The organism is Crocosphaera chwakensis CCY0110, from assembly GCF_000169335.1.
Taxonomy (GTDB): Bacteria; Cyanobacteriota; Cyanobacteriia; order Cyanobacteriales; family Microcystaceae; genus Crocosphaera; species Crocosphaera chwakensis.
In genome coordinates this window covers 1-57,671 of record NZ_AAXW01000023.1, presented here as the reverse complement: position 1 = coordinate 57,671, position 57,671 = coordinate 1, and the positions used below count along the sequence as shown (strand labels likewise).

Below are 57,671 nucleotides of genomic sequence, written 5' to 3'. Positions count from 1 at the left end.
CCAGATTACAAAACGCCACTCTCAAGTTAGGACAAAGTTTATATGCTGTGCAAGGATCACTCAACTTAGAATCTGGGGATCTTGACGGCCGTTTAAACATTGATGATGGTCGCTTGCAAGACCTGTTTATTGCCCTAAAACTGTCCAGTGTGGAACGGTTACTAGACTTACTACAAATTCAACCCATCGACTATAGAAACGCTGAGGCTATTCCTCCCCAATCTGTGGGAGAAGACGCGGAAACCATTGCCGAAAAAGTTAACTTATTGGCGGTAATTGAGCAAAGAATCAAAGAATTAGCCGACGAAAGGGAAAAAGGAGGAGTGCCAACAGAATTAGATTTACGAGGAAACTTTGACTTGAATGTTGCTTTAGGGGGCACCATTTATCGACCCGATCTTAGCATTGCCTTAAGGGGTCAAAACTGGGAATGGCATCCCCAAGAACCCTATCCTGATATTGTTGAACCCTTGGGCTTAGTGATTCGAGATGAGTCAGTTATTCCCATTAATGAAGTTGCCTTGCAGGCTGATTTAACTGACAATGTTTTAACAGTAGATACGGCCGCTATTCAAATCGATAGAACTCGATTAGCATTAGAAGGTAAGTTTTCCTTACAGGAAATTGCTGCTAATTGGCAAGTTAACTATTTATCTATCGCCACTATTAATAATTTTATTGAGGTTCCTGTGGATGCAACTGGGGCTTTAAATGCCTCCGGAACCATTAGTGGTAGTCCCTTTCAGCCCCAACTCCAGGGACAATTCGCCTTTGTCGATACCACCTTTCAAGGAAGACCATTAGGGGTAACTCTTGCCGGACAATTTAGTTATGAAGGCCAACGGTTTCAACTGGCCACCACTGAAGATTCCATTGCCTCTGCTTCGATTGATATTCCGTTTCCCACTTATACGGGTAATGATAACTTTGCCGTTAACCTTAATTTAGATACAGAGGCTTTACAATTAGTCAGTGTTTTAACTGGTGAACAAGTTTTCTTAACCGGTGGGGAAGGACAAATTAACGCCCAAGCAACAGGAGAACTAGACTTATCTCAAGGGTTGTTAGTTTCTAACTTAAACGCAGGAGGAACTATTACCTTAGATGAAACGATTTTCCAAAGTCCTGCCTTACCTCAACCTTTAACTGTCAGTGGAACTGTTGTCCTCAATGATCAAGGCATTAATGTCGAACAAATACGAGGGAATTTTGCTGATAGTACCCTCAATATTGCTGGAGTTTTACCCCTATTTCAACAACAAACCAATTTAGAAAATCCCCTCACTGTTGCCATAGAAAGAGGAGAAATTAACTTAGAAGGATTATATCGTGGGTTAGTTGATGGCAGAATTGTCGTTACAGGTTCGGCTATTCAACCAGTAGTCAGCGGAGACGTACAATTAGCCAATGGTCAGATATTTATTCCCACCGAACTACAAAGTAGAGAAGAAACCGTAGCAGAAATCAATCAATGGATAATTCCTAGAACACGAAGACAAACGGCCAGTAATCAACCCGTTCCTTTCATGCCAAAATTACAAAATTTTGCAGTTAATTTAGACAATTTATTTGTTGAAGTATTACCTTTATTTCGGTTTGATTTTGGTGGTAACGTTACTGTTAATGGTTCTGTTAACGATCTTACAGCCCTTGAACCAGATGGAGTAATTATGGTGAACCGAGGGTTAGTTAATTTCTTGGATACTCGCTTTTTTATAGAACGTCGTAAAGAAAATCAAATCGTGTTTACTCCCGATCAAGGATTATTAAATCCTACCCTTGACCTAGCCATGAGAACCATTGTTTCAGAAGTTCCTGATACTAGCAAAAACTTTCGTTCAGGAGAGACAACAGAAATTCCTGATGATAGTCTCAATAAAGTGCAACGGGTTGATATTAATTTAGGTCTAAATGGACCTCTTTCTCAATTACTGCCTAACTTGGGACAAGAAGGTTATCAAGTTTGTCAAATTCAAGATCCCCTTAAACCTATTCAAACTAAAACAGCTTTATCCCAAGAAGATTTAGACAAGGTAGGAACTTGTTTACAAACTTTAGCTAATCAGGGAAGTGTTGATGAGCAACTCTTAGGTAATCCTGTGATTAACTTAACCAGTAGTCCTCCGAGAAGTCAAGGGGAGATTGTTCGTTTACTGGGTGAACAAGTTTTGGTTTTAGCAGAAGCATTACAAGGAAAAAGTACAGAACAATTGATCCAATTTGGTATTGTTCAATTAGCCCTACCGATGGTGTTTCAAACCCTTATTTATGATATAGAAACTTCTATTAGTGAGACGATAGATAGTACAGATTTTCGCGTTGTTCCTTTCTTAGAAGCTATCTATGAAGTGGAAGATCAAGGTTATGTTCGTGTTTCTTATGATTACGCTTTTAATGAATTTCGTGTTAGGTATGAGAAACGATTCTAATATCAAATGGAAATAAGACGGAGTAACCAAGATTATATCTGCTTCTAATGTTCTTTAGAAAGCACTAAAAACTTGACACGAAGATAATGCAATTGTTTTCCGATAATTTCCCTTTGGTTAATTAAATAAATACTGATTAATGTCAAACTCACACCAATCCATTGCCATGATGTAAGAACTTCATTTAAAAACAAATTACCAAAACTCAAAGCAAAAACAGGAGTCAAAAAAGTTAAAGAACTTAAACTCGTCAAATTTCCTTTAGACGCTAAATAGAAGAAAATTCCGTAAGCGATCGCACTACCAAAAACAGTAGAATATCCTAAAGACAACCAACCTTGTAAATTAATATTTGCCCACTGATTAGACTCCCAAATTCCAGACATAAAAAACAACGGAATTCCTCCTAAAATCATGTGCCAACCGGTGGCAACAACAGGATCAGCATGACGACTCACATAACGAATACAGACAGTTCCTACTGCCATAGAAAGGGAAGCTAATAACATTAGTAATTCTCCACTATTCAATAGGTCTAAAGCATTAAATGTGATAGAAATCGTTTGACTATACAATAAATCGTCAAACCACTGTTTCGGCAGTCCAATTAAACTGATCCCAAAAATACCAAAACCTAAACCAATCCAGCCCCAAAATCCAATAATTTCACTAAATAACCAACAAGATAGTAAAGCAACTATCAAGGGTTGTGAATCGATAATAACCGACCCTAAACCAGCCCCTGTCTCTGTTAACCCGGCAGCCAAAAATCCCTGAAACATCGCTCCGTCTAATAAAGCAAAAAGACTAATCCACAACCAAGCTTTAATCCCTTGTGGCTGAGGCCGTTTTAACAACCATGACACCAGTAACACGAGAATGCCCGCAGGAACTAAACGAATTCCTGCCATAAAAAATGGGGTTGTTTGGGATAAAACCCCCTTCATTGCAACCATTGCAGTTCCCCAGAGAAAAAATGGGGCAATCAGTAACAGAGAAGATTTTAAAGACCTAGAACGATTCAGGGTTAAGTTCATAGACTAAACATTGTATTAAGATTGTTAACTCTATCTTAACGAATTGTTGAGTTTTATTAAGGTTGAACCCCTTGATCTCATTAACCTTTCTTTATAACTGTGAAAAGATTTCTAACAAAATTGGGATAGTGTTGAGTTAATTGAGGATGATGGAAATAGTCGGTAAGGCAGGAAAAGTTTGGTTTCAGGATTGCCAGAAAGCAAGAATAGCCTTAAGTTAGAGTGCCTTGTTAATTAAGGCGGGTCTTCTGGGAATATTAAGCATAACCAAACCCAAATTTTGGAGATAAATTTTATGGAAATTGGTATTGCAATCGTTATAAGTTTATTGGTTGGCGCGATCGCCACTTATTTTTTAAGCGCTTCTGGGGCTAAGCGTAAGCTACAAAGCACAGAAAGTAAATTAGAACGGACACAAAACGCTTTAACACAAGCAGAAACACAACTAGAAGAATTACAAGGTGTTCCGACTCAACTTCAACAAGTCGAACAAATGTATCAAAGTAAACTCCAAGATATTGAGGAAAAAAATCTAGCTCAACAGGAAGAATTAACCGAAGCTCACCAAACAATTGCAGAATTACAATCTTTAGCCTCTCGTGTGCAAGAAGTCCAACAGATAGAAACTAAAATTGAAGAAACTGAACAGTTTTATCAAGGTAAGATTCAAGAAATTGAGCAAAATTATCAAGCTAAAATTCAAGAATTAGAAGACAAGATTGCTAATTCTCAGAATTTAGAAGAAACACAACAACAAATTCAACAAATAGAACAAGCGTATCAAACGCAAATCCAAGAATTACAACAAAGTCATCAACAAGCGATCGCTGATTTAGAAAACACTCATCAACATCAGCAACAAGAAATAGAACAAGCTCATCAAACTCAAATTCAAGAGATTGAATCTGCTTATCAAGCTCAAATTATAGAACTGCAACAATCTCATGAAGAAGAGATCCAAGTCTTACAACAACAGGTAGTTGTACCAACATCTTCTGAGATCACAACTGATGAAACAGTTACCGCAGAAGTTGAGGAATTAAATGGCGTTGCCATAGGAGTAGCTGCTTTTGACGAATTCCCTAATAAAGAAGAATTTAATATAGAAGAAGAACAAACTCAACAATTATTCTCTGAAGAAGAAGTAATTGACAATAAATTGGACGTTGATGAATTTTCTTCAGATACAGAAGATACTATAGGAGAACTAAGTCAGTTTGAAGATGATACTGACAACTTCTTAAACGAATTAAATGAAGACAACAACGATGATTCGACAGAAGAACTAAGTCAGTTTGAAGATGATACTGATAACTTCTTAAACGAATTAAATGAAGACAACAACGATGATTCGGCAGAAGAACTAAGTCAGTTTGAAGATGATACTGATAACTTCTTAAACGAATTAAATGAAGACAGTAACGATGATTCGGCAGAAGAACTAAGTCAGTTTGAAGATGATACTGATAACTTCTTAAACGAATTAAATGAAGACAACAACGATGATTCGACAGAAGAACTAAGTCAGTTTGAAGATGATACTGATAACTTCTTAAACGAATTAAATGAAGACAACAACGATGATTCGACAGAAGAACTAAGTCAGTTTGAAGATGATACTGATAACTTCTTAAACGAATTAAATGAAGACAACAACGATGATTCAACAGAAGAACTAAGTCAGTTTGAAGATGATACTGATAACTTCTTAAACGAATTAAATGAAGACAACAACGATGATTCGACAGAAGAATTAAGTCAGTTTGAAAATGATACTGATAACTTCTTAAACGAATTAAATGAAGACAACACCGATGATTCGACAGAAGAATTAAGTCCTTTTAAGGAAACTGTTGCTAACGATACTAATCACCATGCAAATGTAGAATTATCATCTACTTTTCTGGAAGAAAATACTGCAAATTCTATCTTCGATGATAATAACGATGAAGAAACTGAAGTATTAAATAATTTGTTCGTAGAAGAAACAAACAATGGCGATCAAGACTTTTTAGAAATGATGCCAACCTCCGAAGAACAATCCTATCCTTCAGACGAAACCATTGCTAGTAACGATAGTGATCCCTTAGCAGATATTTTCGAGTCCGATAGGGAAAATGAGCAATCTGATCCCGATGATCCATTCGCTGAACTTTTAGGGGATGGAACCGAAACCCCTGATGACGAATTTTTAAACTTATTACAAGCTGATGAAAATGTCACAAGTGAATCCTCTGACTTATTTGACCAAGAAAAAGACACCGAATGGAACAATATGTTTGAGGATACTAGCGTAGAAAATGGCAATGGAGACAATCCTTTTCTAATTGAAGAAATGATGGAAGTATCTAAAACGCAGACTTCTCCTTAAAATATTTGCCCATAAAATTCTGTGGATGGAGGCTTAGTTAAATCAAGCCTCCATTTTTTTGACTCGAAAAGATAAAATTTCTACAGAAATACCTTGGCAAATTTGCCAATTAACGTTAATATTAACCAGCCCTGATTCGAGTAAGGAATTTTTAAACCTGGGAACTTGGTACTTGGTTAACCCCAATCCGTCTAACCTGCTATGCTCTGAACCATAGGCAAACGATCAATCCTCTTGAAAACCTCAGGGTCTAGGATAGAGAAAATCATTATTGGTTGTCAATCAATGTCCTCATCTCCTGATATCATGACTGCTGTGTCAATTAAACAACAGCCTCCCTCTAAAATGCACGGGACTATAGGTCAAACATCAACCGAGTCTACACCAGTATTCGCTTTAAAAGAACTGGTCGCTAGTTTGTACCGAGAACAAAATAAAGTTCAAAACTTATTGAGTTCTCTGGGGTTTGCTCTACGAAGTTTTAATAATCTCAATCAATTTTTAGAATTGACCCCGTTGATGGCAGCAAGAGTCACCGATGCTGACGGCAGTGCCTTGATGTTATCAAAACATCAAAACGATGTTTCCTTGGAACAATTGCATTGTCAAGATCATCAAATGGCTCAAGAAATTCGAGGAGTCATCAACAGTATTATTGATCAAACCAATAATCAACAAGCCACACCAGAATTATCCCTCTGTTTAGATGAGAAAATTCGTCAAGCATTAGGAAAGAAAATTCGTCTTTATAGTACCCCGATTTTAGTTAAAAACGTCGAAAGAGGGCGAATTTATGTATTTAGCAATGATCCTGAATATGTATGGACTCAAACTAGACGAAAATTGCTGCAATTAGTCGCTGATCAAACCTCAGTAGCCATCGCTAACAACGAATTGACAGTTGAATTACGTTCAAAAGAAAGACAAGATCGAGAACTAGAAATTGCTTCAGAAATTCAGCTACGGTTATTACCCCGTCAATGTCCTGTCATTGACGGCATAGAATTGGCCGCCCGTTGTCAAACGGCTAACCGAGTGGGAGGAGATTATTACGATTTTATTCCCACTAACTATGATCAATTACGTCAAGATCAAGAAATTAAACGAGGAGACCCAGCCACTTCCGTTCCTTGGAGTATTGTTATCGGAGATGTCATGGGAAAAGGCGTCCCTGCTGGCTTAATTATGACTATGACCAGAGGAATGTTACGAGCAGAAGTGTTAAACCGTCATTCCCCTGCTCGCATCCTACAACATCTCAATCGCGTTATGTACGCTGATTTAGATAATTCTCACCGATTTGTTACCTTATTTTATTCTGAATACGATCCCCAAAGCAAAATGCTGTCCTATAGTAATGCAGCACATAATCCTCCTTTACTATGGCAAACAGCAACCCAAACCATTGAAAAACTCGATACTGATGGGATGTTAATCGGATTAGATCCCAATTCTCAATACGAAGACGGGCAAACCAAACTTGCTGAAGGAGATACCATCCTATACTATACTGATGGCTTCACCGATGCCATGAATCAGAAAGGTCAACGCTTTGATGAAGAAAATCTTATCAAAGTCTTTAAAGAGGGATGTCAACGCTATGATAGTCCTCAAGACATTCTTGATTACCTGTTTCAGCAAATTAAAGCATTTATTGGCTCAGAACATAATAACAGTGATGATATGACTTTAATTGTGATACGGGTAAAATCAACTTAATGAGAGACTAGAAAATCTAAAAAAACCGCCAGTCTGGGTGTCTTAAACGATTAAATATCTAAGGCTGTTTTATGCTCTTGTTTGAACCTACAATTCACTTTAATTGGCTCCATTTCTCTTTGGGATCAGATCCTTTATCATTATTTCATAATTCCTGGATCGAGTTTAGTCACTTGTTTGCCCAAAAAATAGAAGATCCACAGATAATCGAAAAAATGCAGAAATCTTGGAGGAATTTTATTGAGTCTGGTCAAGTTTGGGCTTTAGGCATTGGTTTTGTTTTGGGATATATCTTCCGAACATTTACTTCTTAATAGACATTAAAGTTAAGTTTATTCTTATTGTTGACAAGGGTTAACCGTGACACAAAAAAAAACTTGGAGCGATCGCTTTGAAGGTAGTTTACACCCTGCGATTGTTGAATTCAATGCTAGTATTACCTTCGATATTGAACTGATTGAATATGATTTAACGGGATCAATTGCCCATGCTAAAATGTTGGCTAAAACAGGCATTATTAGCGAATCAGAAGCACAAACATTAGTCAAGGGGTTAGAACAAATTCGCCAAGAGCATCGAGATGGCAATTTTAACCCAGACATTGATCAAGAAGATGTTCACTTTGCCGTAGAAAGACGTTTAACGGAATTAGTCGGCGATGTGGGTAAAAAACTGCACACGGCGCGATCGCGAAACGATCAAGTAGGAACTGATATCCGTCTCTATCTTAGAGATCAAATTCAACAAATACGCAGCCAAATTAAAGCATTTCAACAAGTATTATTAAACCATGCTCAAGGCAATGTTGAAACGCTGATTCCTGGTTATACCCATCTACAACGGGCGCAACCCATTAGTCTTGCTCACCATCTTTTAGCTTACTTCCAAATGGCCCAGCGAGACTGGGAACGCTTAGGAGAAATCTATACCAGAACCAATGTTTCTCCTTTAGGCTGTGGGGCTTTAGCTGGTACTACCTTTCCTATTGATCGCCATTATAGTGCAGAATTATTAGGCTTCAGCGATGTTTATGGTAATAGTCTAGACGGAGTGAGCGATCGCGACTTTGCTATCGAATTTCTCAATGCAGCCAGTTTAATTATGGTGCATCTCAGTCGTTTGAGCGAAGAGATGATTCTCTGGGCTTCTCAAGAGTTCGGTTTTATCAGTTTAACCGATAGTTGTGCCACTGGATCGAGTATTATGCCCCAAAAGAAAAATCCTGACGTCCCTGAGTTAGTTAGAGGGAAAGCAGGGCGTGTTTTTGGACATTTACAGGGGATGTTAGTGCTGATGAAAGGATTACCCCTAGCTTATAATAAAGACCTCCAGGAAGACAAAGAAGCTATCTTTGACGGGGTGAAAACTGTTAAAGGATCTTTAGAAGCGATGACGGTGTTATTAGGAGAAGGGATCACGTTTCGCAAAGAAAGATTAAGTGAAGCAGTGGCCGAAGACTTTTCTAATGCGACGGATGTGGCTGATTATTTAGCAGCAAAAGGAGTTCCTTTCCGCGAGGCTTACAATTTAGTAGGAAAAGTAGTAAAAACCAGCTTAGCGTCAGGAAAATTGTTAAAAGATTTAACCTTAGAAGAATGGCACGCTTTACATCCTAACTTTGAAGCAGATATCTATGAGGCGATCACCCCTAAACAAGTGGTAGCAGCTCGTAATAGTTACGGTGGTACAGGGTTTGAACAGATTCATCAAGCCATTGAAAGGGCAAAAAAACAGCTTGAGTTATCTTAGATATGGTTAGAGTGATGAGTAGTGTGCTTGTTATCTTACAATTAATACTTGATAGATTATCATTGCCAAAGTATGTATGGTCGAACTAACATCCGCAGCCATTAAAGAAATCAAACGAATGCAAAATAGTCGTCAAAAACCTAATAGTTACTTTCGTTTAGGGGTTAAACCAGGGGGGTGTGGCGGACTATATTATACATTTGATTTATCTGAAAATAAAGAAAGTAGCGATCACCTTCACACCATAGAAGACATTTCCCTACTGATCGATGAACAAAGTTTAAACTATTTATCAGACTTACGGTTAGACTATGCAGAAGACTTAATGGGAGGAGGCTTTCGCTTTCATAACCCCTTAATTACTACCTCCTGTCGTTGTGGTTTATCCTTTACCATTAAGGAAACTTAAAGCCTGTGGTTAATCATGTTGACACAGCATAGTATATATTGGTATGATGAGAATTTGTCAGCGATTTTATAGAATCGAAAAGCTCTGACAGTCTTGTTATACGTGAAATTATGCCAACCATCCAACAATTAATTCGGAGCGAACGCTCCAAAGCCAAAAAGAAAACAAAATCTCCTGCCCTCAAGCAGTGTCCCCAACGTCGCGGTGTATGCACGAGAGTATATACTACTACCCCGAAAAAACCCAACTCAGCTTTAAGAAAAGTAGCCAGGGTTCGTTTAACTTCAGGATTTGAAGTAACTGCTTACATCCCTGGAATTGGTCATAACTTGCAAGAACACTCTGTGGTATTAATTCGCGGAGGAAGGGTAAAAGATTTACCTGGAGTGCGTTATCATATCATTCGGGGAACCCTAGATGCTCAAGGGGTAAAAGATCGCAAACAAGGCCGTTCTAAATACGGAACCAAAAAACCAAAAGAGTAAGATCAATACTTGAAATAAGCAATATTTAGGGATTATTCTGAACCTTGAAAATTACAAACAGCCCGAATGTGGTGGTTTGATAAACAAAATAGTAAAGTCTGTAATGTCAACTTAGTACAAAGGAAACAGTCACTATGTCTCGCCGAGGAAACATCAAAAGAAAACCCGTTCCCCCCGACCCCATTTATAATAGTTGTTTATTGAATATGACCATTCGCCGGGTCATGAAAAGCGGAAAAAAATCCGTAGCTGCTGGCATTGTTTATGATGCAATGACCATGATCAAAGAACGCACAGGGGAAGAACCCCTAGAAGTGTTTGAAAGAGCGATGAAAAACTTGACCCCCTTAGTCGAGGTCAAAGCCAGGAGGGTCGGTGGAGCCACTTATCAAGTTCCGATGGAAGTCCGTCCTGCCAGAGGTACAACCTTAGCCCTACGCTGGTTAATCCGTTATTCTCGCATCAGAGGCGGACGCAGCATGGCTAGTAAGCTTGCCAACGAAATCATGGACGCAGCTAACGAAACAGGAGCAGCCATGAAGAAACGGGATGAAACCCATCGTATGGCAGACGCAAACAAAGCCTTCGCTCACTACCGTTACTAAAATAAGACGGTTATCTGAATCAATACTTAAAGGTAACTTCCTAGGTTTCTAGGGATTTAGGCTCAATTGTTGCAAAGAAAAGTATAGAATTGTAAATAGTGTAAACTTATAAACGGCCTTAAGGCAGAAAAACAGCCAGGCAAAGCATAAGGAGGTAGCTGTGGCACGGAATATCCCCCTAGAGAGGGTGCGAAATATTGGCATTGCTGCCCACATTGATGCGGGCAAAACAACGACCACAGAACGCATTCTCTTCTACACAGGAATCGCATACAAACTCGGTGAAGTCCACGAAGGGACAGCAACCATGGATTGGATGGCCCAAGAACAAGAACGGGGCATCACCATTACAGCAGCAGCCATTAGTACCAGTTGGCTTGATCAGCGAATCAACATTATTGATACTCCTGGTCACGTAGACTTCACTATCGAAGTTGAACGCTCGATGCGAGTATTAGATGGTGTAATCGCCGTATTTTGTTCCGTGGGTGGAGTGCAACCACAGTCAGAGACGGTATGGCGACAAGCCAACCGTTATCAAGTACCTCGTATTGCCTTTGTCAATAAAATGGATCGCACTGGGGCTAACTTCTTCAAGGTGTATCAACAAATCCGCGATCGCCTTAAAGCCAATGCCGTCCCCATTCAAATCCCCATTGGCACAGAAAGCGAATTTCGTGGCATTGTGGATTTAGTGAGGATGCGGGCGAAAATCTATCAAGATGACTTAGGAAAAAACATCGAAGATACAGAAATCCCAGATGAATACCTAGAACAGGCAAAAGAATACCGTGCCAAACTTATCGAAGCGATCGCAGAAATCGATGAAACCCTCTTAGAAAAGTACCTAGAAGGGGAAGAAATTACCGAAGCAGAGATTAAACAGGGACTCCGAAAAGGAACCTTAGATAAGACTATTATCCCCATGTTGTGCGGTTCTGCATTTAAAAACAAAGGAGTCCAACTATTGTTAGATGCGGTAGTGGACTACTTACCTTCCCCTCTTGATGTTCCTCCGATCACAGGGTTACTAAAAGATGGGTCAGAAGATACCCGAAAAGCAGACGATGAAGAGCCTTTCTCTGCTTTGGCCTTTAAGATTGCCTCAGATCCCTATGGCCGTTTAACCTTTATGCGAGTCTATTCTGGTGTCTTGGAAAAAGGTAATTATGTTTATAATGCCACCCAAGAGCAAAAAGAGCGAATTTCTCGCTTAATTGTTCTTAAATCGAATGATCGCATCGAAGTAGACGAACTAAGAGCAGGAGACTTAGGGGCTGCCATTGGTCTAAGAAATACCATTACAGGAGATACCTTATGTGATGAAAAACATCCCATTCTCCTAGAATCCTTGTATATTCCAGAACCAGTGATCTCCGTGGCCGTTGAACCCAAAACCAAGCAAGACATGGAAAAACTCTCCAAAGCCTTGCAAGCCTTATCAGACGAAGATCCCACCTTCAAAGTAAGTGTTGATCCCGAAACCAACCAAACTGTCATCGCAGGAATGGGGGAACTTCACTTAGAAATTTTAGTGGATCGGATGTTGCGAGAATATAAAGTCGAAGCCACCGTCGGTCAACCCCAAGTGGCTTATCGAGAAAGCATTCGCAAAGCCAGCGAAGCGGAAGGCAAATATATTCGTCAAAGTGGCGGAAAAGGTCAATATGGTCACGTGGTCATTGAACTAGAACCCGCTGAAGCAGGAAGCGGTTTTGAATTCATCTCCAAAATTGTCGGGGGAACGATTCCTAAAGAATTTATTTCTCCGGCCGAGCAAGGGATGAAAGAAGCCTGTAATTCAGGGATTATTGCAGGTTATCCCCTCATTGATGTTAAAGTCACCCTAGTAGATGGTTCTTTCCATGACGTTGACTCTTCTGAAATGGCCTTTAAAATTGCAGGCTCAATGGCCATTCGCAACGCGGTCAAAAAAGCCTCACCCGTTCTCCTCGAACCCATGATGAAAGTTGAAGTAGAAGTCCCAGAAGATTTCTTAGGAGATGTGATCGGGGATCTCAACGCTCGTCGAGGGAATATCGAGGGGATGAACACCGACGACGGACTTGCCAAGATTTCTGCTGACGTTCCGCTAGCAGAAATGTTTGGTTACGCGACCGATATCCGGTCAAAAACCCAAGGACGAGGGATTTTCTCGATGGAATTTAGCCATTATGCAGAAGTCCCCCGTAATGTCGCAGAAGCGATAGTCCTGAAAAACACAGGGAACGCCTACACCTACGACAGTGAATGAATATGAGAAATCAGTGCATAGTCACCCATTGATAGTGGATAATAGACTATTGGTAACTGATGACGCACAAAACATCACTGCTTAGAATAAAGAAGACAAAAAAAGGAACAATTAATTCATGGCACGCGCAAAATTTGAACGGACTAAACCTCACGTTAACATCGGTACTATCGGTCACGTTGACCATGGTAAAACAACCTTAACTGCTGCTATTACCATGACTTTAGCAGCAGCCGGTAGTGCAAAAGCTCGTAACTACGAAGACATTGATGCTGCCCCCGAAGAAAAAGCACGGGGTATCACCATCAATACCGCTCACGTTGAATACGAAACTCCTAACCGTCACTATGCTCACGTGGACTGTCCTGGCCACGCTGACTATGTGAAAAACATGATCACAGGAGCAGCCCAAATGGACGGCGGTATCTTAGTGGTATCTGCTGCTGATGGCCCTATGCCTCAAACCCGTGAGCATATTCTCTTAGCCAAACAGGTTGGGGTTCCTAGTCTGGTGGTTTTCCTAAATAAAGAAGACCAAGTTGATGACGAAGAACTCTTAGAACTGGTTGAACTCGAAGTACGGGAACTCCTCAGTGAGTACGATTTTCCTGGGGATGATATTCCCATCGTGACCGGATCTGCTTTAATGGCTGTAGAAGCGCTTAAAGAAAATCCCAAACTTGCCCCAGGGGAAAACCCATGGACTGACAAAATCCTCAAACTCATGGAAGAAGTGGATGGTAATATCCCTGAACCTGAACGGGAAGTCGATAAGCCTTTCTTGATGGCAGTGGAAGACGTATTCTCCATCTCTGGTCGAGGTACAGTTGCTACCGGACGGATTGAACGGGGTAAAGTAAAAGTTGGCGAAACCATCGAGATTGTAGGTATCCGAGACACTCGCAGTACCACAGTCACCGGGGTAGAAATGTTCCAGAAAACCCTTGACGAAGGTATGGCAGGGGATAACGTGGGGATACTCTTACGGGGTATCAAAAAAGAAGATATTGAACGGGGTATGGTTATTGCTAAGCCCGGATCTATCACCCCTCATACTCAGTTTGAAGGAGAAGTTTACGTTCTCACCAAAGAAGAAGGTGGTCGTCATACTCCTTTCTTTAAGAACTATCGTCCTCAGTTCTATGTAAGAACTACCGACGTAACCGGAACCATCCAAGACTACACTGCTGATGATGGTAGCGCAGTGGAAATGGTCATGCCTGGCGATCGCATTAAAATGACAGTGGAGTTAATCAATCCTATTGCCATTGAACAAGGAATGCGTTTTGCTATCCGTGAAGGTGGCCGTACTATCGGTGCCGGTGTTGTTTCTAAAATTCTTAAGTAGGACAACCAAACAATGAATAAGTGACCAGTTAAGCCAAATTTAACTGGTCACTTAATTTTCCCAACCCATGACGTAAATTTCTGAACCTTGACAATTAAACATTATGGCAACTCTAGCACAACAAAAAATCCGCATCCGTTTAAAAGCATTTGATCGTCGTTTATTAGACACTTCCTGTGAAAAAATTGTCGATACAGCTAACCGTACCGACGCAACGGCTATCGGTCCCATTCCTTTACCGACAAAAAGACGTATTTACTGTGTACTGCGATCGCCCCACGTTGATAAAGACTCACGGGAACACTTTGAAACCAGAACTCATAGACGCATTATTGATATTTATCAACCGTCTTCTAAAACCATTGATGCTTTGATGAAATTAGATTTACCTGCTGGTGTGGAAATCGAAGTGAAACTTTAATTTGTATAAACTACGTCTAATCGCTACGCCTACTTCAGCGTAGCGATTAGACGTAGACTATCCAAACGGACTTTGTACTCTACTAAGTCTTGTCGTGTAGAATATGAGTAATAAAAGTTGACCTTCATCATGTCATCTATTTAGGGTTTGCTGAAAAAGTTTCTCCAAAATTTATGCGGCCAAAAGCCGATAATTTCCCTGCCAATTAATAATTTTTCTTTCTATAAATTTGCTATAAATATAATTTTCATTAATATAATTGTGGTTGAATAGTTCATCAGTTTTAATATTAATGAATAACCACAAATAAAGCGACAAAAACTGCCGAAGCAGTCTGGAAAGATTGACAACTAGAAAGGTAATGGCAATAGAAGTTTCTGAGGTTTCAGGGAGTTTAGTCATGACGAGATTCAAGCTAAACGAAGATTTAGCTTGTCCAAATTTTCCCTCAATAGCATTTCGGAAACTTTCGTCTGAGCGAGCTTGTTTCTTCTCTTCTTCACTGACATTTTTCGGAGGTCTTCCTAACTTCGGACCACTAATTCTTATTCCTCTCTCTTTACACCAATTTCTATTTTCTCTAGTTCTATAAATTTTATCAACATGAACAGATTCGGGATAATAGCCAAACATTTCTCTATACTTTTCTACTTGTTCTTTTAAATGACAAGATTCATTTAAGTTTTCCCAACTTATTCGGTCTAAAAATACATAATTATCCACACAGCTAACCGAGAGCTTAGCTCCAAACTCTATTGGTTTTCCTGCTTTTCCTCTGACTATAGGACGAATATGGGGTTGAGTTAAACTTACAATTCTTTGGGGAACACTCTGGGTTTTATTCTCCCACATTACTCGTTGTTGTTTATAAACTTTTTTGATAGTTTCTAGAAGATTTTGCTGTCTTTTACTCAGATTTTTGAGGGAAGCCCCAGCTTGATTCAAGTCTTCTATATGTCCTAGATTGTTCTTAACGTATTTCAACTGTTTTTCTATAGCTTTTCTCCTTTCTTGATAAGAAACTTTTCCTTTTTTAGCTACCTTTAAATATTCTTTTCTGGCAATGTGTCTAGAAATTCTCGGTTTTTTCCTCAGTTTTCCTCTTAAAGCTTTATAAAGATTGTCTATTATTCTTTCTGTCTCAATTCTAGCTTGATTTAATATTCCTAAATCTGTCGGATATTTTATATCGGCCGGCGCACAAGTTTCATCTAGTATTAGTTTACCTCGATTTTTTAGTTTTTTTCCTTTTTCTTGGGGTAAATCCTTTTTTTTTATTTCTTTATCAAGCTTTTCTTTCTCTTTTTTCACTATTTCTTTATTTATTTTATTCACCAAATCTACATCAATCCTTTTCCTAAAATGAACTAGCATTGAAGCTTCCACTGGTGGCTCTTGTTGATAACAATTTAAACCTATAAAGTATTGTAGATAAGGATTTTCTCTAATCTGTTCTATTGTTTCTCTATCACTTGTTCCTAACTTTTCCTTAATAATTAATATCCCTAATGCCATTCTAAATGGTTTAGCTGGCGCACCTTTTTCTGCTGAAAAAAGTTTAGCATATTCTTCTTCAAAATCATCCCAAGGTATTAGTTCTGCCATGATTACCCAACGATTACTTGGGGATAATTTTCCCTCGAAGGGCAATTCAAAATTTTCTGGGGCGGGTGAAGGCTGCTCCTCTTTTCGATACATTTGTTCTTGACTAACAACTGCAAGGTATCCCTACCAATTTTAGCGGTTTTTAGCTGCACTAGCTGATCTTTTTTTGTCATCGAATATGAGTGTAACCTTTTGATAACAAGGGTTACACTCATATTCAGCAAACCCTATTTAATGCTGGTTCTAGCCCAAGTTGAATCAAACCTTTTCTCACCCTTTTTTAGATAAAAAAACACAAAAAATCTGCCTAATTAATTTTAGCGAATCAGACAGATAATTTATGATTGTGTATGACTAATTGACAGCAAAATTTCACTATTTATGACGGGAATAATCATCCTGGAAGCGAATAATATCATCTTCCCCTAAATATTCACCGTTTTGCACTTCAATAAGGATAAGTTTAATCACGCCTGGATTTTCCAGACGGTGAGAGGTACACTGAGGGACATAAGTGGATTGATTCGCTCCTAAAATCTCTTGTTTATCCCCACAAGTTACCTTAGCGGTTCCAGAAACAACGATCCAGTGTTCGCTGCGGTGGTGGTGCATTTGTAGGCTAAGACGATGACCAGGATTAACTTCAATCCGTTTGATCTTATAACCAGGCCCTTCTTCTAGGGTGGTAAAGGAACCCCAAGGACGCATTTCCGTTGCTGCAACGCCTGTATGAGCAACAGAAAAAGGTATAGAAGTAACTTCACTTTTTTTATTTTCTTTAGCTTGAACCATAATATTATTCCTCTAACTATACAAAAGCTAAATTTAAAAAGACTAAACCAACTGTGCAACACGATAACACAGATTATTGAAAATGGCTGTGATCTGAAGACATTTAGATTACCTTAAAAACTTAAAGAAATATTACAACAAAAATCCGGCAATACAAGCGGTCATAAAACAAGCAAGTGAGCCAGCTATCATGGTTCTTAGACCTAATTTAGCCAAGTCTTGTTGACGGTTAGGGGCGATCGCACTCATTCCTCCGATTTGAATTCCAATGGTTCCTAAGTTAGAAAACCCACACAAGGCGTAGGTTGCAATGATTTGACTACGGGGGGAAATAGTTTGATTGTCAATTAATGTTTTGAGATCAAGATAAGCAATAAATTCATTTAAGATTGTTTTTTTACCTAATAAAATCCCTACTTGTAAGCAATCTTCCCAAGGAACTCCCATTAACCAAGCCACGGGAGCAAGTACATAAGAAAAAATCAATTCTAGGGATAGGTTAGATAGTCCTAACAGTTGCCCAATAGCTCCTAAAATACCATTTACCAAGGCAACTAATGCCAAAATAGCGATTAACATAGCTCCTATATTTAATGCTAATTTTAGCCCTTCTAACGCTCCGTTTGTTGCTGCGTCAATGGCGTTTACATAAGGGCTTTCTATATGAAGATTTACCTTTGTTTTGCATTCAGATTTATCAGTTTCTGGATACATAATTTTGGAGATAGCTAAGGCAGCCGGCGCAGACATGACTGAGGCAGAAATTAAATGAATTGGAGAAATTCCCATAGCAATATAAGCAGCCATTACACCCCCGGCAATGGTAGCAAATCCGCCGGTCATAATAGTGTGTAATTCTGACAAAGTGAGGGATTCTATATAAGGTTTAATTATTAAAGGGGCTTCAGTACAACCTACAAAAATATTAGAGGCACAACTTAAGGTTTCGGGTCCTGATGTTTTCATCGTACGCATCATGATACGACTTATAAAAGTAACCACATGGGGTAAAATTTTGTAATGGTAAAGGATTGCTATAAATGAAGCAAAAAAGATAATAGTTGGTAAGACTTTAAAAGCAAGAAAATGCTCTTCAAAAGAGTCTCCAAAAACAAACTTTGCTCCTACATCTGAGTAATCTAAAAATGTTTTTACCAGATTTCCTAACCACTCAAAAATAGCTAAACCGATAGAAGTTTTTAAAATAAAAAATGCAAGAATAAATTGCAAGCCAAATCCCCAAGTAACTGTACTCCAGCGTATAGCTAAACGTTCATAAGAAATCAGATAAGCGAATCCAATAAAAACAATTAAGCCCAATAAAGAAATGAAATGACCCATAGTTTTTTGTAAAAATATAATTTTACTTAATTATTAAAAAACATATTCAAATAAACCTCGATTATTTTTACATAAATAGGTAATTTTTTCAACAGCATCTAAATTAATTACTCCATAGATATGAGGAAATTTCTCAGTATTATTAATGTTATGGTGCATATTGGGATTAGGATGGACAGGAGATTCCCATTTTAGTTCAGATAATAATTTATCTGGATTTATTTTTAGTACAATCAATTGGTCGTGGTTTGAATAAAATGTATTAGCAATAATGATAATTTGGGATTGAGTTGAGCAGTGAATAAATCCTTCTTTTTTCAGAGAATCGCACTGATATTCATGATTTAATTTGTATTTATCCCAAGCTTCAATAGTTGTGATGTGAAAGATCATTATATTTTTAAATCCTTAATGACTAACTATTAATTATTGGTTGATAAAGATGCTTGATATCTTACTTCTTGATGAGGAATTCCGATGGGTATTCCTACTCTTTCAAAGGCTTCTTTTATCCTTAGTCTATACTCTCTTCCTACAGCCCATTGTTGCATAGCTTGGGTTTTAATCCATACTTGAATTAAAATACCATGATGGGAAATATTATCAACCCCTAAAATAGCAGCAGGTTCAATAATTTTATCTTTCCAAGTTAGATCATGTTGCATTTTTTCACTGACTTCACTAATAACACTTAATGCTTTTCTTACATCAGCATCATAAGCAATTTCTATTTTAAATTCCACCCGTGACCAATCTTTTGTTAAGTTTTCGACAATAGAAATTTTGCTATTAGGAATGGTAACTAAACGTCCCTCTGCCCCTCTAATTTGTGTAATATAAATATTCATATTTTCCACCAAACCACCGATAGTTCCCACCTGAATAACATCACCAATCGCATAACGATCTGTCCATAAAATCAAAATACCATTTAACATATCTTCTACTACATTTCTAGATAAAAATGCAAACACAAAAGCCACGCCACCAACACTGGCTAATACGGTTAAATCAATACCTAATAATATAACTGTAACAGTTATACCAATGGCAATAAATAGAAAAGTTGTGCCACTTTTTAAAGCATTAGAATAGGTACTAACCCTTAAAGTATAACGATTAGAATTAGGGTTAACTATCTGCGCATTTTTAGCCCATCTATTGAGATAATAGTCAATTAATAAGTTACTAAGTTTATTGGCAATACCAACAGACATCCAAACTAATGGAATAGTCAAAGATTGACCCAAAAAGAAGTAACTATAACGACGAGTTTCTGGAAAAATTAACACAATTAAACCGCCTGCGAGTAAAATTAAAAATATTTGTACCCAAAATAATAATCCTAAAAGTAATTGAGCAATATTTTGTTGTCGTTTGATAGTTCCTTGCTGTTTGAGGTATAAATGGGAAAAATTCTGACTTATATTCTGAACAGTATGATTGACAACTTTTTTAGCTCTAAAAATCACTTTTTCAGGATTATTGATAGCCTTTTTAACAAGAGATAATATCCTGGGTTTATTTTCTTTTGCTCTGGATTCAGTGTCTTGGTTATCGGGAGGATTTGTTTCTACATTATCCGATAGGGAAACTTCTTCAGTTGTTAATCCTTCTGCATCGACGGCTAAAGATTTTTCTAACTCTTGTAATTGACGACTAAGACGACGATTCCAAATTTTAATGATGTATCTAATAACCCACAAGATAATAATTGGAATAGAGAGCAAAATAATCATTAAAACGGCCATTAATAACCTAGCAAACGGATAATATTGATCAATTTCGTAAGCCCAAAGTGCTTCATTTAGACTTTCAACAATTAAAAACTGCCATTCTTTAGCAATATCTTCAATGGATTTTCCGTAATAAAGACTATCAGCTTGGTTAACCGTAACAATAGTTTGTCCTGATAACCCTAAGTCAAGTTGCTCTGGTACATAAATAACGGTTTGATTATTTCTAATACCAATTTCAATTTTTGGTGTAACAGGATGTGTAGATAAATTATCTCTGTCAAAAAATAAATCTTTCCAGTTCCCAATATCGCTAATTGTTGCGTTAACTTGATCTTTTTGTAACTTTGATTCTGCTTTACGCACTCGCTCATAAATTGAATCATAAATTCTTTGAACTTCTTTTGCTCTTTCTTCTACAACAAATGCAGCATTATTAGGCTCTTCAAGAGTGGTGGGATTCACTGCCACTTTAAACAATTTATCTAAACCACCCAACAAATGAACATTACTGCACCACAATCTTCCGCAAGGTTCTGCTTTGTTGGGGTTCCACCAAGGTGTCTGGGTTTTTATCTGTGTATCCCCCGATGAAGTCGTCCAGGGAATCTGTCCTACTGCTATAGGAGTCCATGTAATTGTTAACATAAGAGTAGTAAATCCTAGAATGACAGCTTGTAGCACTCTCGATTTAAGGATAGTTGACCAACCTGAAAAAATATAGGTAATCATAGAAAAAAACAATTAGTTATAATAGACAAGATTGAATCTTAACAGTCAGATTAGATTATAAACTTTCAGGTTTAGTTTAACGATTAATTGCAAATTCCTAGCAACATTCTATTGTTGTTTAGGAATTTGTTATGATATCATGACAAATAAGGAAATATAGGTCAAAAAAGTAGTAAATTTGTTTTAATCAATTATTATAATTAATCTCTTTAACCTTTTTAATTGTTCTTGCTAATTGGATTCTTATTATTGTAGTGATTAAGCTTTATTGGCTTTCTGAAATTAATTTGCGGGATCGTCCCGTTGTTGGGGAAAAAGCATGGATTTTAAGCCAACTGAAACAAAATGGCTATAATGTTTTTCCTGGTTTTGTAATTAGTTCAAGTGTATTTCGAGAATTTCTGGATAATTTGAATAACGTGAATTCATTATTAGCAGATTTTCCTGGCTCATCCCTTCATTTGGATGTCGATAATCCTCGCATATTACAATTAGTGGCTCAGCAAAGTCGTCAATCTATTGTCAACTTACCATTCCCGTCTCAATGGCGAGATATTTTAGTAGAAGCTACAAAAAAACTAGAAACTGATACGTTAATTTTACGTACTTCTTTAGGGGGAGATTTTTTCCTAAATCAAGATATTTCTGGTTTAACTCCTGCTCAAGTTTGTTGGAATATTCCTGAACATCTAGAAACTGCTATTAAAGAAATTTGGGCGCAATTATTAAAGGCAAAAAGTTTGTTTTATTGGCAACGCTTAGGCATTGGAATTGATCAATTAAACTTAGCAATTCTAGTACAACCAATGGTTACAGCTACTTCATCTGGGAGGATGATTAATCGAGCTAAATATTTTGAAATAGAGGGTAATTGGGGTTTAGGTTATAGTCTTCTTCAAGGAGAAATTTTACCTGACTATTGGAAAATCATAAAAAATTCTGGAGAAATTTTAGAACACAAACTAGGGAATCAATCTCGTGCTTATCGTTTAAAAGAAAAGTCAAAACTAAGTAAATTATCAACTCAAAAATGTTTAGAATACTATTGTTTGAGTAATGAAAAACAAGAGCAATACTGTTTAGATTCAGAAGAAATCGCACAAATCACTCAACTTTTTAATAATTTACAGAATGATGCAATTTCTTGGCATTCTCTAGAATGGATATTTTATACTTCTGATGATAACTCATCTTCTAAATTAGCGATCGCTCAACTAACTTCATTACCTTACGATCAATCTCTTGATAGTACAAAATTAGAGACACAAATAAATCAAACTCAAGCTCAATCTCAACTAACAGGTATTGGTGCAGCGCCAGGGCAAATTCAAGGAACCGTTTATTTACTAAATGAGGATAATAACTCTAACTTAGTTAAGTTAACTAATAGTATTATTGTTACCCAAAAAATTCATCCGTTTCAACTATCTTCTATTAAACAAGCATTGGGAGTTATCACCGAAGAAGGTGGAACAACCAGTCACGCAGCTATTTTAGCAAGAGAATTGGGAATTCCTGCTGTTGTGGGCGTTCCTGGGGCTACAAGTTGGTTACAAACTGGAGATTCTATTCTTTTGGATGGGGATAATGGAACCATTATTTTGAATACAGCAAATCTATCGAGTCAACAAAAAATGTCCCTTCAAGCACCTAATCTACCCTTAGAAAAACAAAGTTTTTTAAATTATCCTATAGGCACTAAATTAATGGTTAATTTAAGTCAGAGGACTTCTTTGGAGAAAATCACAAATTTACCCTGGGATGGATTAGGTTTGATGCGTTCAGAATTAATGTTATTAGACTTATGTACGCCTCATTCTTTAAGGGAGTGGTTAACTCAGTCTCAATCTGATAAAATTATTGAACAACTAAAACAACGAATTAGTGAATTTGCTGAAGTTTTTCATCCTTATCCCATTTTTTACCGAACCTTTGATGATAAATTTTCTGTCGACCAAGATCGTCGAGGGACTTCTGGATACTGTATTGACCCTACTTTATTTCGCTTAGAATTACAAGCTTTATCAGAAGTTCAACAGCAAGGGCATCAAAATATTAGTATTATTTTACCTTTTGTGAGAACGGTGGATGAATTTCAGTTTTGTCTAAACTTAATTGAAGACTATAAACTATTAACTTTGCAGTCATTTCAAGTCTGGATTATGGTAGAAGTTCCCTCTATTATTTTCCAATTATCTGATTATGTTAAAGCAGGAGTACAGGGCATAGCAATTGGTACTAACGACTTAATTCCATTATTACTCGGCAGAGAACGTAATAAGGTGTACTCAAATCAAATTTCTTTTATTGAGCAATCGGCGATCACTTCGGCTTTAAAACAGTTGATTGAAGAAGCAAATCGCTTAGAAATTCCGAGTTCTATTTGCGGTCAAATAGCTGTGGATTCTGCTCAAATTATAGAACAATTAATTACTTGGGGAATTACCACTATTTCTGTAGAACCTGAAGCGATTGAAAAAACTTATCAGACGATCGCTCGTGCAGAAAAACGAATAATTTTGAAATTAGCAAGGGAAAGAAGATAGCTAAAAAGCGGAGAAATGTGTTCACTACTCTCATGAATTAATCACTATTTATAATTTTTAAGTTAGTGTATTGTTAGACCGTTTGTAATTCATTGGAAAGATAGCCAACAATAATTTGTTGATTGGTGTCAGGATCTAATAATAAAATGACTCCTTTTTGTTCATTTTCATCGGTCTGAATCACGCCGTAACCAATACGATCCTCTTTAATGCCTTCTAGAAGTTTCACAAATAATTCTTCTTGAAAAGAAAGCTTAGGATGATTTTTAGCTTGGATGACTTCTTCTTCTAGTAAATAATCGAAGTTAATTCCGTCAAAATCTAACATAAAAACCCCTTAATAAAATATTTATAATTATTTTATCACGATAATGCCAAGTTTCTGTAAAGATAATTCATCAATTGTTTATATAAGAATACTTAGCTGTTATGCAAAAGAAGCTTATGTTAAAATGTTTATATAACATTTTATTATTTTAATTTTTTTTATGGCAACTTTTTTAAGACCCTTAAGTTATCAATATCCTTGGCTCTATAACACCATTTCTCGTTTAAGTTCTCTAGCTGTAGGTGGAGAAAAGAGATTTCGTAGTTTATCCATCGAAGGTATTAATATTGATTGCAATACTAAAATTTTAGACCTCTGTTGTGGAAGTGGTCAAACCACTGAATTTTTAGTTAAAAAATCTTCGCAAGTTACAGGACTCGATGCTTCTTCTATCGCTATTGAGCGAGCAAAACAAGTAGTCCCTGAAGCTACCTATGTAAATGCTTTAGCCGAAAAAATGCCCTTTACTGATCAAGAATTTGATTTAGTTCATACTAGCGTTGCTTTACACGAAATGGAAACAGAACAGTTAAGAGAAATCCTTAGAGAAGTTTATCGAGTATTAAAACCTGAAGGAATTTTTACTTTGATTGATTTACACAAACCCACTAATATTTTGTTCTGGCCATCGTTAGCAACATTCATGTGGTTATTTGAGACAAAAACGGCTTGGAAGTTATTAGAAACCAACTTAATTGATGAATTAAAAGATGTTGGATTTAATAAGTGTAAAAAACGCCTTTATGCAGGAGGAAGTTTACAAGTTATTCAAGTAAGAAAATAGTCAATATCCCTCTTCTGTCAGACATAGAGACATTTTATCCCAAAGTCTCTACAGGAATAGTCAAAGGAAAGGAAATCCAACAATATTATGAACTATTTAAAATTTGATGGAATTCTCCGATCTTAGAAGATAATATAGTTAGACCCTTAGGATAAAATTTCGGATCATCCCGTTATGATGCAACGCGGAATTATCAATGAAGCCAAAGATAGAATTAATGACTGAGTAATATAGTGAAGCCAATTAATGTAATTTTCGTGATTTTTAGCATTGATAATTTTTATTCAAGACTAAGGATTCATTGAGTGTTACTAATTGAGTCTACTATCACTTTAAAGAGTAGTAGTGAGGGTTGCCCAAATAAAAATAAATCCAGAATCATCGAAAAAATTTAAACAGAGGGAACCCTTGTTTGAAGTTCCGCGTCTAGAATGCTAACGTGAGGAGAATTATGCGTTAGGTAAACTTATGAGTCAAGCAATTACAGGACCTGAGAGACTATTTCGCCCGTGGCGACAGAAGTCAGTCGTGTCTCCAGAAAAGCTCTCAAATTACGATTTGATTGTCAGGTGTCAGGAGGGATCTAAACCAGATCGTGCTGCATTTGCAGAACTTTTAAACCGTTATCAGTCTCATGTAGAGAGAATACTATATCATTTGGCTCCTGATTGGCAAGATCGGGCTGATCTTGCTCAAGAAGTTTGGATTCGCGTTTACCGTAACATCAAACGTCTTAATGAACCGGTTAAATTTCGAGGTTGGTTGAGTCGTATTGCCACTAATTTATTTTACGATGAATTGCGTAAACGTAAGCGAGTTAGTCATCCTATCTCATTAGATGCCCCTCGTCGGGTTGATGATGGGGAAATAGAATGGGATATTGTTTCAGATTATCCTAGTCCAGATGACACTTTAGCCACTCGTGAATTTTATGATCGTCTTAAAGTAGCGATCGCTGATTTACCTGAAGCATTTAGAACAACCATTGTTTTAAGAGAAATCGAAGGTTTAGCCTATGAAGAAATTGCAGAAATGACTGGGGTTTCTCTGGGTACAGTGAAATCCCGTATCGCTAGGGCGAGGGGTAAATTACAAACGGTTTTAGAAAAATATGTTGATTAATTGAGAATATTGTTATCTTGATAATCACCTGTGAGGGGTGTCATGACCATGCTCGTCAGAGCATTCGTCTCCGCAACTAAGGATCTTAGAGGATCTAGGAGAGGTTAATCATGATGTCTGATTTTGAACACAACCAAGGGCTTTGGCCCACTGATTCAAGTAATATGGATAATCAGTTTGAGCGTTTTGAGTTGTTAAGTGCCTATATGGATGGAGAACTAACAGCCCAAGAACGTAAGCAAGTTCAGCAATGGCTTGACAATGATCCTGAATTCCATCAGTTATATAAGCAACTGTTACGGGTTCAACGAGAAACTACCACCATCCCAATTCCAGAAAGTTCTGTCTCTGTAGATGATTTATCTCAGGGGGTTTTTGATACCATTGATCGTCAAGATCGCAGGAAACGAGGTCTGATCGCCAGTGGTATAGGTATCGCTGCTGTCATTGTTGGTTCAATCGCTCATGTCTCTTTACAAGATGGGCTATTTCCCCGTTATGCTCGCACGAACGGAGAAAGTGAAGCCTTAACTATTGCCCTCAATCGTCCTGTCGTAGAAATTCCTCCTAACCTTCGTTAACTCAAGGCCGAAGAACCGAGATCGGGAGGAATATCTTGCCAACGACCGGGGCCGACAGCACGAACTGCTTCAGTTAAGCTAACATCTCCTGTATATAGAGCCTTACCAATAATAACACCGGTAACTCCGATGGGTTCTAAGGCCAATAATCCTAAAACATCACTCAACGAACTAACACCCCCCGAAGCAATGACAGGGATATTGATGTGATTAGCCAATTCTCGCAAAGCTTCACGGTTAGGGCCTTGTAAGGTTCCGTCGCGGTGTATATCGGTGTAAATGATTGCGCTCACGCCCAACTCAGCCATTTGTTGGGCTAAGTCTGTTGCTAAGACTTCAGAGGTTTCTAACCATCCTCTGGTAGCTACTTTGCCGTTTCGGGCATCAATTCCCACTGCAATTTTACTCGGAAAGGCTTGACAGAGTTCTTGCACCAAAGAAGGATTTTCCACCGCTACAGTACCGACAATGGTGCGATCAACCCCTAATTCAATCAGTTGGGAGACACTTTGGCGATCGCGTAATCCCCCTCCGACTTGTACGGGAATTGAAATAGCTCTAACAATGGCTTCTATGGTATCAAGATTCATGGGACGACCCTGTTTTGCCCCATCTAAGTCCACTAAATGCAAACGAGTTGCCCCCTCATCTGCCCATTGACGGGCAACTTCTACAGGATTTTCGTTATAAATTTGGGATTGTTCATAGTCACCTTGGTAGAGACGGACACAGCGTCCTTCTAACAGATCGATCGCAGGGATAACATCCATGAAAGGTATATTTTTTTAGTTTTTGAAATATTATAATTTTATCAAAAGGCCTGGCGTGGGGACAAAAAAGCTATTGGAGACTCTTTCTTGTTAGAGCCATAGACATCAGACCAACTATCCATAAGTAAGTCGAAGCTTCTACCCAAGGCATCAAGCTGTGTTCGACGACCTTAACTTTTTTGACACTATCTAAAAAAATGGGTCGCCTGGGATTCGAACCCAAGACCAATCGGTTAAAAGCCGAGTGCTCTACCGCTGAGCTAGCGACCCGTTGTGTGTTCCGCACACGATTTACTACTATAGCATAGCTTTTTAGCAAAAGCAACGATTAATTTTAAACCGAGGTCACATCTATCTCTACTACAGCCTCACAGGTGGCTCCGGGTTCGAGTTCGGTGATGTTTTCGCCCGTACTGATAGCATTACGTGGCGCACTCCAGGGTTCAAAACAGACGTATTCTTTGCCCTTAAGCGTCCAGAAAACCATCGTAGAATACTCATCAGACCATTTTAGGGTAACTTTTAGCCCTCTGGCGCGGTCTTGAATGCTTGCAGAAGGACGTTTTAAAGATTTAAGGGCGACATCGATTTCTTCTTCGTTAAAATCAAAATTCCCATCGTAAGGAATAATTTCTTTGGTATCTTTCACTTGATAACTAGAAGCTGGAATATCTAGAACCATTTGCTCTTTATCTTTAACCAAAAAGTAGGGATGTAAGCCAAAAGAAAAGGGCATTACTTTATCAGATTTATTAATATATTCTTGATAAATTTTTAGCGTTTTTCCCTTTAGTTCGTACATTAACCTTAACTCAAATTCAAAGGGATACATTTTGAGGGTTTCTTCGTTACTCTTTAAGCTTAAGGTCAGCTTACAACAGGAATCTGTAGATTGTTCAGTTACTTCCCAAGGGAAATTTCTTGCTAATCCATGTTGTTTCAAATGATAGGCTTTATTATCATAAACATACACATTATCCGGTAAATCTCCACAAATGGGAAACAGAATAGGGACCCCTCCTCTAACGGTTAGTTCAGGATGAGAAAATCTTTCTTCGTCCAAGTAAAATACCTCTTGACCTTCAATAGACCAACGGGTAATCATTCCGCCTCTTTCTGGAACAACTTCGAGACGAGATAAAGCACTTTCGTCAGAAAGAATATAAGTAATATACTGGTTTTGTCTAGCAGAAATTGAAAAGCTCATAGTTGTTCTTGATAACTAAAATAATCCGTGAATCAAGTAAAAGGCGAGAACCGCACTCCCCAGAGGAACTGTTAAATTGTCAATTCCTAGCTTAGAAAAGGCTTCTAACCCCATAGCAGCCATCGAAACAATTAAAGAAACGAAGGCTACCTTCAAGATAGGTTCATCTACCCATAAAAGAATAACACTGGTCACAAAAAAACTAACTCCCATCATAGTCAATGAGCCTTCCCAACTTTTCTTAACCCCTAATACTTGATAGGAATGCTGTCCAAATTTTTGCCCAATAATAGCGGCCATTCCATCTCCCCAAGCCATCACTAAAATGCCAATGGCTAAGTATTGAGGATGCGCTGTTGTCCAAAACCACTGGGTTAAAACCCCGATACTCAGGGCATAAAAAAAGGTTCCTAAGCTTTTGCGTCCTACACTATTAATACTGGGTAGAACGGGTAAAAAATAGGAAATAAGAGCCATAATACTGGCAATCACAGAAGCACCAATTAATACCCAAGATGGCAGTTGTAACCACCAGGCAATTAAAACAACATTTCCTGAACCAATATGAACAATTTTTCGGGTAAATTCCGCATCCGTACCTCCTAAACGATGTAATCCCTCAGCCAAGGCAATAATCACCCCAAGATAGAGGACAATCAGGCTGATAGGATATACAAAGGAGAGGACGGCGTTAATGAATGGACTTGACTCAGATAGCAAGACAGGTAAATTTAACCAGTGAACATACTCATATCAAGTTATATCAATTTTCTAAAATTTTCACAGAAGTTTTCGTTGGGAAGTCTGAATACTTTACCCCTTCGTACTATGATAGACTACTGCCATGTTTTGAGAAGTGTAGGAGATATTAACCTTTGTTTTTTGTCCAACTTAGCACTAAGAACTAAATGGGAACTTATTTAATCACAGGAGCTAATCGAGGAATTGGTTTAGAATATTGCCGTCAACTGAAAAAACGAGGAGATGATATCATTGGGGTGTGTCGAGAAGTCTCCCCAGAACTAAAAGCGTTAGAGATATCGATAGAAACTAATATTGATCTTACTTCAAATACAGATGTAGAGAGATTGATGAAAAAACTGAACGGGCAAAAACTGGATGTGTTGATTAATAATGCTGGTATTTTAGATAGAGTCAGCCTGAATGATTTAGATGTAGATAGTATTCGTCAGCAATTTGAGGTTAATGCTCTTGCTACTTTAAGATTCACTCATGCTTTGCTTCCTAATTTAAAAGCAGGTGCAAAAATTATTTTTATGACCAGTCGCATGGGTTCTATTGAAGATAATACGTCTGGGGGTTCCTATGGTTATCGAATGTCAAAAGTGGCTCTATCTATGGCAGGTAAATCTTTATCTGTTGACTTGAAACCAAAAAATATCGCTGTCGCTATTCTACATCCTGGTTTAGTTAAAACGAGAATGACTAATTTTAATCCTAATGGGATTACACCAGAACAATCGGTGAAAGGACTAATCGCTCGTATTGACCAATTAAATCTAAAAAATACTGGTACTTTTTGGCATTCTAACGGTGAAGTTTTACCTTGGTAGTTGATTCTAAATGCGTATAATTACCCGTATATTCACTATTAGTATCCACGTCAAATATCATGGCTTTAGGTTAATTAAAGTAGTGCGTTTTCCTCGTAACATATTTTAACTTATAATGTCCAAACAATAGGTAAATTGGGAGTAATTGTTTCATTATTATCATCAATAATCATTTCAGACTCTAAATCTAAAACCCTTTCAACTTCTTGATAAATTTTCTCCGCTTCCTCTAGAGAATTACCAATACAGGTTAATCCTAATTTTCCAAATTCTGATAAAGCTCCCATCAAATGGAATACGGTTCCTGTTTTATTACTCGTATCAAAATGTAAGCGATGTTTAGCAACAATATCCATTAAATCATCGGGGAGTAAACCACAATATTGCGGTTTTTGTAAGTTGTCCGAAGCAATATAATATTTAGGATGATTATGTTGGGTATAAAATAAACCTGTACTTTGCTCGTAACTACCATTCGTTAGTAATTTTAAGGTCATAAATGGATGGGTTGTTCCACCTTTTCTTAAGTTAATTTCAATGGCTTGAATATCCCACTTTTCCACTTGTTCAGAAGTATTACGAACGGCTAAGAAGTCTACGCTATATCGTTCCATTGCCCCTTTTTTTGCCAAGGCTTGACCAATTTTTAAACCTAAATCTTGTAAGATATGACGATAAGCTTTATCCGCAGGAAAACGACATCCTAAATAAATTTGTCCATCAGGCCCGCCTAAAATTTGATCATGAGTTGAAACAATAGTAACTTCTCCGTTGGGGGTAATATAACCTTGAACACTAGGAGAACGTTTTTCTTTTCCTTCTATAAAGGCTTCGACAATTGCACCTAATTCAGGAATTCGACTAGAAAAGTTGTTCCAAGTTTCTTCTTTTGATTGAAAACTTAAGTCTTTCAAACTATTTAAAATAGCTGTTTTAGTTTTAGTTTCATCTGAGAGATGGGAAACATTATTTTTGAGATTACCTAAATCGAAAACGGCATTTCCTTCTCCTGAAAATCCTTCATTGAGCTTAACCACAATACGTTTTAAATGAGGATTTCTACGCCAAAGTTCATAAAGTTCTAAGACTAAATCATCAACATTATTAACTAAATCACTTCCGTCAGGATGAGGGATTAAACACTCATCAAAAATTTCTCTTCCGCCACTTTTTGAACCCCAGTAAATCAGTTGTGGTGAGGCTGCAAATAAGGGAACAGTCAATTTTAAAGAAAGTTCTTGCTCTAAATGAGTAGCATTAAAACAAACCATATAAGATTTGTTTGGACGTAAAGCACGGCGAATTCTCTCTACTAAACGAGGACGTTCTAAAATCTTCTGAGTTAAGGGTTTAAATGAGTTATCATAAGTAGTTAGTAAAAGTAGGCGATCGCGGGCATGGGAAAAAGGAATTCCTGGTAATAATTGTAAGTAATATTCAATAATAATCGGCGATAAAGGTTGTCCCGTTACATAAATTAATCTTGTTTTTGGATTTCGTAACCGAATCAAAGAAAACAAAAGACGTTCTTCGTAATGAAGAAATCCCGTAACTTTTTGTCCAACTCGCTGATCAATACTAAAAGAAGGAACGACTAAAATATCATAACCATCCTGCTCAAATAGGTCTTTTCCTTGCCAATATTCCCGTAGTTTATCTTGAAGTTTATTAAAGTTTTCAACTTGAAGATCATCGAATGTTTTAATACTGTCCATTATGGTAGTTGTGGGAAGATAGTTATTACTGTCATTTTCTTGTTTAATTCATTTTTATTGTATAGTAATCATAGTTTAATGAGCCAAAATTATGACATTTCGTAATCCTATTCCTACTGTTGATATTATCATCGAACTAATCGATCAACCCAACAGACCTATTATTTTAATAGAACGTAAAAATACTCCTTATGGATGGGCGTTACCTGGGGGGTTTGTAGACTATGGGGAAACAGTAGAAAATGCAGCTTATCGAGAAGCTAAAGAAGAAGTTAATTTATCGGTTAATTTAATTGAACAATTCCATGTTTATTCTAATCCGAATCGAGATGAACGTAAACATACCATGAGTGTTGTTTTTATTGCTATTGCAACGGGACAACCTCAAGCAGCAGATGATGCAAAAAATGTGCGAGTTTTTGATCTTTGGGAATTACCGAAAAATCTCTGCTTTGATCATGATAAAATTTTAGAAGATTATCGAAATTATCGCTACTATAAGTTACGTCCTCGTTTAATTTAATTATGTTATTTTTAGGGATTGATTTTGGAACTTCAGGAGCAAGAGGTATTGTTATTAATGATAATGAAGAAATTGTTACTCAAGTTAGTTTTTCTTTTTCTCGGCAAGATACTAATTATTTAGACGAAAAATGGAAAAATACTTTATATCTTCTGTTAGAAAAGATTTCGATAGATATCAGAAAAAAAATTGAAGTAATTTCTATTAATGGTACTTCTTCAACAGTTTTATTATGTAATAGCGAAGGAATACCAATTGAAAAACCTATTTTATACAATGAATCACGAGATATAACAGTTTTGGATAATTTTAAAACTATTATTCCCAAGTATCATCTGGTTAACAGTTCCACATCTAGTTTAGCTAAGCTTTTATGGTGGTATCAAACTAAAAAGATGCAAGTAGATTCTTATTTTTTACATCAAGCAGACTGGTTAGGATTTTTGTTACATGGAAAGCTAGGAATTAGTGATTATCATAATACTTTAAAACTGGGTTATGATGTGGAAAACTTGTGTTATCCCGACTGGTTAAAAGCATTACCTATTTATTCAATATTACCTCAAGTTCTACCTCCAGGAACCCCTATAAACACAGTGAATGATTATACGATCAGACGGTTTAATTTTTCTAAACATTGTCAAGTTTGCACAGGAACAACAGATAGTATTGCTGCATTTTTAGCCAGTGGGGTGAAACATCCAGGAGAAGCAGTAACATCTTTAGGTTCAACATTAGTTTTGAAACTATTAAGTAAGACTCGTGTAGAAGATATTTCATCAGGAATTTATAGCCATCGTTTAGGTGATTTATGGTTAACAGGAGGCGCATCAAATACTGGTGGTGCAGTGTTAAAACACTTTTTTACTGATGAAGAATTACAAGAACTAAGTGAAAAAATAAAGATTAATCAACAAACCAATTTAAACTATTATCCGCTCTTAACACCTGGTGAAAGATTTCCGATTAATAATCCTAAATTATCCCCTAAAATTGAGCCTATTCCTGATAATAAAGTAGAATTTTTACAAGGTTTACTAGAAAACATAGCTAAAATTGAAGCATTAGGCTATAAAAAATTAGAAGCTTTGGGTGCAACCCCCGTGACACAAATTTATACGGCAGGAGGTGGAGCGAAAAATAAAAATTGGGCTAAAATAAGACAGCATTATTTACAAATTTCTGTAAAAATTTCAAAGCAAACTGAAGCAGCTTATGGCACGGCTTTATTAGCTAAACGAAGTAAAAATAATTAACCTATCAATAGGAGTAATTTAAAGATTATGATGGAATTATACTTAAGCAATTCTTGGATTATTAGTCTAATAATTAATAGTGTATTGATCATTTTTGCTTTTGTTGTACCCAAAAAATTATTAACCATTAATGGTTATCTCAATGCTTGGATTTTAGGGGTAATTGTTTGGGGAACTTTGGGGTGGCAAGGTTATGCAGTAGTCATGTTTTACTTCTTAGTGGGCTCAGGGGTAACTAAAATTGGTATAGAGCAAAAAGAAGCTGCTGGAATTGCTGAAAAACGTTCAGGAATGCGTGGTCCCGAAAATGTTTGGGGTTCGGCTTTAATTGCTACCTTTTGCGCCCTAGGAACTCTATTTGTTGAAGCTCCTTGGACTCAATTATTACTATTAGGTTACGTGGCGAGTTTTAGTACCAAATTATCAGATACTACCGCCTCAGAAGTAGGCAAAGCTTATGGAAAAAAAACGTTTTTAATTACTACGTTAAAACCTGTTTCCCCAGGTACAGAAGGGGCAGTTAGTTTAGAAGGAACCCTAGCTGGAATTGTGGCATCTGGGGTTATTGCTTTAGTAGGTTATTTAGTTGGATTAATTAATTTATCAAGTATTGTTTATTGTATTATTGCTGCATTTATCGCTACTAATCTAGAAAGTTTAATCGGAGCAACTTTACAAGAAAAGCTCGATTGGATGACCAATGAAATAGTTAATATTATTAATACTTTTATCGGATCTATGGTTGCTATTCTATTGGCATGGCTTGTTCTCAATTTTATGGCTATATAAAGATTAATTATTAGGTAAAATGTTTAACTTTATTCCTCCTGAAGTTTTGAAACTATTATTAGTTTTCTTTTTATCTTTTCTGATTGGTTTAGAGAGAGAAGAATGGAAGTCTATTTCTGGTAAGTATGCTTTTGGAGGAATTCGGACTTATCCATTAATTGGCTTAATTGGCTATAGTATGGCTTCACTTTCTAATCCTCAACTGTTGCCTTTAACAGGAGGATTTCTTGTCATTGGAAGCTTAATGTTATTGTCCTATTGGCATAAGATTCAAACCTTTAAAACAGCAGGTTTAACCACAGAAATGGTAGGATTGACCACTTATATTGTAGGCGCACTTGTCTATCATGATCAATTGTGGATAGCTTCAACCTTAGTAATTACCAGTTTACTATTACTAGAATTAAAATCTGTCTTAGAAAGTTTAGCTCATCAATTTTCTCCAGAAGATATTTTAACCTTCACAAAATTTTTATTTCTTACTGCCGTTATTCTTCCTATTCTCCCTAACAAAAACTTTGGGATTTTTGAAATTAATCCTTTCAAAACTTGGTTGATTGTGGTTGCAGTTAGTGCAATTTCTTATGCTAGTTTTATTTTACAAAAAGTTTTTAAAAACCGTGGTGGACTGATATTAATTGCAATATTAGGGGGTGCTTATTCTTCTACTGTTACTACCGTAGCACTAGCAAAACAATCCACCAGTAATACTTATTCTCATCCCTATTCAGGAGGAATTTTAATCGCCTCTGGTATTATGTATTTGAGGTTAGCTTTACTGGTTAATTTATTTAATCCTCAATTAGGAAAGAAATTAACCTTATGGTTTGTTTTATTAGCTCTTACTGCTATTATTGTTGGAAGTTTTTGGTCATCTAGAAAAGATAAAACTATGACTGAGTCTATCGAACAAAAAAATTATATTTCTCCTAATCCTTTAGAACTAAAAGCAGCTTTTTTCTTTGCTTTTTTATTCATAATTATGATTGTTTTAACTCACTATACAGCTTTATATTTAGGACGCAGTGGATTATATTTATTAGCCGGAATTATGGGAGTAACAGATATTGATCCTTTTATTTTAGGGATTACTCAATCTGCTCGACAATTGACTTCTTTATCAGTCGCTTCAGGAGCCATTTTAATTGCTGCATCGAGCAATAATTTAATAAAAGGAATCTATGCTTTAATTTTTAGCGCACCGCGAAGCGGATCTCTTCGAGATCGCAAGACAGGAAGACAGAGTTTAGGGTTATTACTTTTCTTAGCAATTTTAGGACTTATCCCCTTATTTTTTATTTAAAAGTAAAGTATTTTTTCCTTACCAATAAACGAAAGATATTACGAATATGAGTGCATTACCAAATAACTTAATAACCAATTAGCCATGGTTGCACGACGAGTATCCCTAGGATCAAAAGTTCCTAATTTATATCCTTTAAACCCTAATTTTTCTTTCAACAATTGTTTATTTTCTTTAGGAATAGAACGGGTTAATTTTACTGTAGGAGGACGATTTTCTATAAAGTTTGGTGGTTCGGGATACTCTTCTCTCCAAGATGCTTCTACCCCAGAATTATCCCAACTTTTACTACTTTCATCATAACGATATCCCAAATAATACCACACCATTTGCATAACGGTTTCATCATCAATTTCTTCATTGAGAATGGCGTTAATAGTGTCAGTGTTTAGAGGGGGTAAGTCTTTCATCATTATGTTTAATCAAGAGGACTATTGTGATTTTAGCCTAAAATGAGTCTTCGCAATCACTAAATTTAAAGATGTGATGACATAATAGGCTTCACATATAAATTTCTCTGTCAATATTATGATAGTTTCAGAATTTATGCCCTGGAGGATGAAAGTTAAGGTATTATAATATTTGTCATCCCTATCCCGTCATTAATATCAATTCAATTATTACTCACAAAATATCATCTTTAAATTAATTTATGAATCAATCTAATTCCATTATTTCTAACTATCGTAACTTGATTAATTATCTTCCCTCAAAAGGTTGGACAGCTATCGTTATGATGATAGCTGTTTTAATTGCTACGCCAATTTTATTCGTCGTTAGTAGTATTTTTATTGACGCTGGAAGCATTTGGAAACATCTAGCAGAAACTGTATTGACCACTTATATTATAAACTCTTTACTCCTCATGTTTGGGGTAGGAATAGGTGTATTAATTATTGGTATCGCAACCGCATGGTTGGTTACTATTTGTCGCTTTTGGGGATGTGATTGGTTTGAATGGTTATTGTTACTTCCTCTATCAGCACCGGCTTATTTATTAGCCTATACTTACACTAATATGTTGGACTATTATGGTCCTGTGCAAAGTACCCTTCGTACTTGGTTTGGATGGCAAAATTATAACGATTATTGGTTCCCCGATATCCGTTCAGTTTGGGGGGCTATTGTTATGTTAATTTTGGTACTTTATCCTTATGTTTACTTATTAGCTAGAACTGCTTTTTTAGAACAGTCAATTTGTACATTAGAAGCGAGTCGATCTTTAGGTTGTAGTCCTTGGCAAAGCTTCTTTAAAGTTGCTCTTCCTTTAGCTCGTCCAGGAATTATGGCTGGTTTAGCATTGGCGTTAATGGAAACTTTAAATGATTTTGGAACGGTTAAATATTTTGGAGTCAATACTTTTACAACAGGAATTTACGATACTTGGTTTGGTTTAGGAGAAAGAGAAGCAGCAGCGCAGTTAGCAGCTTTTTTAATGTTATTTATTTTTACGTTAATTATTTTAGAATTATGGTCACGTCGGCAGGCACGTTACTATCAAAATAGTAGTCCTCAAAGTCATGTTCCTCGGTATCACCTAACCTCTTGGCGAGCTATTTTAGCTTGGTTGATTTGTTTTATTCCCTTCTTTGGGGGATTTTTAGCACCTTCTCTTTACTTGGTTGATTTAGTGATTGCCAATGCAGAAACTGCTTTAGAAAATAACTTTTTTGACTTGGCGAATCATAGTTTAATGGTATCAGTTGTGACAGCGATCGCAGCGTTAATTTTGTCTTTAATTATGGCTTATGGAAAACGACTAAAAGATAACTTTTTGATAAATGCAAGTGTGAGAATTGCTGCTTTAGGTTATGCTATTCCAGGGTCTGTTATTGCGGTGGGAATTTTGATACCAGTAGGACGATTAGATAATGCGATCGCTAATATAGTGGAGCAGGTTTTAAATATTAAAATAGGCTTATTAATTAGTGGCACAATTTTAGCCTTAATTTATGCTTATTTAGTACGATTTTTGCCCGTTGCTTTTGGTGCTGTTGAATCCAGTTTAGGAAAAATTAAACCCAGTTTAGACGATGCTGCTAGAAGTTTAGGATCAACCCCCAGAAAGATTTTAATTAAAATTCATACTCCCTTAATGACAGGAGGAATGCTAACAGCAATTATGTTAGTTTTTGTCGATGTCATGAAAGAATTACCCGCTACTTTAGTCATTCGTCCTTTTAACTTTGATACCCTAGCTATTAGAGTTTATCAGTATGCGTCCGATGAACGATTATCTGACGCAGCAGCTCCCGCTTTAGCTATTGTTTTAGTGGGTATGATTCCTGTTATTTTTCTCAGTTGGCAAATTGCTCAATCACGACGTAGTTAATGTATCATTTATGTTTCTATGTTGAAACCAAAAACTCAATTATTATTAATTTTAGTTATACTTTTACTTGTAATGATCCCTCCTATTTTAGTTAGACTGACTGATAGAGTTAGACGGGTAACCACAGCCCCCCAAAACTACCAAAAATACTTAAATATCACCTATTTAGAAATCAATAATGTCTCTTTAAAGCTAGATATTTATACCCCTAAAAATATCAATAAACAGGTTCCAACCTTGATTTATTTTCATGGTGGAGGTTGGATTAGTGGAACAAAAGATGCTACACTTTCGAGCATTTTACCCTATACAAAAAAAGGTTGGGGAGTCGTCACCGTTCAATATAGACTAGCTAATGTTTCCCTTGCCCCTGCAGCCGTAAAAGATAGTTTATGTGCAGTTAAATGGGTCATTAATAATGGCAATGAATACGGTTTTGATGTTAATAAAATAGTTCTTTCTGGAGAGTCTGCCGGGGGACATTTAGCCCTAATAACAGGGATGCTACCAGACAGTAGTGATCTCTACCATCAGTGTCAAGGAAAAGAAAACAGTCAGATAGCAGCTATTATCAACTGGTACGGTATCACCGATGTTCTCGATGTACTCCAAGGAGAAAATCAACGAGACTATGCAGTAGAATGGTTAGGGAATCAAAGCGATCGCTTTAAAATTGCTCAAAAGGTTTCTCCCATTAACTATATAAGAGAAGATTTGCCCCCTATCCTCACCATTCACGGTGACGCTGATACCTCAGTTCCCTATAGTCATGCTGTTCAACTACACCAAGCTTTAGAAAAGGTACAAGTTCCCAATGAACTGATGACTATTACTGATGGGGGTCATGGTTGGTTTAGAAACGAAGAGATGGTTGCTATTTACAAGAAAATTGATGATTTTTTAGCAAGTCATCTCCATCAAAAATGATTGGTTTATAACACTTGACATCAAAATTATCGTGTGGTAAAGAAAGTAAAAATAAAACTATAAATAAAGAACTCACAAAGGAAATCTCGATAAACTAGAAATAATAGATTATTCGATCATCTAGATTATCGTTGTATGTTGAAAAAAATTAAACCCTTTTTGAAACCCTTACTAATCCTCGTTTTAGTCATTACCCTGATTTTTGGAGACGTTGGCAGTGCCTTAGCAGCCCGTACAGGGGGTAGAATTGGCGGAGGTTCCTTTAGAAGCCCTAGCCGTACTTATAGTTCCCCTAGAGGCGGTGGATATGGAGGCGGTGGCTACGGTTATGGAGGCGGAGGCTTTGGCTTTCCCTTTCTTATCCCCTTCTTTGGCTTTGGAGGCTTTGGTAGCTTATTTACCGTCCTTATCGTTATTGCTCTGGCTAACTTTTTAATTAGAACCGTCAGCAACTTAGGCGGTGATCAAATGGGCAACAGCTACAATAACCCTAAAGTATCTGTTGCTAAAGTTCAGGTAGGATTATTAGCCAGTGGCCGTTACCTACAAAAAGAACTCGATGAACTCGCCCAAACCGCCGACACGAATACCGCATCCGGACGGGCAACGGTACTCCAAGAAGCCAGTTTAGCCCTCTTGCGTCACCCTGAATATTGGGTGTCTGGTTTAACCGAAGCCAATACCACAGGTATCGATGCAGCAGAAGCCAAATTTAATCAATTAGCCTTAGCTGAAAGAAGTAAATTCAGTTCAGAAACCCTCTCTAATGTTAATAATCAGTTACGAGGCAGTTCTCCAACCCAATTATTAGAAGGCAAAGGAGAATTATCCAAATTTACAGAAACAGGAGAATATATTGTGGCTTCGATTATTGTTGGAGTTGAAGGAAAATTAGACTTACCCGAAATCAACGAAGTCAATAATCTTCAAAAGGCTCTGCAACAAATTGCGGCCATTGGCAGCGATCGCCTTTTAGCTGTGGAGATACTCTGGACACCTCAAGCACAAGGGGATACCCTTAGCCGAGACGATGTGTTAGTTAACTATCCTAATTTAAGGCTAGTCTAACTGTGTCTGAGAAACCTTAAAGACTGTGGTGATGGTAGGTTATTATAATCAAGTTCTCTTGACCCCATCATCACCCCACTACCCTATCCCCTCACTTATCATGAAACTCGGCCAAAATAATTTACAATTAATTACAATTGGTAATGAAAAAGGCGAAAATAGACTTGTCTACAATTGAGATAGCCAAAACCTCAAAACTTATCATCGAGAGTGGTTTAGCATAGCTCAATTAAGCTATCAAAGGCAACGCCGAGTTCTCTGTAGGTACTCCCTTTCAGTAGATGCTAACCATTTGTCAAACCTAACGCTAGAAGTAAATATGAAGAAAGACCTTACCCTCTATAGAAACATCGGCATCTTTGCTCACGTAGATGCTGGAAAAACCACCACAACCGAAAGAATTCTCAAATTGACAGGGAAAATCCACAAAATCGGTGAAGTACACGAAGGTGCAGCCACCACCGACTTCATGGAACAAGAACAAGAACGGGGTATTACCATTCAGTCAGCAGCTACCAGTTGCTTCTGGAAGGATCATCAACTCAACATCATTGATACCCCCGGCCACGTTGACTTTACCATCGAAGTTTATCGTTCCCTAAAAGTTCTTGACGGTGGAATTGGGGTATTTTGTGGTTCCGGTGGGGTAGAACCTCAGTCTGAAACCAACTGGCGTTATGCAAACGATTCTAAGGTTGCACGGATCATCTACGTCAATAAATTAGATAGAACCGGGGCGGACTTTTTCAGCGTTGTCAAACAAGTTGAAGATATTTTAGCAGCAACCCCCTTAGTCATGGTGCTTCCTATCGGTATTGAAAGTGACTTCAAAGGTGTGGTTGATTTACTAACCAGAAAAGCGTGGATTTGGGATGACTCTGGTGATCCCATGAATTACACCATCGAAGACGTTCCCGAAGACATGAAGGAACAAGTAGAAGAGTATCGTGAAGCCATGATTGAATTTGCCATCGAACAAGACGATGCCATCATGGAAAAATATCTCGAAGGGGAAGAAATCACGATCGATGAAATTAAAGCTTGTATTCGTAAAGGAACCCGTGAACTAGCCTTTTTCCCCACCTATTGTGGTTCTTCTTTCAAAAACAAAGGGGTACAGTTGGTACTGGATGCGGTTATTGACTATCTTCCTAACCCCACCGAGGTTCCCCCTCAACCTGAAATGGACGAAGAAGGCAATAAAATTGAAGGGGCTTTTGCTTATGTTGACCCCGAAAAACCCTTACGGGCTCTTGCGTTTAAGATCATGGACGATCGCTTTGGGGCTTTAACCTTCACTCGTCTCTATTCTGGAACTATCTCTAAAGGAGATACCATTCTCAATAATGCCACAGGTAAAACTGAACGGGTCAGTCGTTTAGTGGAAATGCACGCTAATTCCCGTGAAGAAATTGAAACCGCCCAGGCTGGCGACATTGTAGCACTCGTAGGGATGAAAACGGTACAAACGGGACATACGTTATGTGATCCTAAGTCCCCTGCTACCCTAGAACCGATGGTCTTCCCTGATCCTGTGATTTCTGTTTCTGTCTCACCCAAGAAGAAAGGAGACAACGAAAAGATGTCCATGGCCTTGAGTAAGATGGTACAAGAAGATCCCTCTTTCTACATGGAAACCGATCAAGAAAGTGGTGAAACTATCATTAAAGGGATGGGAGAATTACACTTAGATATTAAAGTCGATATTCTCAAACGGACTCATGGGGTAGAGGTAGAAGTCGGTAAACCTCAAGTAGCTTATCGGGAATCTATTACCAAAACCATTAACGATAGCTACACCCACAAGAAACAGTCTGGGGGTTCTGGTCAGTTTGGTAAAATTGATTACATTATTGAACCCGGAGAAGCAGGCAGTGGCTTCCAGTTTGAATCTAAAGTAACTGGAGGTAACGTTCCCAGAGAATTCTGGCCGGCGGTTCAAAAAGGCTTTGAACAGAGCATTGATAGAGGGGTTTTAGCTGGTTATCCTTGTGTTGACCTCAAAGTAACCTTAACCGATGGTGCTTTCCACCCCGTTGACTCCTCTGCGATCGCTTTTGAAATTGCAGCCAAAGCAGGTTATCGTCAATCCCTTCCCAAAGCAGGCCCTCAAATCTTAGAACCGATCATGAATGTGGACATTTTTACCCCTGAAGATTATATGGGAGATGTTATCGGTGATATTAACCGTCGTCGCGGTATGATCAAATCTCAAAATTCTACTCCTATGGGGGCGCGTATTAAGGCAGATGTTCCCTTAAGTGAGATGTTTGGTTATATTGGTGATCTACGGACTATGACATCAGGGCGGGGTCAATTCTCTATGGAATTTTCTCACTATGCCCCTTGTCCTAGTAATGTAGCAGAAGAGGTCATTAAAGAGGCTCAAGAACGTCAAGCAGCCCTCGCTTAAACTCTTCTCGTTGACATTTATTATTTTCTTCCTGATCGATATCGTTTCGGTCAGGAATTTTTTATAATTCACCCATTTGGATGAGTCATCAGGGGGGCGCATTAGTCACCGGTTTACCCCTAAGCTATAACTTAAGCTTATCAAGAGGATATCATCGTGAATCTGACCCTACCTAAATGGTTACAGCCAAACGTCTCTATTACTAAACAACGGCAAATGACTCATGATGATTCTAATCAAGAAAAGACGATTCAAGTAGTATTTAATCAAGAAAAAGACGTATCAAGTTATTTAGACGATTATATTCATCACTATTTTTAACTTTATTTGATTTTTTAAAAATCATCAGGACTAATAGCAGCTTGTTTTAGAATAGCTGTTAAAGTTCTTTCTAGGATATCATCAGAATGATTGGGTATTGTTGTATATTCTTGCGTCTCTGGATTGTACCAAATTTTGTGGCTTCCTGTTGCTTGGCGATCGCAAGATAAAACCAAGCTTTTTTAGCCTTTTAATAATGTCGCGATACCGAAATCCTGATAATCTCCCCATTGTTATTGCGATCTATTTAGACGAGTAAAGGATAATAGAAATCGTCTTCTATGTTTTTTAAATCATCAATTTGATGGCGTTGTTTTTTGCTTTTATTAATTGATAAACAACATCTTTCGCAATTTCTAAGGTTTCTTTAGTCGTTTTTCCTTGTGCTACTAAACCCTTTAAGTCATCAGAGGTTGCTAAATAAACTCCTTCAGGTAACTTCTGTATGTGTAATTGAATCACTTTGTCCATCGGTTTTTACTCCTAACTAGAAGCTTAATAACCATTATATTTGACTTTTAAAAATTACCGAGGATATTGATTCATCAACTCTCGAACTTGCTCAGCATGATAAGAACTACGGGTTAACGGAGAAGAAACCACTTGTAGAAAGCCGATAGATTCTCCAAATTCTTGCCAAGCTGCAAAGGTTTCAGGAGTCACAAACTCTTTAACCCCTAAATGTTTGGCAGAGGGTTGTAAATACTGTCCTAGGGTCAAAATATCACAATTGACGGCTCTTAAATCTTGCATCACTTGACGCACTTCTGCATCGGTTTCCCCTAACCCCACCATAATGCCAGACTTCGTATAGAGTTGAGGGGCTAAAGTTTTGGCTTGTTGCAATAATAAAAGCGATCGCTGATAATCTCCTTGAGGGCGAACCCGACGATACAAACGGGGAACCGTCTCCGTATTATGATTTAGCACTTCTGGTTTAGCCTGTAAAATTATCTCTAACGCCTCCCAGTTGCCACATAAATCAGGAATTAACACCTCAATAGTTGTATTAGGAGAAACTTGACGAATAGCCTCAATACAGCGTACAAATTGAGCAGCCCCACCGTCAGGTAAATCATCACGGTTAACAGAAGTAATCACCACATGGTTAAGATGCAAACGATGCACCGCTTCAGCTAAGTTTAAAGGTTCCTGGGGGTCTAAAGGTTGCGGTTTCTTCTCAAAATCAATGTCACAATAAGGACAAGCACGAGTGCAAGCTGGCCCCATAATCAAAAAAGTTGCTGTCCCTGCATGAAAGCATTCGCCAATATTCGGACAAGAGGCTTCTTCACATACTGTATTTAAACCTAAATCTCGTAATATTTCCTTAACACTTCCTACTCTTTGCCATTGGGGAGCTTTGACCCGTAACCATTCTGGTTTAACTGTCATCTGTGCTTTAATGTTTGCATTAATATTAGCTTCAATTGATCTTATCATTAATCATTTTCTTTGGCTCAATGTAACTGTTCACAGGTCACTGGTAACTGATAATATAGGGTGAAAAATTATAATCATTCCTATGGCTTTTAATCAAAATCCGATAAAATTTGGAACCGATGGCTGGCGTGGGGTAATTGCCGCCGATTTTACCTTTGAAAGAGTGGCTTTACTGGCTCCTTTAGCTGCTAAAATCTTAGAAGAAAATTACGGTGACTCTAGTAGCGACCGCACGGTTATCGTCGGGTATGATCGTCGTTTCTTGGCTGAAGAGTTTGCCCAAGTAGCTGCTGAGGTGATAATTGAAGCAGGATACAATGTAATCTTATCCCAGTCTTACGCTCCAACTCCTGCCTTTAGTTGGGCGGCCAAAGCCCAAAACGCTCTAGGAGCGATTGTCTTAACGGCGAGTCATAACCCGGCCAAATATTTAGGATTAAAGGTTAAAGGGGCTTTCGGGGGTTCGGTTGCTCCTGCTGTTACTCAACAAATTGAAGCCTTGCTCCCTAACCCGCCTCAATTTTCAGCCACTCCTGGCACGTTAAGTCATTTTGATCCCTGGGAAAGTTACTGTCAAGGTTTACAACAAAAAGTAGATATTAAGGCTATTCAAGAAGCAATAAACTCAGGGAAATTAAGGGTGTTTGCCGATGTTATGCACGGGGCTGCGGCCACTGGGTTAGAACGTCTGTTAGGCTGTTCTATTGAGGAGATTAATGGCGATCGCGATCCCCTTTTTGAAGGCGGCGCACCAGAACCCTTACCCCGTTATCTTAGCAAGTTATTTAACAACATCAAAACGGCTGCAAGTCAAGGGGATGATAGTTTAAGAGTGGGGTTAGTATTTGATGGAGATAGCGATCGCATTGCCGCAGTGGATGGACAAGGAAACTTTCTCAGTTCTCAAATTTTAATCCCTATCTTAATTGATCATTTAGCGAAGCGAAAAGGATTCACAGGAGAAATTGTTAAAACCGTCAGTGGTTCTGATATTATTCCCCGTTTAGCACAGCTTTATAATTTGCCAATTTATGAGACTCCTATTGGTTATAAATATATCGCAGATCGGATGTTAAATGCGGAGGTTTTAATTGGAGGAGAAGAGTCAGGAGGAATCGGTTACGGAACCCATATTCCTGAACGGGATGCGCTTTTATCTGCATTGTACGTTTTAGAAGCAGTTGTCGAAAGTGAAAAAGACTTAGGTCAATACTATCGTCAATTACAAGAAAAAACGGATTTTTATAATGCTTATGACCGTATTGATTTACCTTTGGCTAATATGGAAGTTAGAGCTAAATTATTGCAGCGTTTAGAGACAGAACCATTAACCGAAATTGCGGGTCAAGCAGTCACAAATTGTGGCACAAAAGATGGTTACAAATACCGTTTAACTGATGGTAGTTGGTTACTGATTCGCTTTAGCGGTACTGAACCAGTTTTAAGATTATATTGTGAATCTTTGACCATGAAACAAGTACATCAAACGTTAAACTGGGCAAAAAATTGGGCTAATTCGGTTTAAAACCTTGTAAGGTGGGCAATGCCCACCCTACAATAGGTTATGATTTTTTTTGATAATACTATAGCAATCTTTAGCCTGAATCTTTAACAAAAATACTTAACATCACTCGTCCTAATAAATAATAATGTCCTTGGGTTATTAACCTTGCATTGTCTGCGAATAATTCTCTTTGTTGAGGAGAATAGAAGTTAATACCACCAGGAGAAAAAGGAATAGAATCTAAAGAATAAAGTTGTATATAATCTACTAAATAAAATTGTCCTTGAGGTTTTAAAACACGACTAACTTCCCTAAAGACTTGTTGTGGATTAGGATAATGCAGAAAACTAATAGTATTAAATACTGCATCAAACTGATTGTCTGCACAAGGAAGGTATTCTGAATTTCCTTGGGTAAAAATTAAACGGGGATGATGTTGATTTTTTTCTCTTGCTTCTTTTAACATTTGTGGGGATAAATCAACACCCATTCCTTGTAAATCAGGAAAAGTTTTAGCCAAACGATTTAGTAATCGACCGGTTCCGCAGCCTAAGTCTAACACATAAGAAGGATGAGGTAATGTTACATAAGATAATAATCGTTTGTGCAGGGATTGATAGAAAATGGTGGTAAAAATAAGATCGTAGTTTGGAGCCCATCTATCAAAAAAAGAGGCTTTTTTCTCAAAAATTTGTTCGCTCATTACCTTATTTAATAATACTCATTAGTCATTTCTTGTAATCCATTAGCCATTAAACCTTTTCCTACTGCTTCCATTTGCCATCCCTCATTATCGCGGTAAACTTCGGCTAAAATCATACCTGTTTTACCGTCATATTCTTCTCCGAGAAGACTATAACGAGCAATTTCTTTATTATTACTGAGATTCACTAGGCGAACAAAGGCGTTTTTAACCTGTCCGAAACTTTGTTGTCTTTGCTTTGCTTTGTAAATATTAACAACAAAAAGTAATTTAACAATGTCATCAGGAATTTTAGTTAAGTCCACTAAGATTTGTTCGTCGTCCCCTTCTCCTGCACCGGTTAAATTATCTCCTAAATGAGTAATTCCTCCTGAAGAATGATTTAAGTTGCCAAAGTAAATAACATCAGATTTACTCTTGAGTTTGTCTCTATTCGTTAAACAAAAAACAGACGCATCGAGATCAAAATCTTTGCCTTTAAATAGGCCAAAAAGTCCCTTACTTTCAGCGACATCCCATCCTAAACCACACATCACTTTGGTGAGTCCGGGGGCTTCTTTTTTAAGATTAATCCGTTGTCCTTTTTTAAGATTAATTGCCATTATTTTCTCCTAGTTATAGTAACGATTTAAGATAGCTTGTAATCCTCCTTCATAACCAGAACCTACGGCACTCATTCGCCATTCTCCATCTTTTTTATAGATTTCTGTGATAATTAAGGCAGTTTCAATGGAATATTCTTCAGTTAAATCGTACCGTAAGACTTCGTTTTTTGTTTGTACATCTACCAATCTTACAAAGGCATTTTCTATCTGTCCAAAGTTTTGTTGTCTTTTATCTGCTTCATGAATGGTGACGACAAAGACAATTTTTTTTACTTCATCAGGAATCTTAGTAAAGTTAACTAAAATAACTTCGTCATCCCCTTCTCCTTCTCCTGTTAAATTATCTCCCATGTGTTCAACAGAATGATCAGGATCAGGGCTTTTCAAATTATTATAAAAGACGAGATGATTATCAGAAATTAATTTTCCATTTTCTCCTAATAAAAACACAGAAACATCAAGATCATAATCATTGCCAGTATCAACTTTTTTGACATCCCATCCTAATCCGACAAAGGCTGCTTTTAGTCCAGGACTTGCTTTTTCTAATGAAATTCTTTGACCTTTACTGAGTGAAATTCCCATGATTTTTGCCTTAGTTTTTTGTTACTTTTGTAATGATAATTTTAACTAGAGTAACGGTTAAGAATGGCTTGTAAACCTCCTTCATATCCAGAACCGACAGCAGTCATACGCCATTCTCCGTCTTTATTATAGATTTCTGCCGTAATTAGGGCGGTTTCGATAGAATAATCTTCAGTTAAATCGTACCGTAAGACTTCGTTTTTGGTTTGTACATCTACTAATCTTACAAAGGCATTTTCTATCTGTCCAAAATTTTGTTGTCTTTTATCTGCTTCATGAATGGTGACGACAAAGACAATTTTTTTTACCTCATTAGGAATCTTAGTAAAGTTAACTAATATTACCTCGTCGTCTCCTTCTCCTGCACCAGTCAAATTATCTCCCATGTGTTCAACGGAATGATCGGGATCAGGGCTTTTTAAGTTATTATAAAAGATAAGATGATTATCAGAAACTAATTTTTCATTTTCTCCTAGTAAGAAGACAGAACAATCAACATCAAAATCTGTTCCTGTATCAACTTTTTTAACATCCCAGCCTAATCCGACAAAGGCTGCTTTTAGTCCGGGACTTGCTTTTTCTAATGAAATTCTTTGACCTTTACTGAGTGAAATTGCCATAATAATTAGTTGAGTTCTAAAAGTAATTGCAGCTTATCTAAGAAGAAGCATTGAGAACAGCTAAATACTTGATCGCAGCATCTAAGCGAGAAGGATAACTATGGGAAAATTCTTCAAACCATAATCCTTCATCAGAGTATTCGTCTAAACTTTTTAACCATTGTTCAGCTTGACGGATCAATAGTTTTTGCTGCCGTTGCTTTCTTTGTTCAGTATAGCGTATTTCTTCCTGATTTTGATGCGTGATGGTTTCTCTTTGTTCTTCTTGTTTGTGTTGAAATTGTTTTTTAAATTGATGTAAATTTTCGTTAATTTCTGGCTTATTGCGTTCTAAATTATGTTGTTGTGATTTCTCTTTTTGTTGCTGTTTAAATTGCTGTAAATTTTCGCTAATTTCTGGTTGATTTCCCTTTATATTCTGTTGTTGACGTTGCTGTTTAAATTGTTGTAAATCTTCATGAACCTGTGGTTGATTATTATCTACATTCTGTTGTTGTGATTTTTCTTTTTGCTGTTTCAAGTCAGACTTAAATTTCTCAAGTAGGTTATCCGTTGAATTGGGTTGATGATTAGACGTATCCATTGATTGTTTCTTTTGATTACTTTTTTTGTGTTTAATTTGGTTAATTAAGTCATCAATGTTAGAATTTTCTGAAGGATTATTAATCATTTTTTTTGAAGAACTCTTATAATATAAATCCTATTATCATGATATCAACTAAACTCGTGAGTTATCAATGTCTGGAAAAAGAGGCGCACCGCAAAGCGGATCTCTTCGAGATCGCTAATTAAGTTTAAGGTTTCTCACCTTCATTATAATTCCGTGTTAAGTATTAAGGGTAATGGATGTTAGAAAACGTTTCAAACTATATGTCTATGTCTTCTGGAAGTTTGCTAGTGGCTCAACCGAGATCCTCTTATATTGTAGAACCTTCTTCCCCTCAATGGATCGAAGTTTTGGTTGATTGTCCAAACATACAAGAATTAGATAACAAGGAAGACAAATCATATAAGTTATACACTTATAGTATTCCTTGTGATTTTAAAGTAACACCTGGAGATATTGTTAGTGTTCCTTTTGGTACACAAATTTTGCGAGGAGTTGTAATTAGATATACTTATTCTTTTCCAGACCATATTAGTTATAATCAAGTTAAAAATATTTATGATGTGATTGCATCTGGATTTTTTACAACAACTTATTTTAAATTATTAGAAAAAGTTTCAAGCTATTATTGTACTGACTTAATAACTGTAATAAAAGCAGCCTTACCTCCAGGATTATTTACTAAATCTCAACGTAGAATTCGTCTAAGACAAGATAATATTCCTCCTGGTGCAGAGATGTTTTGTCGGACTGCTGCTGCAAAAATTTTGAGCTTATTACAGCAACAAAAAGATGGAGATTATAGTGTTAAATATATACAACGTGAAGTAACAGGTGCGCGTCAAGGGATTCAAGAATTAACTAAAAAGAGATGGATTGAAAGTTATTTAAAAACGACTAGAAAAACTCAGGCTAAAAAGCAAAAAATTGTAACTTTAATTGTTGAGCAATTTCCTCATGATTTAACTTCAAAACAATTAGAATTTTTGCAAGTTTTACGACGTAAAGGAGGAGAATTATGGTTAACTGATTTATTGGATGTACTTGAAACAAAAAGTGATTCTGTTGTTAAAGCATTAGCTAAAAAAGAATGTGTAGTTATTAAGTATCGAGAAAGATTAAGATTCTTAGAAAATCCCAAGCAAAAGCAAGAGCAAAATAAAGTATTAACTCCACAACAAAACGAAGCCCTGAAAATAATTAATAGTTTAGAAAATTATAGCGAAATTTTATTACATGGAGTAACAGGCTCTGGTAAAACAGAAGTTTATTTACAAGCAATTTCTCCTTTATTAGAACAAGGAAAATCTGCTTTAATTTTAGTTCCTGAAATTGCCTTAACCCCTCAATTAACCGATCGATTTCGGGCAAGATTTGGAGATAAAGTTTATGTTTACCATAGTAACTTATCAAAAGGGGAAAGATACGATACGTGGCGACAAATGTTGCCTGGAGAACCGCAAGTCATTATCGGTACTCGCTCAGCTATTTTTGCACCTTTACCTAATTTAGGATTAATTATTTTAGACGAAGAACATGATTCTAGTTTTAAACAAACGCAAGTTTCTCCGACATATAATGCAAAAACTGTGGCTAAATGGCGAGGAGAGTTAGAAAATTGCCCAATAATTTTTGGGTCAGCAACTCCCTCTTTAGAAAGTTGGATTTCTGTTAAGTCTTCTCAATATTCTTCATCTAACTCCTATTATTTATCCTTGCCTGAAAGAATTGGATTTCGACCTTTACCTCCTGTAAAAATTGTTGATATGCGAGAGGAATTAAAGCAAGGAAATCGCTCAGTTTTTAGTCGTCCTTTACAAGAAGCATTGAGGAATTTAAAAGAGAAAAATCAACAAGGTATCTTATTTATTAATCGCCGAGGATACAGCACTTTTGTTTCATGTCGAAGTTGCGGTTATGTTATGGAATGTCCTGACTGTGATGTGTCTTTATCCTATCATTATACTCATGAAGGAGCCACAGAATTATTAAGGTGTCATTATTGTAATCATACTCAAATTCAACCTTCAAACTGTCCTGAATGTAATTCCCCTTATTTTAAATTTTTTGGTAGTGGAACCCAAAAAGTTACCCAAGCATTAAAACAAGAATTTCCTGAATTAAAGTCATTAAGATTTGATAGTGATACCACTCGGACTAAAGGTTCTCACCGTCGCTTATTAGAGGAATTTTCACGGGGTGAGGCTGACATTTTAGTGGGGACACAAATGCTAACCAAAGGATTAGATTTAGCTCAAGTGACATTAGTCGGTGTTGTCTCTGCCGATGGGTTACTCTATTTATCAGATTATCGCGCAGCAGAAAGAGCTTTTCAAACCTTAACCCAAGTCGCCGGAAGGGCAGGAAGAGGAGACGAACCCGGACAAGTAATTATACAAACCTATTCCCCCGAAAATTCAGTTATTCAAGCTGTTAAAAATCATGATTATTATCGTTTTATCGAAGAAGAATTACCCCGAAGAGAAGAGTTAAATTTTCCACCTTATGGACGTTTAATTTTAGTACAATTAAGTAGCTTAGATGCGATAGAAGTACAAAATACAGCACAACAATTAGGAAATTATTTTCATGAAACTATCGGATTAGATTGTGAAATCTTAGGACCAGCACCAGCGAGTATTATGAGAGTAGCAAAACGATATCGTTGGCAAATTTTATTGAAATTTTTACCCGATGCTAGGGTGATTATTCCTGAGATGGAAAACTGGCATAAATTATGTCCTAATTCTGTTAGTTTGAAAATAGATATTGATCCTTTACATATTAATTGATAAACATTTAAACTTAAATCTCGCACCCACCACTGTAGAAACGTCTCTACCAAAGATAATAAAATTTAGTTATAATACAAATGTTTTATATATAATCTGGATTACAGTCAGGCATAATAGAAGATCCCCGTGTTAGTTGCTCAAATTATGTCATCCTATGAACCACTCCATCATAAATATCGTCCACAGACCTTTGCTGACTTAGTGGGACAAGAAGCGATCGCCACGACCTTAAGTAATGCGATCGCTAGTCAACGTATTGCACCGGCCTATTTATTTACTGGGCCGAGGGGAACCGGAAAGACCTCTAGTGCTAGGATTTTAGCGAAATCTCTCAATTGTTTGGCGGTTGAGGTTCCCACGGCTGCACCCTGTGGTCAATGCGAAGTGTGTCGAGCGATCACCAGAGGTTCGGCGTTAGATGTGATTGAAATTGATGCAGCCAGTAATACAGGGGTCGATAATATTCGGGAAATTATTGAGCGATCGCAGTTTGCTCCGGTACAATGTCGTTATAAAGTGTATGTCATAGATGAATGTCATATGCTAAGTGTGGCTGCTTTTAATGCTTTATTAAAGACCTTAGAAGAACCGCCAGAACGAGTTATTTTTGTCTTAGCAACCACCGACCCACAAAGAGTCTTACCTACTATTCTATCTCGCTGTCAACGCTTCGACTATCGCCGTATTCCCTTGGAAGCGATGGTTAATCATTTAACAATAATTGCCCAAAAAGAAAACATAGAAATTGAAACAGAAGCCTTAATTTTAGTAGCACAAATTGCTAACGGTGGGTTAAGAGATGCAGAGAGTTTATTAGATCAATTAAGTTTATTATCAGGAAGTATTACTTCGGAAAAAGTTTGGGATTTAGTAGGGGCTGTTCCTGAGAAAGATTTATTATCTTTATTACAAGCCATTAACTCTAACAATCCAGAAATTGTTATAGAATCTTGTCGAAAATTGATGGATAGAGGGAGAGAACCTTTAGTTGTCTTACAAAATTTAGCTGGATTTTATCTTAACTTATTAATTGCTAAAACTGCCCCAACAAGGTCGGATTTAGTAGCAGTAACGTCTACCACTTGGGATGATTTATGTTCAGAAGCGAAACACTGGAAAACTGAAACAATTTTAAGAGGTCAACAGAAACTTAAAGAAAGCGAAGTTCAGTTAAAAAATACCACTCAACCTCGTCTATGGTTAGAAGTTACTTTATTAAGTTTACTTCCTGATGCTTGCACACCAGAAGTTATTATTCAATCATCTAATATTTCAACTCAAACTAAAAATAATAATGAATCAAAACTAACAAATTTACCTCAACAAAAACCTCAAGCAAAAATAGTTGAAAAACAATTTCAAGATCAACCTAAAGCGTTATATAAACCGAATGAAACTATTACAGAACTGTCAGAAATACTGATTAATAATGATGATACCAATTTAGAGGAAATGTGGCAGTTAGTCTTAAAAAAACTTCCTTTATTATCCTCAGCATTAATTAAACAACATGGCTATTTAATTAATTATAAAAATACCGTTGCTACGGTAGGTATTAAAAGTAAACAACTTCTAAAAGCAGCACAGGATAAACTGCCTCAAATTGAATCAGCTTTTCAAGCAGTTGTCGGTCATAAAGTTAAGGTTAATTTACAAGTCGCAAACACTACTAAATCTAATGAAAAATTCTATAATTCTTCTATAAAGTCCCCTTTATCTTATTCTCAAAATAACAATAACTTATCTCAAAATTCTAATAATTTAAACAATAATAATCCTAAAAATTTAACTCATCAACCTAATTCTAATTCCCAGATAGATAATGCTAACGACAAAAATGAAAAAGCTGAAGAAATTTTAAATATTCCTAGCATATCTCCAACTCAAGATAATATTGATAATATAGAAGTCTCTGAAGATAAAATTCAAAAAGCAGCCGAACAGTTAGCTAAGTTTTTTAAAGGAGAAGTTATCAGTAATTATGATTTGCAAGAGGAAAAAAATAATCAATCTGAATCAAAGGAGAATATAGACCTATCACACAATAGTTTGAGGGATTTTAAAATAGAAAATGAAAAAGACAAGAATGCAGATGATCTTGAAAATAACAATTTATATAATCAAATTTCAACCAGTAGTATTTCTTCAAAAAAAGTAAAAGGAAGACCGAAAATAACAAAAGAGGAAGAAGATTTAGAATTCTAAATTACTAACATAAATCCATTACAAAAATGAAAAAAATCAACTATCTTGCTATTGCTATTTTTACCGTATTGTTGAATGCTTGTCAATTAGAAAATAATAAAGCTTTTAAAACCAAAGCTATCACTAAAGCTGAATCAATTAATACGATGAAAACTGAAACTTGGGAATTTAAACCAGAAAGGGATCGCTACGATAAAAATTCACTGTTAGACTTACGTTATCTTAATGAGAAAGTAGCAGGAGAAACAGGCTTTATCCACTTGTCTCCTGATGGCAAAGACTTTGTAAAAGGTAATGGACAGTCTATTCGATTTTGGGCAGTTAATTCTTATGTTTGGAGAAAAAGTTATCAAGAATTAGAAGATCATGCTCGTTTTTTAGCAAAGCGAGGAGTTAATATGGTGCGTTGGCATGGTCAAATTGTTGGCAAAAATAATAATAAAACCCTGAAAAATATTGATAAAAAAGCGCGTGAGCAACTATGGCAATATGTAGCAACTATGAAAAAAGAAGGGATTTATTTGACCTTATCTCCCTATTATGCCCATGCTTTAAAATCTCAAGATAATTGGCAAATTCCTCGTGATAGTAAAGATTTTAGTGGTTTATTATTTTTTGATACTGAATTACAACAAGCTTATAAAAATTGGTTAAAAGAGTTATTAATACCTATTAACCCCTATACGGGAATTTCCTTAAAAGATGAAGCTGCGATCGCTATTATTCAACTACAAAATGAAGACTCTTTATTATTCTGGACATTTAAGAATCTGAAAGGACGGGATTTAGAGTTATTAAGTAATAAATACCGTGATTGGTTAATCAAGAAATACGGTTCCTTAGAACAAGTTGTAAAAATATGGAAAAATGTTTCTATTGAAGGAGAAAATGTCAAAGAAGGTAAACTCAAATTTTATGAAATATGGCATCTAACTCAACCAGAAAATCCTAACAGTGGGAAGGGAAAACGATTAGCTGACCAAACTCAATTTTTAACTGAAACCATGTATAATTTTAATCAAGAGATAAAACAGTTCTTACGGGAAGAAATTGGAGCAAAACAGTTAATTAATGCAGGAAATTGGAAAACGGCCGATCCTCTTAAATTAAATGATGCAGAACGCTATTCTTATACCGCAACAGAAGTCATAGGGGTTAATCGTTATTATAATGGTGGAATCCATAAAGGCGAAAAATCAAATTGGGCAATTATTAATGGAGATAAATTTACCAATCGTTCTGTTTTATTTGATCCTTACTCCTTTCCATTAAATCTTAAACAAGTTGCTAATCATCCTATTATTATTCCCGAAAGCTCTTGGGTTCCTCCCCTTGGTTATCAATCAGAAAGCCCTTTTTTAGTTAGTATTTTTCAATCTTTAACTGGTATTGATGGGTTCTATTGGTTTGCTATGAAAGAACCACAATGGAGACAACCCTCTTCTGCTAATGGTTATCTTCCTTCTTTGGGTAAATGGGTCATTAATACCCCAGAATTATTAGGTAATTTTCCTGCTGCTGCTTTGATGTATCGTCAAGGTTATATTCAACAAGGGGAAACCGTTGTTAGAGAACATCGAAAACTGACAGATTTATGGAATCGTCAAATACCAATAATTTCAGAAACTAAAACTTTTGATCCTAATCGTGATCAAGACACTAATAATAATAATAATCAAAGCAGAAATAAAATTAATCCTTTAGCTTTTTTAGTTGGTCCAGTAGAAGTTACTTATAGTAATAATAATAAAGAAAATAAAATTATAAATTTAAACTCATATATTAATAAAAAAGATAAAATAATTCGTTCTATTACTGAAGAAATAACCTGGGACTATGGACAAGGTATTTGTCTTTTAAATACAGCAAAAGCCCAAGGAGTCACAGGATTTTTAAAAGAAGTTGGTGAGATAAAATTAAATGATTTAATAATTAAATCTAATAATAAATATGCAACTATTATAGTAGTTTCTATGGACAATAAACCCATCAAACGATCAGAAAAACTATTAGTACAATTAGGAACGGTTGCCCGTCCAACAGAGTGGAAACAAAAAGAAATTACTTGGAAAGATAAGCAAGGTAACTTACAAAAAGGATTGGAAATTATTAACTATGGTAAAGCCCCTTGGAGAATAGAAAATAACGATATTCATCTCACTATTAATAATCCGCAACTTAAAAAAGCTATGCTATTAGACAGTAATGGTTTAGCTAAACAAACCATGAATTTAAAAAGCGATAGCTCTCAAATTTCGTTACAATTACCCACCGATGTTAAATATATTATTCTTGAATAAAAAGAGTTAATAAGCTAAATTATTAATAGACCCTAAACCTTCAACTTTCACTGCTTATGTCTGCTTGTCAAACTGTTTGGATTGCACGGCATGGAAACCGTCTCGATTTCGTTAAACCAGACTGGTTTAATACAGCTCAAAGACGCTATGATCCCCCTTTATCAGAAGATGGTTTTATTCAGGCCAAACAACTCGGACAAAGGCTTCAATACGAGAAAATTGGCCATATTTTTGCGTCTCCTTTTTTGCGTACCATACAAACTGCTTCAGAAGTAGCAAAACTGCTTGATATTCCTATTAAATTAGAAGCAGGAATTGGAGAATGGCATAATCCCCAATGGATGAGTGAAACCCCTGAAATTCATCCTAGAGAATTATTAGAAAAAGACTATTCTTATATTGATTGGAATTATACTTCTTATCGGGTTCCTAAATATCCAGAAATGGAAGTAACGATGATGACGAGAATGGCTGAAGTTATTGAACAATTAGTTAGTCAATATTCTGATGATATTCTATTAGTCGGTCATGGGGCATCTGTAATGGGATTAATCCAAGGCTTAACCCAAGAACTGCCAGTATTTCAACCCTCCTTATGTTGTTTATCAAAATTAGTAAAAACAGATAGTAAATGGGAAATAGAAATAGGAGGAGATACCTCCCATTTAAGTGAAACTGAAAAAGAAGTAAGGCTTGTGTAAACCATGAAAAATATCTATCAAAAACTCTTATCGATTATACTATTTCTAGGCATAACAGCCGTTTCTAACGTTGCTATGGCACAAAATAATCCCTTAGAAGCTTATCGCTGGCACAATCGACTTTTATTGGTCTTTGTTCCTCAAATTGAAGACGAACGTTTGACTAAGATACAACAGACCCTAAATCAAGTAGAATGTGAATTTCAAGAACGAGATTTATTATTAGGGGTTTTTACCAGTAATGCTCCTAGTCGTATTGGCAATGACTCCATTTCTTCCTACCAAGAAGCCCAACTGAGGGCAAAATATGGCATTAAATCAAATCAATTTGCAGTCATTTTAATAGGCAAAGATGGTCAATCGAAAAACCAATTATCTGAGGTTCCAGAAATTGAGAGAATTTTTGGACAAATTGATAATATGCCTATGCGTCAACAGGAAATCTCTAACCGTTCCAATAGTTGTAATTAATGGAAGTTTCGATTATTTATACTAGGCAATCTTTCTCAATTCATGTATAATCTCATTGCCATTCATCTTAAGCTTTCGTATTCATGGATAACGCCTTATTAGTTCAACTCATTGGCATTAGCGGTTACATCATCTACATCACCACCTCAGCCGGCGTATACGGCATTTTTGCCCTAGGGTTAAACTTACAATGGGGTTTTACCGGTTTAATTAACTTCGGCGTTGTTGGTTTTATGACCTTGGGAGCCTATACTAGCGTCTTATTAACGTTAACAGGAATTCCTTTTATCATAGCTGTTTTGACAGGAGCTATCCTAGCAGCTATTTTAGGGTTATTAATCGGATTATCTACCTTACGTCTTCGAGAAGATTATCTAGCTATTGTTACTATCGGAGTTTCAGAATTAGTTCGTTTAGTCGCTTTAAACGAAGAATGGTTAACGAAAGGGGCTTTAGGCTTGAGACAATATCCGTTACCCTTGAATATTGAAGCTAATTTACCCATCAAACTCTTCTTAATTGCTATTTTAACCTTATTAG

51 protein-coding genes and 1 tRNA gene (1 of these 52 running past the window's edge) are annotated in these 57,671 nt (G+C 36.7%); 31 read left to right on the top strand and 21 right to left on the bottom strand.

The features are described from left to right. A protein-coding gene (locus CY0110_RS15205; RefSeq protein WP_008276359.1) for a translocation/assembly module TamB domain-containing protein crosses the window boundary here: on the top strand, window positions 1-2,429 show its 3' end. 3,517 nt of this gene lie to the left of the window's left edge; only the last 2,429 of its 5,946 coding nucleotides appear in the window; its start codon lies off the left edge, out of view; the stop codon is at window positions 2,427-2,429. A 44-nt stretch (window positions 2,430-2,473) separates the two neighbouring features. Here CY0110_RS15205 and CY0110_RS15200 read toward each other — a convergent pair whose 3' ends face one another. Further along, the gene (locus CY0110_RS15200) at window positions 2,474-3,466 is read right to left on the bottom strand and encodes a DMT family transporter (protein WP_008276358.1); all 993 of its coding nucleotides are present in this window, start codon (window positions 3,464-3,466) and stop codon (window positions 2,474-2,476) included. Window positions 3,467-3,761: 295 nt separating this feature from the next. On the opposite strand from CY0110_RS15200, the gene CY0110_RS15195 reads away from it, so the two are divergent. From CY0110_RS15195 to rpsJ, 9 genes are all read left to right on the top strand, one after another. Beyond that, complete coding sequence (locus tag CY0110_RS15195; RefSeq protein ID WP_008276357.1) at window positions 3,762-5,837, top strand: hypothetical protein; 2,076 nt, start codon at window positions 3,762-3,764, stop codon at window positions 5,835-5,837. 306 nt (window positions 5,838-6,143) lie between these two features. Next, the gene (locus CY0110_RS15190; RefSeq protein ID WP_408605576.1) at window positions 6,144-7,556 is read left to right on the top strand and encodes a PP2C family protein-serine/threonine phosphatase; all 1,413 of its coding nucleotides are present in this window, start codon (window positions 6,144-6,146) and stop codon (window positions 7,554-7,556) included. Between the two features lie 360 nt (window positions 7,557-7,916). Continuing rightward, window positions 7,917-9,305 carry an argininosuccinate lyase gene (gene argH, locus CY0110_RS15180; protein ID WP_008276353.1) on the top strand — a complete coding sequence of 463 codons (1,389 nt, stop codon included), beginning with the start codon at window positions 7,917-7,919 and terminating at the stop codon, window positions 9,303-9,305. 76 nt (window positions 9,306-9,381) lie between these two features. Further along, a complete protein-coding gene (locus CY0110_RS15175; protein ID WP_008276352.1) occupies window positions 9,382-9,714 on the top strand; it encodes a HesB/IscA family protein in 333 nt (110 codons plus the stop codon). A 110-nt stretch (window positions 9,715-9,824) separates the two neighbouring features. Continuing rightward, on the top strand, window positions 9,825-10,199 hold the full coding sequence (rpsL, locus tag CY0110_RS15170; RefSeq protein ID WP_007310088.1) for a 30S ribosomal protein S12: 375 nt from the start codon (window positions 9,825-9,827) through the stop codon (window positions 10,197-10,199). Between the two features lie 134 nt (window positions 10,200-10,333). Further along, the gene (gene rpsG, locus CY0110_RS15165) at window positions 10,334-10,804 is read left to right on the top strand and encodes a 30S ribosomal protein S7 (RefSeq protein ID WP_008276351.1); all 471 of its coding nucleotides are present in this window, start codon (window positions 10,334-10,336) and stop codon (window positions 10,802-10,804) included. A gap of 160 nt (window positions 10,805-10,964) precedes the next feature. Next, window positions 10,965-13,058 (top strand): elongation factor G, encoded by a 2,094-nt coding sequence (gene fusA / locus CY0110_RS15160; protein ID WP_035799555.1) that lies wholly within the window; start codon window positions 10,965-10,967, stop codon window positions 13,056-13,058. A 118-nt stretch (window positions 13,059-13,176) separates the two neighbouring features. Continuing rightward, window positions 13,177-14,406 (top strand): elongation factor Tu, encoded by a 1,230-nt coding sequence (gene tuf, locus CY0110_RS15155; protein ID WP_008276349.1) that lies wholly within the window; start codon window positions 13,177-13,179, stop codon window positions 14,404-14,406. A gap of 103 nt (window positions 14,407-14,509) precedes the next feature. After that, complete coding sequence (gene rpsJ / locus CY0110_RS15150; RefSeq protein ID WP_007304701.1) at window positions 14,510-14,827, top strand: 30S ribosomal protein S10; 318 nt, start codon at window positions 14,510-14,512, stop codon at window positions 14,825-14,827. Window positions 14,828-14,998: 171 nt separating this feature from the next. Here the strand turns inward: rpsJ and CY0110_RS15145 are convergent, their stop codons facing one another. The 5 genes from CY0110_RS15145 to CY0110_RS15125 form a co-directional block, all read right to left on the bottom strand. Next, window positions 14,999-16,525, bottom strand: a complete 1,527-nt coding sequence (locus CY0110_RS15145; protein WP_008276347.1) for an IS5-like element ISCysp16 family transposase — start codon at window positions 16,523-16,525, stop codon at window positions 14,999-15,001. Between the two features lie 282 nt (window positions 16,526-16,807). Further along, window positions 16,808-17,224: a phosphomannose isomerase type II C-terminal cupin domain gene (locus CY0110_RS15140; protein ID WP_008276346.1), complete on the bottom strand. Its 417-nt coding sequence runs from the start codon at window positions 17,222-17,224 to the stop codon at window positions 16,808-16,810. A 132-nt stretch (window positions 17,225-17,356) separates the two neighbouring features. Further along, window positions 17,357-18,565 (bottom strand): NupC/NupG family nucleoside CNT transporter, encoded by a 1,209-nt coding sequence (locus CY0110_RS15135; protein WP_008276345.1) that lies wholly within the window; start codon window positions 18,563-18,565, stop codon window positions 17,357-17,359. Between the two features lie 33 nt (window positions 18,566-18,598). Beyond that, window positions 18,599-18,958, bottom strand: coding sequence for a DUF952 domain-containing protein (locus CY0110_RS15130; protein WP_008276344.1), 360 nt, complete (start codon window positions 18,956-18,958; stop codon window positions 18,599-18,601). 29 nt (window positions 18,959-18,987) lie between these two features. After that, window positions 18,988-21,033: a mechanosensitive ion channel family protein gene (locus CY0110_RS15125; RefSeq protein WP_008276343.1), complete on the bottom strand. Its 2,046-nt coding sequence runs from the start codon at window positions 21,031-21,033 to the stop codon at window positions 18,988-18,990. A 254-nt stretch (window positions 21,034-21,287) separates the two neighbouring features. On the opposite strand from CY0110_RS15125, the gene CY0110_RS15120 reads away from it, so the two are divergent. After that, window positions 21,288-23,579: a putative PEP-binding protein gene (locus CY0110_RS15120; RefSeq protein ID WP_008276342.1), complete on the top strand. Its 2,292-nt coding sequence runs from the start codon at window positions 21,288-21,290 to the stop codon at window positions 23,577-23,579. A gap of 73 nt (window positions 23,580-23,652) precedes the next feature. On the opposite strand, the gene CY0110_RS15115 is transcribed toward CY0110_RS15120, so the two are convergent. Then, on the bottom strand, window positions 23,653-23,907 hold the full coding sequence (locus CY0110_RS15115; protein WP_008276341.1) for a hypothetical protein: 255 nt from the start codon (window positions 23,905-23,907) through the stop codon (window positions 23,653-23,655). Between the two features lie 160 nt (window positions 23,908-24,067). On the opposite strand from CY0110_RS15115, the gene CY0110_RS15110 reads away from it, so the two are divergent. The 3 genes from CY0110_RS15110 to CY0110_RS15100 all read left to right on the top strand — a co-directional run bounded on the left by CY0110_RS15110 (window position 24,068) and on the right by CY0110_RS15100 (window position 26,394). Continuing rightward, window positions 24,068-24,691, top strand: a complete 624-nt coding sequence (locus CY0110_RS15110) for a class I SAM-dependent methyltransferase (RefSeq protein ID WP_008276340.1) — start codon at window positions 24,068-24,070, stop codon at window positions 24,689-24,691. Window positions 24,692-25,159: 468 nt separating this feature from the next. Next, a complete protein-coding gene (locus CY0110_RS15105) occupies window positions 25,160-25,813 on the top strand; it encodes a sigma-70 family RNA polymerase sigma factor (protein WP_008276339.1) in 654 nt (217 codons plus the stop codon). Between the two features lie 110 nt (window positions 25,814-25,923). Then, a complete protein-coding gene (locus tag CY0110_RS15100; protein WP_035799551.1) occupies window positions 25,924-26,394 on the top strand; it encodes an anti-sigma factor family protein in 471 nt (156 codons plus the stop codon). Here CY0110_RS15100 and hisA read toward each other — a convergent pair. From hisA to CY0110_RS15080, 4 genes are all read right to left on the bottom strand, one after another. Next, the gene (gene hisA / locus CY0110_RS15095; RefSeq protein ID WP_008276337.1) at window positions 26,391-27,164 is read right to left on the bottom strand and encodes a 1-(5-phosphoribosyl)-5-[(5-phosphoribosylamino)methylideneamino]imidazole-4-carboxamide isomerase; all 774 of its coding nucleotides are present in this window, start codon (window positions 27,162-27,164) and stop codon (window positions 26,391-26,393) included. The two genes, CY0110_RS15100 and hisA, sit on opposite strands and share 4 nt — an antisense overlap. Before the next feature lie 198 nt (window positions 27,165-27,362). Continuing rightward, window positions 27,363-27,434, bottom strand: a tRNA-Lys gene (locus CY0110_RS15090). 64 nt (window positions 27,435-27,498) lie between these two features. Beyond that, on the bottom strand, window positions 27,499-28,371 hold the full coding sequence (locus tag CY0110_RS15085; RefSeq protein WP_008276336.1) for an aldose epimerase family protein: 873 nt from the start codon (window positions 28,369-28,371) through the stop codon (window positions 27,499-27,501). Window positions 28,372-28,386: 15 nt separating this feature from the next. Further along, window positions 28,387-29,091 carry a diacylglycerol/polyprenol kinase family protein gene (locus CY0110_RS15080; protein ID WP_083794083.1) on the bottom strand — a complete coding sequence of 235 codons (705 nt, stop codon included), beginning with the start codon at window positions 29,089-29,091 and terminating at the stop codon, window positions 28,387-28,389. A gap of 188 nt (window positions 29,092-29,279) precedes the next feature. Between CY0110_RS15080 and CY0110_RS15075 the strand changes: the two genes are divergently transcribed. Then, a complete protein-coding gene (locus CY0110_RS15075; protein WP_008276334.1) occupies window positions 29,280-29,945 on the top strand; it encodes an SDR family oxidoreductase in 666 nt (221 codons plus the stop codon). Between the two features lie 110 nt (window positions 29,946-30,055). Here the strand turns inward: CY0110_RS15075 and CY0110_RS15070 are convergent, their stop codons facing one another. After that, on the bottom strand, window positions 30,056-31,660 hold the full coding sequence (locus tag CY0110_RS15070) for a peptide ligase PGM1-related protein (protein WP_008276333.1): 1,605 nt from the start codon (window positions 31,658-31,660) through the stop codon (window positions 30,056-30,058). Between the two features lie 91 nt (window positions 31,661-31,751). On the opposite strand from CY0110_RS15070, the gene CY0110_RS15065 reads away from it, so the two are divergent. From CY0110_RS15065 to CY0110_RS15050, 4 genes are read left to right on the top strand one after another with little or no spacing between them, the layout of a single operon-like run. Continuing rightward, a complete protein-coding gene (locus CY0110_RS15065) occupies window positions 31,752-32,183 on the top strand; it encodes an NUDIX domain-containing protein (protein WP_008276332.1) in 432 nt (143 codons plus the stop codon). A 2-nt stretch (window positions 32,184-32,185) separates the two neighbouring features. Then, window positions 32,186-33,439, top strand: a complete 1,254-nt coding sequence (locus CY0110_RS15060; protein WP_008276331.1) for an FGGY-family carbohydrate kinase — start codon at window positions 32,186-32,188, stop codon at window positions 33,437-33,439. 27 nt (window positions 33,440-33,466) lie between these two features. Continuing rightward, complete coding sequence (locus CY0110_RS15055; protein WP_008276330.1) at window positions 33,467-34,228, top strand: TIGR00297 family protein; 762 nt, start codon at window positions 33,467-33,469, stop codon at window positions 34,226-34,228. 19 nt (window positions 34,229-34,247) lie between these two features. After that, window positions 34,248-35,531 carry an MgtC/SapB family protein gene (locus tag CY0110_RS15050; protein WP_008276329.1) on the top strand — a complete coding sequence of 428 codons (1,284 nt, stop codon included), beginning with the start codon at window positions 34,248-34,250 and terminating at the stop codon, window positions 35,529-35,531. A gap of 38 nt (window positions 35,532-35,569) precedes the next feature. Here CY0110_RS15050 and CY0110_RS15045 read toward each other — a convergent pair whose 3' ends face one another. After that, complete coding sequence (locus tag CY0110_RS15045) at window positions 35,570-35,941, bottom strand: DUF1823 family protein (RefSeq protein ID WP_035799544.1); 372 nt, start codon at window positions 35,939-35,941, stop codon at window positions 35,570-35,572. 242 nt (window positions 35,942-36,183) lie between these two features. Between CY0110_RS15045 and CY0110_RS15040 the strand changes: the two genes are divergently transcribed. The 5 genes from CY0110_RS15040 (at window position 36,184) to CY0110_RS15020 (ending at window position 42,592) form a co-directional block, all read left to right on the top strand. Further along, the gene (locus CY0110_RS15040; protein ID WP_008276327.1) at window positions 36,184-37,863 is read left to right on the top strand and encodes an ABC transporter permease; all 1,680 of its coding nucleotides are present in this window, start codon (window positions 36,184-36,186) and stop codon (window positions 37,861-37,863) included. A gap of 18 nt (window positions 37,864-37,881) precedes the next feature. After that, on the top strand, window positions 37,882-38,790 hold the full coding sequence (locus CY0110_RS15035) for an alpha/beta hydrolase (protein WP_008276326.1): 909 nt from the start codon (window positions 37,882-37,884) through the stop codon (window positions 38,788-38,790). Between the two features lie 135 nt (window positions 38,791-38,925). Continuing rightward, window positions 38,926-39,858: a DUF1517 domain-containing protein gene (locus CY0110_RS15030; RefSeq protein ID WP_008276325.1), complete on the top strand. Its 933-nt coding sequence runs from the start codon at window positions 38,926-38,928 to the stop codon at window positions 39,856-39,858. Between the two features lie 319 nt (window positions 39,859-40,177). Further along, window positions 40,178-42,271: an elongation factor G gene (fusA, locus tag CY0110_RS15025; RefSeq protein ID WP_008276324.1), complete on the top strand. Its 2,094-nt coding sequence runs from the start codon at window positions 40,178-40,180 to the stop codon at window positions 42,269-42,271. Window positions 42,272-42,427: 156 nt separating this feature from the next. Further along, window positions 42,428-42,592: a hypothetical protein gene (locus CY0110_RS15020; protein ID WP_008276323.1), complete on the top strand. Its 165-nt coding sequence runs from the start codon at window positions 42,428-42,430 to the stop codon at window positions 42,590-42,592. Window positions 42,593-42,606: 14 nt separating this feature from the next. Here CY0110_RS15020 and CY0110_RS15015 read toward each other — a convergent pair whose 3' ends face one another. From CY0110_RS15015 to lipA, 3 genes are all read right to left on the bottom strand, one after another. After that, on the bottom strand, window positions 42,607-42,768 hold the full coding sequence (locus CY0110_RS15015) for a type II toxin-antitoxin system HicA family toxin (protein WP_008276322.1): 162 nt from the start codon (window positions 42,766-42,768) through the stop codon (window positions 42,607-42,609). A 112-nt stretch (window positions 42,769-42,880) separates the two neighbouring features. Then, on the bottom strand, window positions 42,881-43,063 hold the full coding sequence (locus CY0110_RS15010) for a type II toxin-antitoxin system HicB family antitoxin (RefSeq protein ID WP_008276321.1): 183 nt from the start codon (window positions 43,061-43,063) through the stop codon (window positions 42,881-42,883). Between the two features lie 54 nt (window positions 43,064-43,117). Continuing rightward, on the bottom strand, window positions 43,118-43,987 hold the full coding sequence (gene lipA, locus CY0110_RS15005) for a lipoyl synthase (protein ID WP_035799562.1): 870 nt from the start codon (window positions 43,985-43,987) through the stop codon (window positions 43,118-43,120). Window positions 43,988-44,117: 130 nt separating this feature from the next. Between lipA and CY0110_RS15000 the strand changes: the two genes are divergently transcribed. Then, the gene (locus tag CY0110_RS15000) at window positions 44,118-45,560 is read left to right on the top strand and encodes a phosphoglucomutase/phosphomannomutase family protein (protein WP_008276319.1); all 1,443 of its coding nucleotides are present in this window, start codon (window positions 44,118-44,120) and stop codon (window positions 45,558-45,560) included. Between the two features lie 70 nt (window positions 45,561-45,630). Here the strand turns inward: CY0110_RS15000 and CY0110_RS14995 are convergent, their stop codons facing one another. From CY0110_RS14995 to CY0110_RS14975, 5 genes are read right to left on the bottom strand one after another with little or no spacing between them, the layout of a single operon-like run. After that, window positions 45,631-46,242 (bottom strand): class I SAM-dependent methyltransferase, encoded by a 612-nt coding sequence (locus CY0110_RS14995; protein ID WP_008276318.1) that lies wholly within the window; start codon window positions 46,240-46,242, stop codon window positions 45,631-45,633. An 8-nt stretch (window positions 46,243-46,250) separates the two neighbouring features. Beyond that, window positions 46,251-46,844 (bottom strand): TerD family protein, encoded by a 594-nt coding sequence (locus CY0110_RS14990; RefSeq protein ID WP_008276317.1) that lies wholly within the window; start codon window positions 46,842-46,844, stop codon window positions 46,251-46,253. A gap of 9 nt (window positions 46,845-46,853) precedes the next feature. Continuing rightward, window positions 46,854-47,432 (bottom strand): TerD family protein, encoded by a 579-nt coding sequence (locus tag CY0110_RS14985; RefSeq protein WP_008276316.1) that lies wholly within the window; start codon window positions 47,430-47,432, stop codon window positions 46,854-46,856. A gap of 41 nt (window positions 47,433-47,473) precedes the next feature. Then, on the bottom strand, window positions 47,474-48,052 hold the full coding sequence (locus CY0110_RS14980; protein WP_008276315.1) for a TerD family protein: 579 nt from the start codon (window positions 48,050-48,052) through the stop codon (window positions 47,474-47,476). 37 nt (window positions 48,053-48,089) lie between these two features. Continuing rightward, window positions 48,090-48,722: a salt stress protein, Slr1339 family gene (locus CY0110_RS14975; protein ID WP_008276314.1), complete on the bottom strand. Its 633-nt coding sequence runs from the start codon at window positions 48,720-48,722 to the stop codon at window positions 48,090-48,092. A 200-nt stretch (window positions 48,723-48,922) separates the two neighbouring features. Between CY0110_RS14975 and priA the strand changes: the two genes are divergently transcribed. The 6 genes from priA to CY0110_RS14945 all read left to right on the top strand — a co-directional run. Further along, window positions 48,923-51,451 (top strand): primosomal protein N', encoded by a 2,529-nt coding sequence (gene priA, locus CY0110_RS14970; protein WP_232285734.1) that lies wholly within the window; start codon window positions 48,923-48,925, stop codon window positions 51,449-51,451. Window positions 51,452-51,598: 147 nt separating this feature from the next. After that, window positions 51,599-53,659: a DNA polymerase III subunit gamma/tau gene (locus CY0110_RS14965; protein ID WP_035799560.1), complete on the top strand. Its 2,061-nt coding sequence runs from the start codon at window positions 51,599-51,601 to the stop codon at window positions 53,657-53,659. Window positions 53,660-53,685: 26 nt separating this feature from the next. Continuing rightward, complete coding sequence (locus tag CY0110_RS14960; protein ID WP_008276311.1) at window positions 53,686-55,959, top strand: hypothetical protein; 2,274 nt, start codon at window positions 53,686-53,688, stop codon at window positions 55,957-55,959. A 56-nt stretch (window positions 55,960-56,015) separates the two neighbouring features. Then, window positions 56,016-56,660: a histidine phosphatase family protein gene (locus CY0110_RS14955; protein WP_008276310.1), complete on the top strand. Its 645-nt coding sequence runs from the start codon at window positions 56,016-56,018 to the stop codon at window positions 56,658-56,660. A 3-nt stretch (window positions 56,661-56,663) separates the two neighbouring features. Further along, on the top strand, window positions 56,664-57,131 hold the full coding sequence (locus CY0110_RS14950; protein ID WP_008276309.1) for a DUF4174 domain-containing protein: 468 nt from the start codon (window positions 56,664-56,666) through the stop codon (window positions 57,129-57,131). Window positions 57,132-57,214: 83 nt separating this feature from the next. Next, a partial coding sequence (locus tag CY0110_RS14945) for a branched-chain amino acid ABC transporter permease (protein WP_008276308.1) occupies window positions 57,215-57,671 on the top strand: 457 nt, incomplete at its 3' end.

Excerpts from the sequence above, each read along its gene's own strand:
- CY0110_RS15175 (WP_008276352.1), top strand. The coding sequence starts at position 9,382 with ATGGTCGAACTAACATCCGCAGCCATTAAAGAAATCAAACGAATGCAA.
- CY0110_RS15070 (WP_008276333.1), bottom strand. The coding sequence starts at position 31,660 with ATGGACAGTATTAAAACATTCGATGATCTTCAAGTTGAAAACTTTAAT.
- CY0110_RS15130 (WP_008276344.1), bottom strand. The coding sequence starts at position 18,958 with ATGATCTTTCACATCACAACTATTGAAGCTTGGGATAAATACAAATTA.
- CY0110_RS15110 (WP_008276340.1), top strand. The coding sequence starts at position 24,068 with ATGGCAACTTTTTTAAGACCCTTAAGTTATCAATATCCTTGGCTCTAT.
- lipA (WP_035799562.1), bottom strand. The coding sequence starts at position 43,987 with ATGACAGTTAAACCAGAATGGTTACGGGTCAAAGCTCCCCAATGGCAA.
- CY0110_RS15000 (WP_008276319.1), top strand. The coding sequence starts at position 44,118 with ATGGCTTTTAATCAAAATCCGATAAAATTTGGAACCGATGGCTGGCGT.
- CY0110_RS15085 (WP_008276336.1), bottom strand. The coding sequence starts at position 28,371 with ATGAGCTTTTCAATTTCTGCTAGACAAAACCAGTATATTACTTATATT.
- CY0110_RS15200 (WP_008276358.1), bottom strand. The coding sequence starts at position 3,466 with ATGAACTTAACCCTGAATCGTTCTAGGTCTTTAAAATCTTCTCTGTTA.
- CY0110_RS15075 (WP_008276334.1), top strand. The coding sequence starts at position 29,280 with ATGGGAACTTATTTAATCACAGGAGCTAATCGAGGAATTGGTTTAGAA.
- CY0110_RS15190 (WP_408605576.1), top strand. The coding sequence starts at position 6,144 with ATGACTGCTGTGTCAATTAAACAACAGCCTCCCTCTAAAATGCACGGG.
- CY0110_RS14955 (WP_008276310.1), top strand. The coding sequence starts at position 56,016 with ATGTCTGCTTGTCAAACTGTTTGGATTGCACGGCATGGAAACCGTCTC.
- CY0110_RS15135 (WP_008276345.1), bottom strand. The coding sequence starts at position 18,565 with ATGGGTCATTTCATTTCTTTATTGGGCTTAATTGTTTTTATTGGATTC.
- CY0110_RS14985 (WP_008276316.1), bottom strand. The coding sequence starts at position 47,432 with ATGGGAATTTCACTCAGTAAAGGTCAAAGAATTTCATTAGAAAAAGCA.
- CY0110_RS14975 (WP_008276314.1), bottom strand. The coding sequence starts at position 48,722 with ATGATTAATAATCCTTCAGAAAATTCTAACATTGATGACTTAATTAAC.
- hisA (WP_008276337.1), bottom strand. The coding sequence starts at position 27,164 with ATGGATGTTATCCCTGCGATCGATCTGTTAGAAGGACGCTGTGTCCGT.
- CY0110_RS14980 (WP_008276315.1), bottom strand. The coding sequence starts at position 48,052 with ATGGCAATTTCACTCAGTAAAGGTCAAAGAATTTCATTAGAAAAAGCA.
- CY0110_RS15125 (WP_008276343.1), bottom strand. The coding sequence starts at position 21,033 with ATGATTACCTATATTTTTTCAGGTTGGTCAACTATCCTTAAATCGAGA.
- CY0110_RS14965 (WP_035799560.1), top strand. The coding sequence starts at position 51,599 with ATGTCATCCTATGAACCACTCCATCATAAATATCGTCCACAGACCTTT.
- rpsG (WP_008276351.1), top strand. The coding sequence starts at position 10,334 with ATGTCTCGCCGAGGAAACATCAAAAGAAAACCCGTTCCCCCCGACCCC.
- CY0110_RS15045 (WP_035799544.1), bottom strand. The coding sequence starts at position 35,941 with ATGAAAGACTTACCCCCTCTAAACACTGACACTATTAACGCCATTCTC.
- CY0110_RS14950 (WP_008276309.1), top strand. The coding sequence starts at position 56,664 with ATGAAAAATATCTATCAAAAACTCTTATCGATTATACTATTTCTAGGC.
- CY0110_RS15145 (WP_008276347.1), bottom strand. The coding sequence starts at position 16,525 with ATGTATCGAAAAGAGGAGCAGCCTTCACCCGCCCCAGAAAATTTTGAA.
- CY0110_RS15040 (WP_008276327.1), top strand. The coding sequence starts at position 36,184 with ATGAATCAATCTAATTCCATTATTTCTAACTATCGTAACTTGATTAAT.
- CY0110_RS15050 (WP_008276329.1), top strand. The coding sequence starts at position 34,248 with ATGTTTAACTTTATTCCTCCTGAAGTTTTGAAACTATTATTAGTTTTC.
- CY0110_RS15055 (WP_008276330.1), top strand. The coding sequence starts at position 33,467 with ATGATGGAATTATACTTAAGCAATTCTTGGATTATTAGTCTAATAATT.
- CY0110_RS15060 (WP_008276331.1), top strand. The coding sequence starts at position 32,186 with ATGTTATTTTTAGGGATTGATTTTGGAACTTCAGGAGCAAGAGGTATT.
- CY0110_RS15035 (WP_008276326.1), top strand. The coding sequence starts at position 37,882 with ATGTTGAAACCAAAAACTCAATTATTATTAATTTTAGTTATACTTTTA.
- CY0110_RS15140 (WP_008276346.1), bottom strand. The coding sequence starts at position 17,224 with ATGGTTCAAGCTAAAGAAAATAAAAAAAGTGAAGTTACTTCTATACCT.
- priA (WP_232285734.1), top strand. The coding sequence starts at position 48,923 with ATGTCTATGTCTTCTGGAAGTTTGCTAGTGGCTCAACCGAGATCCTCT.
- CY0110_RS15115 (WP_008276341.1), bottom strand. The coding sequence starts at position 23,907 with ATGTTAGATTTTGACGGAATTAACTTCGATTATTTACTAGAAGAAGAA.
- CY0110_RS15105 (WP_008276339.1), top strand. The coding sequence starts at position 25,160 with ATGAGTCAAGCAATTACAGGACCTGAGAGACTATTTCGCCCGTGGCGA.
- CY0110_RS15100 (WP_035799551.1), top strand. The coding sequence starts at position 25,924 with ATGATGTCTGATTTTGAACACAACCAAGGGCTTTGGCCCACTGATTCA.
- fusA (WP_008276324.1), top strand. The coding sequence starts at position 40,178 with ATGAAGAAAGACCTTACCCTCTATAGAAACATCGGCATCTTTGCTCAC.
- CY0110_RS15065 (WP_008276332.1), top strand. The coding sequence starts at position 31,752 with ATGACATTTCGTAATCCTATTCCTACTGTTGATATTATCATCGAACTA.
- CY0110_RS15195 (WP_008276357.1), top strand. The coding sequence starts at position 3,762 with ATGGAAATTGGTATTGCAATCGTTATAAGTTTATTGGTTGGCGCGATC.
- CY0110_RS14960 (WP_008276311.1), top strand. The coding sequence starts at position 53,686 with ATGAAAAAAATCAACTATCTTGCTATTGCTATTTTTACCGTATTGTTG.
- CY0110_RS15010 (WP_008276321.1), bottom strand. The coding sequence starts at position 43,063 with ATGGACAAAGTGATTCAATTACACATACAGAAGTTACCTGAAGGAGTT.
- CY0110_RS14995 (WP_008276318.1), bottom strand. The coding sequence starts at position 46,242 with ATGAGCGAACAAATTTTTGAGAAAAAAGCCTCTTTTTTTGATAGATGG.
- tuf (WP_008276349.1), top strand. The coding sequence starts at position 13,177 with ATGGCACGCGCAAAATTTGAACGGACTAAACCTCACGTTAACATCGGT.
- rpsL (WP_007310088.1), top strand. The coding sequence starts at position 9,825 with ATGCCAACCATCCAACAATTAATTCGGAGCGAACGCTCCAAAGCCAAA.
- CY0110_RS15030 (WP_008276325.1), top strand. The coding sequence starts at position 38,926 with ATGTTGAAAAAAATTAAACCCTTTTTGAAACCCTTACTAATCCTCGTT.
- rpsJ (WP_007304701.1), top strand. The coding sequence starts at position 14,510 with ATGGCAACTCTAGCACAACAAAAAATCCGCATCCGTTTAAAAGCATTT.
- CY0110_RS14990 (WP_008276317.1), bottom strand. The coding sequence starts at position 46,844 with ATGGCAATTAATCTTAAAAAAGGACAACGGATTAATCTTAAAAAAGAA.